The organism is Allobosea sp. RAF48 (genome assembly GCF_052114025.1).
Lineage (GTDB): Bacteria > Pseudomonadota > Alphaproteobacteria > Rhizobiales > Beijerinckiaceae > Allobosea.
On the sequence record NZ_JBFRDZ010000022.1, the window covers coordinates 1 to 54,923 of the forward strand.

Annotated in this window: 48 protein-coding genes and 4 pseudogenes; 19 read left to right on the forward strand and 33 right to left on the reverse strand. The window is 62.8% G+C overall.

The window, feature by feature from the left end; all coding sequences use genetic code 11:
* Positions 1 to 1,191 precede the first annotated feature (1,191 nt).
* From AB4Z10_RS27110 to AB4Z10_RS27140, 7 genes are all read right to left on the reverse strand, one after another.
* Positions 1,192 to 2,883: a PAS domain S-box protein gene (locus AB4Z10_RS27110; protein ID WP_441473512.1), complete on the reverse strand. Its 1,692-nt coding sequence runs from the start codon at positions 2,881 to 2,883 to the stop codon at positions 1,192 to 1,194.
* On the reverse strand, positions 2,884 to 3,789 hold the full coding sequence (locus AB4Z10_RS27115; RefSeq protein WP_441473513.1) for a hypothetical protein: 906 nt from the start codon (positions 3,787 to 3,789) through the stop codon (positions 2,884 to 2,886).
* Between the two features lie 75 nt (positions 3,790 to 3,864).
* A complete protein-coding gene (locus tag AB4Z10_RS27120) occupies positions 3,865 to 5,010 on the reverse strand; it encodes a L,D-transpeptidase (RefSeq protein WP_441473514.1) in 1,146 nt (381 codons plus the stop codon).
* A 339-nt stretch (positions 5,011 to 5,349) separates the two neighbouring features.
* Positions 5,350 to 5,763 carry a DUF1236 domain-containing protein gene (locus tag AB4Z10_RS27125; RefSeq protein WP_441473515.1) on the reverse strand — a complete coding sequence of 138 codons (414 nt, stop codon included), beginning with the start codon at positions 5,761 to 5,763 and terminating at the stop codon, positions 5,350 to 5,352.
* A gap of 390 nt (positions 5,764 to 6,153) precedes the next feature.
* Entirely contained in the window at positions 6,154 to 6,396 is a 243-nt protein-coding gene (locus AB4Z10_RS27130; protein ID WP_441473516.1) for a DUF982 domain-containing protein, read from the reverse strand.
* Between the two features lie 241 nt (positions 6,397 to 6,637).
* Positions 6,638 to 7,633, reverse strand: a complete 996-nt coding sequence (locus AB4Z10_RS27135) for an amidohydrolase family protein (protein WP_441473517.1) — start codon at positions 7,631 to 7,633, stop codon at positions 6,638 to 6,640.
* A gap of 12 nt (positions 7,634 to 7,645) precedes the next feature.
* On the reverse strand, positions 7,646 to 8,959 hold the full coding sequence (locus AB4Z10_RS27140) for an MFS transporter (RefSeq protein WP_441473518.1): 1,314 nt from the start codon (positions 8,957 to 8,959) through the stop codon (positions 7,646 to 7,648).
* Between the two features lie 220 nt (positions 8,960 to 9,179).
* On the opposite strand from AB4Z10_RS27140, the gene AB4Z10_RS27145 reads away from it, so the two are divergent.
* Both AB4Z10_RS27145 and AB4Z10_RS27150 read left to right on the forward strand, forming a co-directional pair.
* Entirely contained in the window at positions 9,180 to 10,124 is a 945-nt protein-coding gene (locus AB4Z10_RS27145) for a LysR family transcriptional regulator (protein ID WP_441473519.1), read from the forward strand.
* A 115-nt stretch (positions 10,125 to 10,239) separates the two neighbouring features.
* Positions 10,240 to 11,229, forward strand: a complete 990-nt coding sequence (locus AB4Z10_RS27150; RefSeq protein ID WP_441473520.1) for a 3'-5' exonuclease — start codon at positions 10,240 to 10,242, stop codon at positions 11,227 to 11,229.
* Positions 11,230 to 11,387: 158 nt separating this feature from the next.
* On the opposite strand, the gene AB4Z10_RS27155 is transcribed toward AB4Z10_RS27150, so the two are convergent.
* The 3 genes from AB4Z10_RS27155 to AB4Z10_RS27165 all read right to left on the reverse strand — a co-directional run bounded on the left by AB4Z10_RS27155 (position 11,388) and on the right by AB4Z10_RS27165 (position 13,843).
* Positions 11,388 to 11,999, reverse strand: coding sequence for a hypothetical protein (locus tag AB4Z10_RS27155; protein WP_441473521.1), 612 nt, complete (start codon positions 11,997 to 11,999; stop codon positions 11,388 to 11,390).
* 81 nt (positions 12,000 to 12,080) lie between these two features.
* Complete coding sequence (locus AB4Z10_RS27160; RefSeq protein WP_441473522.1) at positions 12,081 to 13,367, reverse strand: Y-family DNA polymerase; 1,287 nt, start codon at positions 13,365 to 13,367, stop codon at positions 12,081 to 12,083.
* Positions 13,364 to 13,843 carry a LexA family protein gene (locus AB4Z10_RS27165; protein WP_441473523.1) on the reverse strand — a complete coding sequence of 160 codons (480 nt, stop codon included), beginning with the start codon at positions 13,841 to 13,843 and terminating at the stop codon, positions 13,364 to 13,366. The genes AB4Z10_RS27160 and AB4Z10_RS27165 overlap by 4 nt, the downstream gene beginning before the upstream one ends.
* A gap of 418 nt (positions 13,844 to 14,261) precedes the next feature.
* Here AB4Z10_RS27165 and AB4Z10_RS27170 point away from each other — a divergent pair, with 418 nt between their 5' ends.
* From AB4Z10_RS27170 to AB4Z10_RS27180, 3 genes are all read left to right on the forward strand, one after another.
* The gene (locus AB4Z10_RS27170; RefSeq protein ID WP_441473524.1) at positions 14,262 to 14,447 is read left to right on the forward strand and encodes a hypothetical protein; all 186 of its coding nucleotides are present in this window, start codon (positions 14,262 to 14,264) and stop codon (positions 14,445 to 14,447) included.
* 336 nt (positions 14,448 to 14,783) lie between these two features.
* Complete coding sequence (locus tag AB4Z10_RS27175) at positions 14,784 to 15,014, forward strand: hypothetical protein (protein ID WP_441473525.1); 231 nt, start codon at positions 14,784 to 14,786, stop codon at positions 15,012 to 15,014.
* Positions 15,011 to 15,307, forward strand: a complete 297-nt coding sequence (locus AB4Z10_RS27180) for a SemiSWEET family sugar transporter (RefSeq protein WP_441473526.1) — start codon at positions 15,011 to 15,013, stop codon at positions 15,305 to 15,307. The genes AB4Z10_RS27175 and AB4Z10_RS27180 overlap by 4 nt, the downstream gene beginning before the upstream one ends.
* A 30-nt stretch (positions 15,308 to 15,337) precedes the next feature.
* Here the strand turns inward: AB4Z10_RS27180 and xth are convergent, their stop codons facing one another.
* From xth to AB4Z10_RS27195, 3 genes are read right to left on the reverse strand one after another with little or no spacing between them, the layout of a single operon-like run.
* The gene (gene xth, locus AB4Z10_RS27185) at positions 15,338 to 16,108 is read right to left on the reverse strand and encodes an exodeoxyribonuclease III (protein WP_441473527.1); all 771 of its coding nucleotides are present in this window, start codon (positions 16,106 to 16,108) and stop codon (positions 15,338 to 15,340) included.
* Between the two features lie 32 nt (positions 16,109 to 16,140).
* A complete protein-coding gene (locus tag AB4Z10_RS27190; protein ID WP_441473528.1) occupies positions 16,141 to 16,776 on the reverse strand; it encodes a dienelactone hydrolase family protein in 636 nt (211 codons plus the stop codon).
* On the reverse strand, positions 16,776 to 17,015 hold the full coding sequence (locus tag AB4Z10_RS27195; protein WP_441473529.1) for a DUF2171 domain-containing protein: 240 nt from the start codon (positions 17,013 to 17,015) through the stop codon (positions 16,776 to 16,778). Before AB4Z10_RS27195 ends, AB4Z10_RS27190 begins: the two co-directional genes overlap by 1 nt.
* 615 nt (positions 17,016 to 17,630) lie before the next feature.
* On the opposite strand from AB4Z10_RS27195, the gene AB4Z10_RS27200 reads away from it, so the two are divergent.
* Both AB4Z10_RS27200 and ligD read left to right on the forward strand, forming a co-directional pair.
* Positions 17,631 to 17,924 carry a DUF982 domain-containing protein gene (locus AB4Z10_RS27200; RefSeq protein WP_441473557.1) on the forward strand — a complete coding sequence of 98 codons (294 nt, stop codon included), beginning with the start codon at positions 17,631 to 17,633 and terminating at the stop codon, positions 17,922 to 17,924.
* An 88-nt stretch (positions 17,925 to 18,012) separates the two neighbouring features.
* Positions 18,013 to 20,700, forward strand: a complete 2,688-nt coding sequence (ligD, locus tag AB4Z10_RS27205) for a DNA ligase D (protein ID WP_441473530.1) — start codon at positions 18,013 to 18,015, stop codon at positions 20,698 to 20,700.
* A gap of 15 nt (positions 20,701 to 20,715) precedes the next feature.
* On the opposite strand, the gene ku (AB4Z10_RS27210) is transcribed toward ligD, so the two are convergent.
* The 3 genes from ku (AB4Z10_RS27210) to AB4Z10_RS27220 all read right to left on the reverse strand — a co-directional run bounded on the left by ku (AB4Z10_RS27210) (position 20,716) and on the right by AB4Z10_RS27220 (position 22,781).
* Positions 20,716 to 21,525, reverse strand: coding sequence for a non-homologous end joining protein Ku (ku, locus tag AB4Z10_RS27210; protein WP_441473531.1), 810 nt, complete (start codon positions 21,523 to 21,525; stop codon positions 20,716 to 20,718).
* Positions 21,526 to 21,536: 11 nt separating this feature from the next.
* Positions 21,537 to 22,424, reverse strand: coding sequence for a non-homologous end joining protein Ku (ku, locus tag AB4Z10_RS27215; protein WP_441473532.1), 888 nt, complete (start codon positions 22,422 to 22,424; stop codon positions 21,537 to 21,539).
* A gap of 105 nt (positions 22,425 to 22,529) precedes the next feature.
* A complete protein-coding gene (locus tag AB4Z10_RS27220) occupies positions 22,530 to 22,781 on the reverse strand; it encodes a hypothetical protein (protein ID WP_441473533.1) in 252 nt (83 codons plus the stop codon).
* Positions 22,782 to 23,001: 220 nt separating this feature from the next.
* Between AB4Z10_RS27220 and AB4Z10_RS27225 the strand changes: the two genes are divergently transcribed.
* From AB4Z10_RS27225 to treZ, 3 genes are all read left to right on the forward strand, one after another.
* The gene (locus AB4Z10_RS27225) at positions 23,002 to 23,205 is read left to right on the forward strand and encodes a DUF3606 domain-containing protein (RefSeq protein WP_441473534.1); all 204 of its coding nucleotides are present in this window, start codon (positions 23,002 to 23,004) and stop codon (positions 23,203 to 23,205) included.
* Entirely contained in the window at positions 23,202 to 23,402 is a 201-nt protein-coding gene (locus tag AB4Z10_RS27230; RefSeq protein WP_441473535.1) for a hypothetical protein, read from the forward strand. The genes AB4Z10_RS27225 and AB4Z10_RS27230 overlap by 4 nt, the downstream gene beginning before the upstream one ends.
* 631 nt (positions 23,403 to 24,033) lie before the next feature.
* Positions 24,034 to 25,737: a malto-oligosyltrehalose trehalohydrolase gene (treZ, locus tag AB4Z10_RS27235; protein WP_441473558.1), complete on the forward strand. Its 1,704-nt coding sequence runs from the start codon at positions 24,034 to 24,036 to the stop codon at positions 25,735 to 25,737.
* 13 nt (positions 25,738 to 25,750) lie between these two features.
* Here the strand turns inward: treZ and treY are convergent, their stop codons facing one another.
* The 3 genes from treY to glgB form a co-directional block, all read right to left on the reverse strand.
* On the reverse strand, positions 25,751 to 28,312 hold the full coding sequence (gene treY / locus AB4Z10_RS27240) for a malto-oligosyltrehalose synthase (RefSeq protein ID WP_441473536.1): 2,562 nt from the start codon (positions 28,310 to 28,312) through the stop codon (positions 25,751 to 25,753).
* 386 nt (positions 28,313 to 28,698) lie between these two features.
* Positions 28,699 to 30,744, reverse strand: a complete 2,046-nt coding sequence (malQ, locus tag AB4Z10_RS27245; RefSeq protein ID WP_441473537.1) for a 4-alpha-glucanotransferase — start codon at positions 30,742 to 30,744, stop codon at positions 28,699 to 28,701.
* A complete protein-coding gene (glgB, locus tag AB4Z10_RS27250; protein WP_441473538.1) occupies positions 30,741 to 32,969 on the reverse strand; it encodes a 1,4-alpha-glucan branching protein GlgB in 2,229 nt (742 codons plus the stop codon). Before glgB ends, malQ begins: the two co-directional genes overlap by 4 nt.
* A 187-nt stretch (positions 32,970 to 33,156) precedes the next feature.
* Between glgB and AB4Z10_RS27255 the strand changes: the two genes are divergently transcribed.
* Positions 33,157 to 33,420 (forward strand): DUF2934 domain-containing protein, encoded by a 264-nt coding sequence (locus AB4Z10_RS27255; RefSeq protein WP_441473539.1) that lies wholly within the window; start codon positions 33,157 to 33,159, stop codon positions 33,418 to 33,420.
* Positions 33,421 to 33,470: 50 nt separating this feature from the next.
* On the opposite strand, the gene glgA is transcribed toward AB4Z10_RS27255, so the two are convergent.
* The gene (gene glgA, locus AB4Z10_RS27260; RefSeq protein WP_441473540.1) at positions 33,471 to 34,943 is read right to left on the reverse strand and encodes a glycogen synthase GlgA; all 1,473 of its coding nucleotides are present in this window, start codon (positions 34,941 to 34,943) and stop codon (positions 33,471 to 33,473) included.
* Between the two features lie 279 nt (positions 34,944 to 35,222).
* Between glgA and glgX (AB4Z10_RS27265) the strand changes: the two genes are divergently transcribed.
* Positions 35,223 to 37,295, forward strand: a complete 2,073-nt coding sequence (glgX, locus tag AB4Z10_RS27265; RefSeq protein WP_441473541.1) for a glycogen debranching protein GlgX — start codon at positions 35,223 to 35,225, stop codon at positions 37,293 to 37,295.
* On the opposite strand, the gene glgX (AB4Z10_RS27270) is transcribed toward glgX (AB4Z10_RS27265), so the two are convergent.
* The 3 genes from glgX (AB4Z10_RS27270) to AB4Z10_RS27280 form a co-directional block, all read right to left on the reverse strand.
* On the reverse strand, positions 37,296 to 39,209 hold the full coding sequence (gene glgX, locus AB4Z10_RS27270; RefSeq protein WP_441473542.1) for a glycogen debranching protein GlgX: 1,914 nt from the start codon (positions 39,207 to 39,209) through the stop codon (positions 37,296 to 37,298).
* Positions 39,210 to 39,258: 49 nt separating this feature from the next.
* Entirely contained in the window at positions 39,259 to 41,724 is a 2,466-nt protein-coding gene (locus AB4Z10_RS27275; protein ID WP_441473543.1) for a glycogen/starch/alpha-glucan phosphorylase, read from the reverse strand.
* An 872-nt stretch (positions 41,725 to 42,596) separates the two neighbouring features.
* Positions 42,597 to 42,782 (reverse strand): hypothetical protein, encoded by a 186-nt coding sequence (locus AB4Z10_RS27280; protein WP_441473544.1) that lies wholly within the window; start codon positions 42,780 to 42,782, stop codon positions 42,597 to 42,599.
* A 251-nt stretch (positions 42,783 to 43,033) separates the two neighbouring features.
* Here AB4Z10_RS27280 and AB4Z10_RS27285 point away from each other — a divergent pair, with 251 nt between their 5' ends.
* The 5 genes and pseudogenes from AB4Z10_RS27285 to AB4Z10_RS27305 all read left to right on the forward strand — a co-directional run bounded on the left by AB4Z10_RS27285 (position 43,034) and on the right by AB4Z10_RS27305 (position 46,525).
* Positions 43,034 to 43,900, forward strand: coding sequence for a hypothetical protein (locus AB4Z10_RS27285; protein WP_441473545.1), 867 nt, complete (start codon positions 43,034 to 43,036; stop codon positions 43,898 to 43,900).
* Positions 43,901 to 44,123: 223 nt separating this feature from the next.
* Positions 44,124 to 44,408, forward strand: a complete 285-nt coding sequence (locus tag AB4Z10_RS27290) for a BrnA antitoxin family protein (RefSeq protein WP_441473546.1) — start codon at positions 44,124 to 44,126, stop codon at positions 44,406 to 44,408.
* A gap of 259 nt (positions 44,409 to 44,667) precedes the next feature.
* Positions 44,668 to 44,847, forward strand: coding sequence for a hypothetical protein (locus AB4Z10_RS27295; RefSeq protein ID WP_441473547.1), 180 nt, complete (start codon positions 44,668 to 44,670; stop codon positions 44,845 to 44,847).
* 62 nt (positions 44,848 to 44,909) lie between these two features.
* A pseudogene (locus tag AB4Z10_RS27300) lies at positions 44,910 to 45,468 on the forward strand (DNA-3-methyladenine glycosylase).
* Between the two features lie 853 nt (positions 45,469 to 46,321).
* Positions 46,322 to 46,525 carry a hypothetical protein gene (locus AB4Z10_RS27305; protein WP_441473548.1) on the forward strand — a complete coding sequence of 68 codons (204 nt, stop codon included), beginning with the start codon at positions 46,322 to 46,324 and terminating at the stop codon, positions 46,523 to 46,525.
* Here the strand turns inward: AB4Z10_RS27305 and AB4Z10_RS27310 are convergent.
* Both AB4Z10_RS27310 and AB4Z10_RS27315 read right to left on the reverse strand, forming a co-directional pair.
* Positions 46,526 to 46,990 (reverse strand): annotated as a pseudogene (locus AB4Z10_RS27310) (SAVED domain-containing protein); the annotation flags it as partial. It lies immediately after the preceding gene.
* Entirely contained in the window at positions 46,963 to 47,124 is a 162-nt protein-coding gene (locus AB4Z10_RS27315; protein ID WP_441473559.1) for a hypothetical protein, read from the reverse strand. The pseudogene AB4Z10_RS27310 and the gene AB4Z10_RS27315, both read right to left, overlap by 28 nt.
* Positions 47,125 to 47,317: 193 nt before the next feature.
* Here AB4Z10_RS27315 and AB4Z10_RS27320 point away from each other — a divergent pair.
* Positions 47,318 to 47,578: pseudogene (locus AB4Z10_RS27320) on the forward strand (integrase core domain-containing protein); the annotation flags it as partial.
* Positions 47,579 to 47,877: 299 nt separating this feature from the next.
* Here the strand turns inward: AB4Z10_RS27320 and AB4Z10_RS27325 are convergent.
* The 6 genes from AB4Z10_RS27325 to AB4Z10_RS27350 are packed head-to-tail and all read right to left on the reverse strand — an operon-like array spanning position 47,878 to position 52,450.
* Positions 47,878 to 48,600, reverse strand: a complete 723-nt coding sequence (locus AB4Z10_RS27325) for a hypothetical protein (RefSeq protein ID WP_441473549.1) — start codon at positions 48,598 to 48,600, stop codon at positions 47,878 to 47,880.
* A gap of 33 nt (positions 48,601 to 48,633) precedes the next feature.
* Positions 48,634 to 49,884, reverse strand: a complete 1,251-nt coding sequence (locus AB4Z10_RS27330; RefSeq protein WP_441473550.1) for an acetyl-CoA hydrolase/transferase family protein — start codon at positions 49,882 to 49,884, stop codon at positions 48,634 to 48,636.
* Between the two features lie 7 nt (positions 49,885 to 49,891).
* Positions 49,892 to 50,731: an acetyl-CoA C-acyltransferase gene (locus AB4Z10_RS27335; protein WP_441473551.1), complete on the reverse strand. Its 840-nt coding sequence runs from the start codon at positions 50,729 to 50,731 to the stop codon at positions 49,892 to 49,894.
* Entirely contained in the window at positions 50,728 to 51,153 is a 426-nt protein-coding gene (locus tag AB4Z10_RS27340; RefSeq protein WP_441473552.1) for a MaoC/PaaZ C-terminal domain-containing protein, read from the reverse strand. Before AB4Z10_RS27340 ends, AB4Z10_RS27335 begins: the two co-directional genes overlap by 4 nt.
* A 41-nt stretch (positions 51,154 to 51,194) precedes the next feature.
* The gene (locus tag AB4Z10_RS27345) at positions 51,195 to 51,602 is read right to left on the reverse strand and encodes a MaoC family dehydratase (protein ID WP_441473553.1); all 408 of its coding nucleotides are present in this window, start codon (positions 51,600 to 51,602) and stop codon (positions 51,195 to 51,197) included.
* Positions 51,599 to 52,450 (reverse strand): IclR family transcriptional regulator, encoded by an 852-nt coding sequence (locus AB4Z10_RS27350; protein ID WP_441473554.1) that lies wholly within the window; start codon positions 52,448 to 52,450, stop codon positions 51,599 to 51,601. Before AB4Z10_RS27350 ends, AB4Z10_RS27345 begins: the two co-directional genes overlap by 4 nt.
* 156 nt (positions 52,451 to 52,606) lie before the next feature.
* On the opposite strand from AB4Z10_RS27350, the pseudogene AB4Z10_RS27355 reads away from it, so the two are divergent.
* Positions 52,607 to 52,888 (forward strand): annotated as a pseudogene (locus AB4Z10_RS27355) (CoA transferase); the annotation flags it as partial.
* Positions 52,889 to 53,069: 181 nt separating this feature from the next.
* Here the strand turns inward: AB4Z10_RS27355 and AB4Z10_RS27360 are convergent.
* Positions 53,070 to 54,266 carry an AI-2E family transporter gene (locus tag AB4Z10_RS27360; protein WP_441473555.1) on the reverse strand — a complete coding sequence of 399 codons (1,197 nt, stop codon included), beginning with the start codon at positions 54,264 to 54,266 and terminating at the stop codon, positions 53,070 to 53,072.
* Positions 54,267 to 54,333: 67 nt separating this feature from the next.
* Positions 54,334 to 54,923, reverse strand: a 590-nt coding sequence (locus AB4Z10_RS27365) for a glucan biosynthesis protein (RefSeq protein ID WP_441473556.1), incomplete at its 5' end; no start/stop codon positions are given.

The following is a 54,923-nucleotide window of genomic DNA, read 5'->3' on the forward strand; positions in this document are numbered from 1 at the left end:
CTTCGTGCCGCATCTACTTCGTGCCGCATCTAGATTGTCAAATGCGTTCCGAATGGAATCTCTCAGACGTAGATCTTCTTCCTTTTCGCCGATTGCGCAAAGGAATGCACTTTTCAAGAAAACCATACATTGGTCATAGCTCGAAGTGAGATTTTCGCGACTTAGGTCTGACCTCATGGTGGCCCCACGCAACTAAAAGTGGTTCAAGACGGGCCGGCGTAGTCGTAGGAGGGAATAGAAGCATAAAATAAAGGCCGATGGCCCGTCAAAAGACATGACCTACGTCAAATCGGATGTCTATTTTTCGACGGTTTTAATGGGGTTGCCAGTGTTCGGGCCCGCAAAGTAAACGCCAAACTCATGGCGCCAACGGTGGTAGTTAACCTCTGTCACGCCGATTGACGAGGGTCGCGTCTGCGACGGACTGGACCTGAGAGACCGGTACATAGACTTGTCGCAGCTTCGCGACTATCTCTTCGGGGTTAGCCTGAAGTGGATCCAGAAGGGTGGCGGCTACTACAGCCAATGCAATGCTCGTCTGAAGGGAGCTTGAGCCGCTTTCCCGGCAGTTGCCTTTGAGGTTTGGCCGGGGTATCGGAGCATGTCCCGGTTTGTCGGCGGATGAAAAACAACAGAGTGGCCCTTCGGCGCTAGATGTGCGGCAACGTCCGCTGCATCAATGGGCTCGATCTTACCTTGCGTGTGAATCGGCGTGGGGTTTCAGTGCCGACCGGCGTGGCAGCCATGGAAATTCAATAACATGGTAGGGTCATTTCATGGCGCCGGTTTACACTGTCCATTCACGCGGCTGGCTAGGGCACAAGGTTCCTGTCGATCATTTGCGTTCAACATCAACTGCTGTGCTTCGCAATTGCGCGAGAGCTCGCGATGAGAGTCTACCGCCGGGAGATTTGCGATCATGAGGAGACGCTGGCGTCAGCCCAAAGCCGGCGCACTGGTCCGTCATCGCCGAGTACCGGATCTCGGGGTGGAAAGCTCAGAAGGGCGATCCTCTGCATCATTGCCGGCGTTGCTTCCTCGCGAACAATGTCTCCGGCTTGGCCTGGCGGATACCCTCTCATGCCATCGATCACGAACAGGCTCGCGGTCTGGACGAAGCCAAGGCCGGCCTGCGGTCCGTCCAGCCCGGTCTGCAGCGCGGAGGAGCCTTAGGAGTGGCAGCTACTAGGCTTAGTGCCTAAGACGACTGAGGGGTAGGCGGAGAGAAAGGGTTAATCCGTCCCTTTCCCACTTCCGTTCGATGGTTGCCTCTAGCCCGCTCAGCGTGGCCTTCTCCAGCTTGCTCCCAAAGCCCGACTGGGAGGGAGCTGCCTGTATTTCAGGACCTCCACGTTCGATCCAGCGAAGCGTCAGCGTATCGTTGTCGCTTAGAAGCTCGATAGACAGCTGTCCATCTGGAGAGGACAACGCGCCGTACTTGGCGGCGTTTGTTGCAAACTCGTGAAGAACTAGGGCAAGAGCTGTCAACGCGGAACCTTGAACAGTCACTCTGGGACCCGCGACCCGCAGCGATTGCCGATGCTCTGCCTCGTAGGGTGACAGGATCGCCCTCACCAAGCTTAGCAAATCCGTTGAGGCGCCTTTGTCTTCAGCTTCATCCCACATGGTGAGCGCATGAGCGCGAGCCAGAGCTGTAAGTCTTTCACGAAGTTTCTGGGTTAGATCCTCGACGGAAGTTGCCGACCGCGCACTTAGAGAAATCAGCCCGCCCGTTAGGGCGAAGAGATTCTTGATGCGGTGGTTCATCTCGCGCAGCAATAGTGCCTGGCGTTCCTGAGCCTGAATGCGTTCACTGATATCGCGCGCGATTTTCGAGGCTCCCACGATCGCGCCGTTTTCGTCGCGGATAGGAGAGACCGTCAGAGCGACGTGGACAAGGGAGCCGTCCTTGCGGCGCCGAAGGGTCTCGAAATGGTCAGTGCGACGTCCCTCGCGGACCCCGCCGATGATCATGTCTTCTTCGTGCATCCTATCATCGGGGATCAGCATGGTGATCGGGCGCCCGATCGCTTCCTCCACGGTGTAGCCGAATAGGCGCTCGGCACTGGCGTTCCAGCTCGTGATCGTGCCGTCGAGCGACTTGCTCACGATCGCATCGTCGGAATGGGCCACGATTGCCGCGAGCTTCGCATTGGCCTCATGGGCGATCCGCCGGGCCTCGGACTCCCGACGCGCCTCAAGGAGGAGCGCAGCGTTATCGATGGCGATGGCGGCATGGGCTGCGATAGCCTTGACGATCTCCTCCGCCTCTTCATCGAATTGCCCAGGCTCGTCGTGAGCGATGAAAATGCCGCCATGGACGGTTCCCGTTCGCGAGATGACCGGAACAGCCAAGTAACTGACGACGGGCAAATGACCCGGGGGCATTCCGAAATGCGGTTGGCTCAGCCCATATCGAGGATCTTTGCGGATATCGTCCGATCGAACCACGCCGGTTCCGTCGAAAGTCGGAGCGAACACCGCGGTCTTACGGGGCATATCGAAGTCGGCGAAGGCTGATTTCGGTATCCCTGACAACGTGTAGAGGCTGTAGATTTCGCCCTTTTCGTCGACTTGATTGTAGAAAAAGGCGCCGAACTTTCCTCCAGACCATTCGGTTGCGGCATCCGTCACGATGCTGACCAGTTCCGCGAGATCGAATTTTCCCGCCACGGCACCGGCGATGCGGCTGAACATCCGCCAGCGTTCGATCTCGGTGGAACGGGCATGCGCGCCTGCGCCAGTATCCTTGTTCAACCGTGTCCCCACCCAACTTACCGCAGCGCGAGAGGCCGAGCGACGCCATACGCCAACGAACGCTACCTCTCTTTCTCGCTTTAAGTCGAGCACGGTCTGATCGACGGGCACCAGCGGGTCGATCAATCAATCATTCGCAGAGAGGCCGGCTCGCCGCGTTTCCTGAGCCCGCTCTACGGATCTCGCCGCCCTACGGGCGGCACGCAATTCTTGGATCGTCGGCTGCCACCATCCGCGCCGGAAGGCATCCGTTGTGGTCGGGCGGCGCGCAGGCCAGGCCCTGACGAGCTCTTCATGCGTCGGACGCCGCCACAACGCCCAGACGAGATCGTCGAAGAGTTCGGAGCTCCAGGGGTAATGCCGAGCGGCGGCTTCCGCAGGCACGATCTCGCCGGTTACCTCAAGGACGACGAGCGGTCCTTCATGGGACATCAGCACTCGGTCCGGCGGCGGAATTTCGGTTGCCGGAACGGGGAAGCGGCGGCGACGCCGCTCGGCTGCTGTGGCTTTCTCCTCCTCGTATTCCGGCGCGGATTTTGCTGCTTCGCGTCGCTTCCTTCGTGCTTCTGGCTCGCTGCGTTGCGCGGCAGCTTCGATTGACGGCCCTCTTCTGCGAAGCTCGTCGATCGATCGGAACGGAACGTGCCAAGCCTGGTCCTCTCCGTTCCACCAGGCCCACGGAATCGCGCGCAATTCCTCGATGACGGTTCGTGAATAAGGGGTGCGCCCGACGATCTCGTCGGCGGCTTCCAGATAAGGACTGACGATCGGCTCGAACGAAAAGGAATCGCGGCCGCGCTCATCCACGAGGGTGAATGTACTCGGCAGCTCGCGATCGAGCCATCGCGCCACGCGAAGCATCGCGGTCGTGCCCGGTATCCGCCAAGCAGCTAGATCGTCATTCCAGCGCGCTCTCGGAAAAGCTTCCCGAAAACGTTCCACGGCAGCGGCGTCGAACGGGAAAGAGACGATCGCTCCCGGGCCCTCTCCATCTTCGCTGATTTCGACGTCGTTGCGTTCGCGCGCAGCCATCGCCTACCGTCCCGCAGTTCGAACGATGCCCCCGGCCCCGTCAAGGTTGCAAGCCAGATTCCGGGGTGACATCGGCTAGTCGACGAAGCGGACGGTCGTACCTGGCCTGACGATCTGGGCCAGTTCCTCGGCATCCCAATTCGTGAGCCGAACGCAGCCATGCGATGACGCCTTGCTGATCTTCGAAGGCTCCGGCGTACCATGAATGCCGAAGGTCGGTTTCGACAGCTCGATCCAGACCGTACCGACAGGATTGTTGGGTCCCTTGGGAAGAACCAGGCGACGCTTGTTCTTGCCCTGTTGGAAATTCTTGACCGGATCGTAGTGATAGGTCGGGTTCTTCACGACCCTCACCACCTGATATTCGCCCTCAGGCGACGGGGTGTCCTCGCTGCCGATGGTGGCCGGATACATGGCGATCACCTTTCCCGTCGCATCGAGCGCTCGAACCATGCCGTTGGTCTTGTCGGCCTCGACGGTTCGCGCCTCGTCCGAAGGAGCGGTTCGTCCGACCGAGACGACGTGCAGCGTTTCTTCACGCTTCCGATAATGCGTTCGCGGGTTGAGCACCCTGAGTAGGCCTTCGCTCATGTGAAAACGTTCGGCGAACATCTCCTGAGCGTTCCTGTAGCCGAGCCGCTTCATCCGGGCCTGGCGAGCGTAGTCATGAGGAATGCGCCGGACGAACCGGGTTTTGATATCCTCCTTTGTCACCACGAAGTCGGCGACGATATCCGAGCTGATGTCCCCTTTAAGGATCTGCCATGTCGCGGCGTCGATGATTTCGCCATCTCCGAGATTTTCGCGGCGGCGGAACTGGTCGATCGCCTTGCGGTAATTGTCGCCATCGAGTCCGTCGATCTCCCCAGGAGAAACTCCCTGACGCGCCAGCAAGACCTGAGCCTTGACGATAGATGCGTTGAGGCGCGTCACCTTGCCTTTCGTAGGCGCAGGGCGGCCCGCCTGATTCACTTCGTCGGCGGTCAGGGCTCGTGCGGCTGTCGGCGCCAGCAAGACGCATCCGCACACTAAGGCTGCCTGGAAAATCTGCAGTAGCTCGAAAGCGGCTCGCGGCATGGACATCGCCATCGGTCGACTCATGCCGCGGCAACGCGATGTTTCATCCTGGAGTTCCGAGATGTCACGCCGATCCATTATTCGGTCGCCTCGGACCGCCGTTCCTTCGCCTCTGCCGCTGGCAATCACCTTGATGACAATCACGACACTCCGATCGATATAGAGATGGGCGCCGCCAGCTCCGGATCATTCTTCTTGAGTTGATGAGCTGGTCGCTCAGGGCATCGACGGTTCCGACGTGCCCTCCATCGGAGCCCAGCACTGCAGGCGCCGAGGCACGCGTACAATTTGGGGCAGGAGCGAAGACCATTCTGACGGTGAGAATGCGCCTCGTAGCGCCTCGTCTTGTGAAAAAAAAACGCATGCGGCTCATCTCGCCGTCCAATTCATTTTGCGGAAAAGTCCGGCCTCGCGGGAGCGGGGCCGGACTTCTTCCGAGCGATGTTCGGCTTCGTCGAGTTCGCGCCCGGCGAAAATTATCGATCATTCAATGACTTGAATGATCCTGCGGGATTGCGGCTCGACGATCACCGTCCGGCCGTTGACGACGGTATAGCGATAGCCCTTGGTGCCGAACTCAGCCGGCACTTCGCGATAAGTCACTCCGCTCTCAGGCAAGACCGCGCCCACCCGGACGTCTTCGCGATAGGTGTATGAGGGAACCTCGTTGGCGCGGACGTAAGTCTTGAAGCGAGGTGTGGCGTCACCGGCGATTCCGCCGACGACCGCGCCGCCTACGCCGCCCACAACCGCACCGACGGGGCCCCCAACAATCGCGCCGCCGACGGCCCCCGTCGCAGCACCAGCGGCAGCGCCGCCGCGCGCACCTTCCGGGTTCTGGGCATTAGCAAAGGCGGGTGCCATCACAACCGCCGCGATGATAAGGTACTTCTTCATGGGTAGATCTCCTCAGAAGCCCCCCGACTGCGGAGACAACTTCAGGAGCCATCGCCTGTTCCACGGTTTCAACGGTCGGGCGGTTAGGCAAACGCCGAGGAAGCGAGCAAGCGATCCTGACTTGCATGGACCCGCGGTAGTGCTGATCTCCTGTTCATGCAGCGCGTCAGACTGATCGACGTGGAGACGACCGGACTGGCTCAACAGCTACAGAAGCCGCTGGGATCTGATCAGGGAAGTAGACTGAAAGAGAAAAACCCGGCCTCGCCGACGCGGGACCGGGCAGAGGGAGAACTATGAATCCGCGCCAATGGCTTCCCCATCGCCCTCGCCTTCATGGGGCTCGTTTTTGTGCTGGTTTACGGGTGGTTGAGCGAGGCTTGGCGGTGATCAGACGAGCTTGCCGCACTCGCGGGCAGCCGCCTCAAACGCTTTCCTCGCGTGGACTGCCGGCACTTCGCCCTTGATCGCTGCCATGCATGTGGCGATGGCAAAACGCCACGTTTCTGCGCCAGATTGCTCGCGCCACGACAGCAGGAACTCAGCCGCACGCTCTACGCTGCTCACGGCGTAGCGCTCGCCGACCCTAGTCGACTCGACATAGACCGGAGGGGTGAACCAGTGCAGCGGCATGTCGCGACTACGCGCGTGGCCGCGAAGGGTTCCGGCTGTCGTAGTAGGTCGAGCGCACGATTCCCACGGCCGCGGTCTGTGCTTCAGAGCCCCCTTTAGGAACTCAATCTCCAGGGCCTGCCTGCCGACGAGCCGTTCCAGCGCGGCGATGCGCGTCTCGTAGGCCTCGATCGCATCGGCGGCGACAGCCTCGTCGTCGAAGGCGCCGGCTTCGAACTTGTGGATCCAGATCCGTGTCCTCTCAACGCCGGCATGATTTAGATCCCGAGGCAGGAGACATCTCAGGCAGAATGCTGGTCGCGGCTCTGGACGGCGCGCCAAGTTGCGGCAGGCGATAGGTCTGGCAAGCCGTCTCAGCAAAGAGCTTCGCCTGTTCGGCCGGCGAATAGCGCGCCGCGATCGTCTTGAAGCCGGTGTAGATCGTATCGAAGGGCGCGCAGAGGCTGTCGACTGGGAAATTGCTAGCAAACATCGCGCGATCCGCGCCGAACATGGCGATGATTTCCTCGACGATCCAGCGATTGTCTGAAACCCTCCAGGGCAGGCCGGCTAGCCCTATGCCTGAGATCTTGACCCGAACGTTGGCGCATTCGGCAAGTTTCGTCATAGCAGCGTGCCATCCTGTGAGCCCGGCCTCGCTGCGGTCAGATGGCAGGCCGGCGTGGTTCAGAACGATCGTGGTCTCCTGGAAGCTGCGAGCCAGGTCGATAGCTTCGCCGAGGTTCCACCAGGCTGTCTGCAGATCGAACTTCAGGCCGTGGCGCGACAGGAGCGCATATCCCTGCCGCCACCGGTCGTCCGACATAAGCGTGCGCTGTGCGCCGACGTCCTCGGGTCGCTGCGGACCGCCCGGTTTGTGCCGGACGCTACGCACCAGGCCGAATGCGGCCTGGTCAGCAAGGACCTCGTCAACATCGGGACGATCTAGCCAAGCCTGGGCCACGATTGCGTTGGGCACGCCGAACTTTTCGGCGAGGCCGGCGGCATAGCGTGTTTCGCCAATCGGATCGTTCTCGTCCCACTCGGTCTCGACATAAACCGTCTGGCGAACGTCGTGGTCGGCCGTGTCGACGAAATACTCGGCCGGCAAGTAGCGCCTCTTGATCGAAGAATAGTTGCCGTAGCGGAAGGGGATGTTGGCGTCGGGCTTTAGCCAAGGGTGTGGATTGCGCTCCGGATCCCAGAAGTGCTGATGCGCATCGACGATTGGCCCCTGCCAAAGTTGGGGTTGGGTCATGCCAAGCGATCCTCAATCTGTCTCAGCGTCTTGGAAGTCGATCAGCATCGTGCCGATGACATAGAGCGCCGCGCAGCCGGCAAAGAAGTAGAGCACCATCAGGTAAGCGCCGGTCGCCTGCAGGATCAGACCGGTGATGATCGGGATCGCGATGCCGCTGGCGCTTCCCGCGAAGTTCATGGCGCCGCCGACGATACCGACCTTTTCGCGAGGCGCGAGGATGGCAGGCAGGCTCCAATAGAGGCTGCCGAAATACAGCAGGAAGAGTGTGACGGAGAGCACCGCTACCGCCATCACCGGATCTGCCACCTGCGGGAGGATCAAGAAGGACAACATCACGCCGAGCCCGCTGATGCCGAGAGCGGCCTTGTAGGTCGTGCTGCGGCGCATTCCTCTTGCCTGCAGCTTGTCGACGAGGAAACCGCTCAGCAGAGAGCCGAACATGCCGGACAGGAAGATCACGAAGGTGGCTCCGCCCATCTGCTTGAGATCGAAGCCGCGGGCCTGAGCGAGGTAGCTCGGCCCCCAGGTCAGCAGGCCGAAGTTGATCATCGCCCAGCTCATCCGTCCCGTGAGGATGGCGGAGAGAGAGCGTCTCGAAATGGCCTTCGGCGTGGCGCTGGAAGCCGAGGCTCCGCCAACGGCGGAAGCCTCGATCAGCCGGAGTTCATCACCATTGATGCTCGGGTGGTCGGACGGCTTGTCGCGCAGATACCACCAGGAAAGGTAGCCGAGCACGATGGTGGCGACACCAGCGACGACGAAAGCTGTGCGCCACGAGCCAAGCGCCAATATGAGCCAGGCGATGATGACGCCGCCAAACGCCGCGCCGAGCGGAGCGCCGCTGTCCATCAACACCGCGCCCCGTCCACGTTCACGAGGCGATAGCCAGATCGAATTGAGTTTGGCGCCGGCCGGGAACAGGGGCGCCTCTGCGGCTCCGAGCCCGATGCGGCTCAGGAGGAGCGTCACTCCACCGGTGCACAGCCCGGCGATCGTCTGGAAAACGCCCCAGCCAACGGTCGCGCCGGTGATGAGCGCGCGGGGGCCGAACTTGTCGATCAGCCACCCGCCCGGAATCTGGAGAGCGGCATAGCTCCAGAAGAAGGCGCTCAGAATCAGCCCCTGCATCGCCGGTTTCAGTCCAAATTCTTTGGCGATGGTCGGCATCGCAATCGAAAGCGCCGTGCGGTCAATGAGGTTGATGACGACCAGAACGAAGACAATTCCGAAGATGCGCCAGCGTACCGTCGTTGCTCCGGCCGCCCCCACGCCAGCATGTGCGACGCCGCCCTGCGGAGCACGAGCCCGCTCAAGTCCAGACATGATGATCCCTCCCCCCGGGTTAGCCGGGGTCGCTGCTGCGTTTCCCTGAGGATGCGACTGAGGAAGTCGGTGGGACAACCGCGTCGGGCATCTCTCTTTGTCGCCGGCGATGCGTGCCGCCAGCGTTATCGGAGCTGACGCTACACGCGTTCTGGTATGCCGATGAAATGAAGTTTATGGATTATGTGATCTGCAAAACGATATCACTGGGAGCGTCTGGATGCTGCCCGTCGCGAACGCATCGTCGCTTCTGCGGCGACTGAAGAACCGGCAGCTGCTGCTGCTCACGGCGATCGACGAAACCCGAAGCCTGCGGCGGGCGGCCGCTTCACTGAACATGACGCAGCCGACTGCGACGAAGCTGCTTCAGGATCTGGAAACCACATTGGGGCTTTCGCTGTTTGACCGCGGTAGGCGAGGGGTGAAGGCAACGGTTTATGGCGAGGTGATGATCCGGCACGCGCGTCTGATCTTGAATGATCTAGAACGCACGCGGCTGGAGCTAGAGTCGCTAGCCTCGGGCGCAACCGGCCGACTGAGGATAGGCGCTGTGATCAGCGCCATTCCCTTCTTGCTGGCCAGGGCAGTCGCGGCGCTTAAGCGCGATCAACCGCGCCTCGACATCGCCATCGAGGTGGGGACTAGCGACGCATTGGTGCCGATGTTGGCGAAGGGCGAACTCGACGTTCTGCTGGCCCGCCCTTTGGCGCTCGCAGGGCGATCTGACTTCGACTACGAGGATTTGATTGACGAACCACTGCAGATTGTCTCGCGCGTCGGGCATCCATTGGCTTCGGCTAGGGCGTTGACCATGGCAGACCTGGCGTCGTGGCCATGGACGCTGTTGCCGGCAACTAGTCCGATGCGAAAGGTGCTGGCGCCGCTGTTTGCCGCGATGATGGCTCATCAGCCTTTGGATGTCGTCGAGACATCATCGATGATGACGATGATCGCTTTGCTTCAGGAAAGCGACATGCTGGCTGTGATGCCCGGCGATGTTGCAGCCTTCGCCATCCAGCATGGCCTGCTGCACCATTTGGATGTCGCGCTGCCTCCAATTATGGGCTCGTACGGCATACTGAGCGTCAAGGAGCAGCCCCGCTCGGCAAGCACGAACGCGTTCGTCAAATGTCTGAAACAGTGTCTGCCCGAGCGAGGCGTTTGAGCTTGTATTTGAGCCCCCGATCGTCGCAGCGGATTCCAACACGGTCTGTTACTCTAGCCGATGGAGCACTTGGCTGTCATATGAGGGCAATTGCGAGGCGAGAGATCGCTGAGATATGAAGCCGAGTTCTGCTCAAATTGACCTTTTTGATGATGCTCCAGTTTATCGCGAGGCGCCTCGGCCTGCGCCCCGGAAGCGTCCGGCCCCGGCGCCTCCGCTAGCCGGTTGGGACGACGAGGAAGCTGCTCAACGGCTGGAGCAAAGTGGTCGCTTCAAGGTTCTGCGAAAGCTCGCGCCGCGCCCAATCATCCCGCGGGCCCAGAGCGCCTTTCCGAACCTTGCGGTCTTGGTCGATACCGAGACGACAGGCCTTGTCCACGCCAGGGACGAGATCATCGAGATTGGTGCTGTCGCATTTACCTATGACGACGAAGGGGCGATCGGCGACGTCATCGGCATCTACAGCGGCCTGCGTCAGCCATCGGATCCCATCCCGGCGGAAATCACAAGGCTGACGGGCATCACCGATGAAATGGTTGCTGGCAGGGAGATCGATTTCGCAACGCTCGAAGCGCTGATCGAGCCCGCAGACCTCATCATCGCTCATAACGCCGCCTTCGACCGACCGTTCTGCGAGAAGCTCTCCCCTGCCTTTGCGTCGAAAGCCTGGGCATGCTCCGTCAAGGAGGTCTCGTGGGCCGACCTTGGCTTCGAAGGAAACAAGCTCGGGTACCTCGTTGGTCAATCGGGCTTGTTCCACGAGGGGCATCGAGCAGCGGACGATTGCAATGCGCTCCTCGAGGTTCTGGCTCGGGCGGTAAAGGACGATGGGACAACGCCTTTCTCGATGCTTTTGCAATCCAGCTATCAGAGCCGGGTTCGCATCTACGCAGAGAGTGCGCCCTTCGACATGAAGGACCATCTCAAGGGCAGGGGATACCGCTGGTCGGACGGCAGCGACGGACGGCCAAAGGCCTGGTGGATCGAGATCGATGACGAGCTCCGGGAGGAGGAAATTCGGTATCTTCGTACCGATATCTACTGCTGGGAGGATGCCGAGCCGCTGACCTTGCGGCTCACAGCGTATGACCGATATCGCGCGTAGCCGTCTCCCGTTCTAATTTGCGGCGCGGTGCCGACTTCGCCTGGGAGCTTGACTCCTTGCGGGTGATTGTTCTCATAATGTTCTAATTCTTGAGGGCGCACCCGTGCCCCCAGTCGTGCCCAAACACGCGCCTGCTCCAACCTCCATGGCCAAATGCGTCACCGAAGCAGACCTTGAGCTTCGAACTCTTCCCACCCTTCCAAGCCGGTTGCTTCTTTATCCGCTGGGGCTGCCTCGCGCGATTTGGCGGGGCGCTTTCCGGCGCGCGTCAACGCCGCTTTCGCTGCTGCTCGCCGCCGGTTCTCCGCTGCTGTTACGATGTCCTCTTCGCGCCATATCTCCGGCAGTCCACTGTCGAGGACATGTTCGATGAAGCCCGGCGTGAACACGTGGAACGTTACGGCCTCCGCGCGACCGCGCAGCTTGACCGTTTTGGTCCCTGCGCTCTGCAGCCGGCCATCGTCGAGCCACTTATGACGCTCGCGAGATGAGATGGAGAGGATGTCCTCGGCTTCGCTGGGGAGGATGGGCAACCCGGCAATTTCAGGCAACATGTCGCCAACGATCGCCAACAGCGCGTCAAACTCCGCCGCCTCGGCGTCTGGCAAATGAAGGATCACTTTGCCGGTTTCGACCGTGAGGTGTTTTCGGGTCGACCAAGGAACCCGCCGCCTGATTTCCCGCTCAATCCCCTTAGCGCGGACCGACGATCCAAGGGTAACAGTGGACGGCAGAGGCCATTCGGCGAGCTGCGTTGAAGTGCGCTTCACATGATGCTCGGCTCAGGATTGCAGGCATGGATTCAATCGCACAGGCAATCCTATGTTCCCATTTGGCTTACTGCACTGGCTTCAATGGGCGCGTGAGCCAACAACGGGCACGTCCTCGAGGCGGGTGGTGTAGTGAGGCGAACGCTGATCGAACTTGGTGACCCACGCCTTGCGCTGACGGGCAACGCCTGCAGCGGCCGGGAAAACGGCGCCCCGACCGTGCTGCGCATTGCAGGCGTCGAGAGCGGCCATGAGGCGCCCAGACTTCTCGCGATCGAGGCTGCCTATCAACGCTCGTTGCGAACTTTCAAGAGGAACCAGGTCGACCGTCATGAGGCCGGCCTTGGCGTAGCGATATCCCGGCTTCCAAATCCGCCGTGCTCCCCATTTGGCCGCCCGGACGAGGACGAGCGTGTCGTTGCTGGCTTCGGGGAAATCCACTGTGGTCGAGACTGAGCGCGCCGGGCCGCCGTCGAATGGTGAGGTGTGATAGAAGACGCTGACATGATCGGTGGCGAGCCCATGATGACGGAGCTTTTCGCCGAGACGGGTCGCGTGTGCCGCGATCGCCTCCTGCATCATCTCCAAGTTATCGACCCGTCCGGCGAAGGAACGCGTCACGGCGCAGCCCTTGCGGGTTGGGGCGACCGCCTCGAGGTCGATGCAAGGGTAGCCTCGCAGCTCTCGGATGATCCGTTCGCCGACGACTGTCAGTGTCTGACGAGCGAGCTTCGGATCGAGCGCGGCGACGTCTGCCGCGGTCTTGCAGCCGAACGCCTTCAGCTTGGTCTGGCTGGCAGCACCAATGCCCCAGACATCGTCGAGCGGCATCATTTGGAGCCATTCCTGCCTCGCTTCCTCGTTGGTCAGGTCGCAGACGCCTCCGAGCTGAGGCGTTCCCTTGGCGATCTTGTTGGCGAGTTTGGCCAGTGTCTTCGTGGGCCCGATGCCGACGCAGGTCGGAACGCCAGTCCAGGCAGAGACCGTCGAGCGCAAATCCTTGCCCCAATCAACACGTCGCTCCGGCTCGACCGGCGCCGCGTCGAGGAAGCTCTCGTCGATCGAATAGACCTCGATGTCGGAAGCGAACCGCTGGTAGACCGAATTCATCCGGCGGCTCATGTCGCCGTAGAGAGTGTAGTTCGAGGAGAATACGACAACGCCCTCGCGCTTCACGAGATCGCGGATGGTGAACATCGGGGCACCCATACGAATGCCCAGGGCCTTCGCCTCGCTGGTGCGTGCGACCGCGCAGCCGTCATTGTTCGATAGCACGATGACCGGCCGGCCCTTGAGCTTGGGGTCGAACACGCGCTCGCAGGAGCAATAGAAGCTGTTGCCGTCGATCAGGGCGAAGCTCGCAGTCATCGCCTGAAGCGCCGCACGCTGTTGGTGATGACGCCGAAGATCTCGATGTCGGCATCGGGGCCGGGGTCATAGTCGGGGTATCGACGGTTGCCAAACGCAAGACATGATCGGCCCCCGACGATGCGGAAGATTTTGATGGAGCGCTCGCCATTCACATCGACAACCACCGGGTCGCCGTCAAGCGGACGCAGGCTGCGATCGACCGTGATCAGGCTTCCGTCGAAGATCCCGGCATCGATGGCGCTGTCGCCGGCGACGGTCATGATGAAGGTCGCTGGCGCGTTCTTGATCAGAGCGCGCGACAGATCGATCGGGGCGTCCAGATAGTCGTCAGCGGGGGAGGGGAAACCAGCGCGGACTGGCTTCCGATAGACGGGAAGGAAAGCGGGAGGTCCGACGATGGCCGGATGTGTGAGCATGGCGCGTTCTCGAAAAAGAGAACATAAGAAGAACACTAGCCACCCGATTCCTGTCAACGCGGAATCTCCGCGGCGCCCAGAAAACACGCATTGAAGGTAAGAGGTCGATGGGAGATTCGCACCTGTATCGGTAGCTGGTAGCGAAATCCGTACCCGATACCATCGATCGGGGTCTGATGCGGGCGAAATAATCAGCCCACCGCTTGGGAAACGGCGGGCCTCTGACTTCAGTCAGGTCTAGGCGGTTCCGGCCATCGCCGGGAAACTGGCTTTGCCCTCCTGTCGGTTGCGGCCGGTACATCCGCGGCGGCGCATCCAACTGGAGAGCAGGCAGGCACCGGACGGTGCCGCACAGACAACGAGATAGGCGCTGCTTTGGTTCCCACAGGGCCGCGAACCGAGATCTTCTCCGCAAAGGAACGGCAGTGGGCTTGGCAGCGTTCAACCTCCGCACAGACAGTTGACGGAGGCACCCATGGCAGATCCACAGAGCCCGGCAGTCGAGAGTCTCCGGCAGGAGCAAAAGTCTCAAAAGAAAGCAGAGCGGAAGCTCACTTCGGATCAGAAACTCGAACGGGCCCTCAAAGACACCTTTCCCGCGAGCGACCCTGTGGCCCAGCAGGTGCCCATCACCCTGGGCGCCGCGGAGGAGCAGAGATGATCCGGGCAGCGGTCTTCAGCCTGGCTGGCGCTTGGGTTGCCGGGAAAGTGGGAAGAGGCGAAATCCCCGAGCGCCTTGCGGTTCCGCTGACGCTACTGGCGACACGGCTTCCAACGCCGCTGATACTCGCGGGCGCGATTGGCTACACCTGGTACCGCATGAGTCAGGAGGCGCGGGCGACGGTGGCGGAGGAAGAGCAGCCGGAACGCCCGGCCCGGTCGGCGGCGGGTCAGAGCGCAAAATCTCGCTCAGGCCAGGCGCGAAAGGGAACGCAGCGGCCTCGCAAGCCCTCAGCTGAGGAGGCTGCCGATGTTTAAGTTGTGTCTGGAAATGTCGATGCTGGCATTCGAGGCGCAGCAGGCCGTCTGGCTCCGGAGCATGAAGATCGCCGCGGGCGGCCGCGCTGCGGAGCGCGAGTCCCGCTTGATGGTGTCGGAGAAGGTCTCCACTGCGCAGGCTGCCGTGTTGAAGGCGGTCACCGGAACTGGCCTGTCGGAATTGCTCGCGGCTATCGACGAAAGGTCCGGGCGAATGTTCGGCGACTGTCGAGGTAGATTTTCGACGTGAATTGGATCGCCTTGGCCGGCACCCTTGCGGCGCTGTGTTCTACCATCAGCTTTGTCCCGCAGGCTTGGCGAATTGTCCGGACACGCGACACGGGGGCTATCTCTCCCGTGACCTATAGCCTGACGGTGACTGGCTTCGCTCTCTGGACGGCTTATGGAATCGGTCTGGGCGAATGGCCGCTCATCGTCACGAACAGCATATGCTTTGTGCTGTCAGCCTTCATCCTGGTGATGACGCTGCTGCCTCGGGCTAAAAAGGAGGCGGTGGCCGACACAGTCGATCCGGGTTCCTAACGCGTATGGGCTCGCAGCTCGGCCAGCACGTCACCCAAGTTCGATCATGACCGGAGCATGGTCGCTGGTGTGCTCCCAGCCTCGCGGAGCGCGTCGAACCTCCGCGGATTTCAACCGAGCCGCCAAGGGGGGACTAAGCAGAAAATGATCGAGGCGAAGTCCGGCGTCGCGTTCGAACGAGTTCCGCCAATACTTCCAGAACGTGTAAATTCGCTCTCTCGGATGAAGGTGCCTGATGGCGTCCGTCCAACCCTGTTCGAGGAGCTTGGCATATGCCGTCCTCACCTCGGGCCGAAAGAGCGCGTCATCTCGCCATCGCCCGGGTGCGTAAACATCGAGATCCGTCGGCATGACATTGAAATCGCCGACGAGCGCGACCGGTACCTCCAGGGAGAGCAGCTCCTGGGCGTAGCTATTCAGTCGCCCAAACCAGCGCAGTTTGTATTCGAACTTGGGGCCAGGGGCGGGATTCCCGTTGGGAAGATAGAGACACCCGATCAGTACCCCGTTGACCGCCGCCTCGATGTACCGGCTATCGCTGTCATCAGGATGACCCGGTAGCCCCCGGCGCGTGATAACCGGGAATGACCCCTTCGCGAGGATAGCCACGCCATTCCAGCTCTTCTGGCCGTGCCAAACCGCCGCGTAGCCGGCTTGCTGCAATTCGTGCTCGGGAAAGCGATCGTCTGAGCATTTCAGCTCTTGCAGGCACACGACGTCTGGGCTGTCCTGCTTGAGCCACTGGAGAAGAACGGACAACCGGCCATTGATGCCGTTCACATTGTAGGTCGCGATCTTCAACGATGGCCCTCCTTGAACGCGACCGCCAATCGTTAAAGGTTCTCGCGCAGGAACACTTGGGTCCTGGCTATAGCGTCAGGCCAGCTGGCCAGAGAGACCATGTCCTTCGCCGGGATAGATGTGGCTTCGGACAATGCCCCCTTGCTTTTGACCAATCGCTCGATCGCCCCGGCATTGGACGCAGGCACCACTCGGGCCGCATCCCCATGCACAATGAGCGTAGGGGGCAGCGAAGCTTGCTCTAAGCCGGGTGGCAGGAATCCGAAGAAGTCGACGACAGCTCTAACCCTGCGATCGCGAGCCGCCAGAGCCAAAGCCAATGCGCCGCCCAGCGAGAAGCCGACAACGGCGAAACGGGGCGTCTCAGCTGTGATCGGCTCGATCGCTTCCAGCCAGACCGGAAACTTGTTCTTGATTTCGCCGTAGCGGGCCCGCCGATCACCGGTGGCCTCGAAGTACCGTGGCAGCAGGACGTTATAACGAGCTCCCGCGATCGTGTTTGCGGCGAACTGGTATCGGCCGCTGTTCGTCAGACCGCCTGAGCCATAAAGGAGGATGACGCTGCCTCCAGAGGCGCTCGGACCAAAGCGGTCAACCGCGACGCTTGCCCGGGTGGGGCCAGCGACGATGGTCGCGCCGGCTCCAGCAACAAAATGGCGTCGGTCCATTACTCGGTCGCCTCAGACCATCTCTCCTTGGCTTCCGCCGCCGGGACGATTAGCTCGATCGTATCGTCCTCGGGGGCAACGGCGAGCGCCAGGTCGAGGTAGTGGTGGGCTCCGCTCGACTCAGGATCATTCTTCTTCAGCTTGATGAGCTGGCCGCTCAGGGCGTCGACGGTTCCGACATGCCCTCCGTCGGATCCGATCACCCGCTGGCCTTCCTTGATTGGCTCCACGAACATCATGGCTTGCTCTCCCTCCACACCCCGCCGATGGGCAACGGACCGTCCGGCATCGAGGTTCCACTCAGAATGGTGCCCCGGTTGCGCGGCGCGATCTCGCGCTGCGATTCCCGAAGTCCGGTACCGCTCCGGGGTTCGGGAATGAGCCGAAAGAGGCATGACATGCTGTCGTTCCGCGCCACAGGGGACGCGAGTGACCGTGCAATCCGAAGGTGTCGTAGGCGTCGCTTCAGGCGGCGAAATCACGCTGTGGTTGGAACAGGACTCTGCGGGTTAGATCATCCTCGTCGAGTGCGACTGGAGCGAAGCCCGCTACCAAATAGGCAATCCTCTCGCGCTCCTTTTCGTGGTCGCTGGCCGGTATGGAAGCCTTCACCCGTCTCCAAACCGCTTCGAGCGACGCACAAGCCCGAGCTAGATCAGGCGGATCGGTCAGCGAAGAAAAAGGCATGCCATCGTCTTCCTCATTAGATCCGGCAGGGGCTGATTTAGGTGAGCTTCGAGCCTCTGCAAGCCTCTTTGAAAAGTTCGGGAGCGCCTCCCTAAATTTGCGGGATCCAAGCGCACCGCGCGGGACCAGACCCATGTTGCTTCGAGGAGAATATGGCTATGGCACTGTTGCCGCCCGACGAATTTGAACGCCCTGTCGTCATTCTGACTGGCCTTGGACACCCCACCGCAATTTGCTCGGCGATGGAGGCCTACATGTTCCTGGTAGATTGGCCGAAGTCGCAGCGAGACACCGCCCACGCCTTTGCATTGAAGGCCAGCCTGGCTGCCGTCCGCGGCGAGATTGAACCTGAAACCGCGAAGGGATTATTCGCGGCCTGGGCGGAGAAGCATGATCTTCTCGCCCTTGAAGCCGGGGTGCTTGTCGGTCGCCGCAATGCGGGGTCCCACGGCATCGCCTGAACCAATGCGCGTTCCGTCAGGATGATAGGACAAGAGGAGGAACACTGCGCAGCGCGTCCGGTTGTCCCTCGCATCAGCGAGGCTTGAGATGGCGAAGAGTTCCCGGCCGAGAATTGTCGATGGACCCAAGGGAGGGTCTCGGGCCCCTTCTGTTGCCGATCGGCGCGCAACGCAGAAGCTCTCGAAATATCGGTCCAAGCGTGACTTCCAGAGGACGGAGGAGCCGAGCGGCGAACTCCCGATCCGAAACTCGAACCGGCGGCGCTTCGTCATTCAGAAGCACGACGCCTCCCGCCTTCATTACGACCTGCGGCTCGAACTGGACGGCGTATTCAAATCCTGGGCAGTCACGAAAGGCCCGTCGCTGGATCCCCACGACAAGCGCCTTGCCGTGGAAGTCGAAGCTCATCCACTGGACTACGGCGACTTCGAAGGGATCATACCAAAAGGCGAGTACGGCGGCGGCACGGTGATGCTCTGGGACCGGGGATATTGGGAGCCGGAGGGCTCACGTACCCCACAGGAGGCACTGGAAAAGGGCGACTTCAAATTTGAGCTGCACGGTAAGCGTCTGAAAGGTAGCTTCGTCCTGGTCCGAATGCGCAGCGACCGCGATGGCGGAAAGCGGACCAACTGGCTTTTGATCAAGCATCACGACGACCATTCAGTCGATGCCAATGGAGCTGCGGTTCTCGAAAAGAACATCACCTCCATAGCGTCCGCCCGGACAATGGAGCAGATCGCCGCCGGTAAGGGGCGAAAGCCCACGCCGTTTATGACCAATGCTGCGGATGTTGAAAGCGATGCAGTTTGGGACGGCAAGCGTGGCTTGGCCTCCAAATCAGAAAAACGCTCCGAAAGTGCGGGCAGGAAGGCCATGCTCCCTGTCTTCATCCCTCCTCAGCTCTGCGAAACCGTGGAGCGACCTCCGACGGGTGCGCAGTGGGTGCACGAGATCAAGTTCGATGGCTACCGAATCCAGATGCGGGTGGCCCACGGTGAGGTTTCTCTGAAGACCCGCAAAGGGCTGGACTGGTCCGCCAAATACCCTGAGATCGTGGTAGCTGGTTCGGAGCTTCCGAATTGCATTCTTGACGGCGAGATTTGCGCGCTCGATGAAAATGGCGCTCCCGACTTCGCGGCCCTACAGGCCGCATTATCCGAGCGTACCACGGGCAATCTTGTTTTCTTCGCGTTCGATATGTTGTTCGAACGCGACAAGGACCTGCGCGATCGTCCGCTCATCGAACGCAAGGAGCGGCTGCAGAGGCTGCTCTCCGACGCGTCGGATGATCCCCGCCTGCGCTTCGTCGAGCATTTCGAGACGGGCGGCGATGCCGTGCTGCGCTCGGCCTGCAAACTCTCCCTCGAGGGCATCGTGTCGAAGCAATCTGAGGCGGCTTATCAATCCGGTCGGAGCGACACCTGGGCGAAGTCGAAATGTCGGGCTGGGCACGAGGTTATCATCGGCGGCTATGCGAGGACTAACGGCAAATTCCGCTCGCTGCTGGTGGGCGTGCATCGCGGGGAGCATTTTGTCTATGTCGGGCGTGTCGGCACGGGGTTCGGAGTCGAAAAGCTCCTCCCCAAACTGAAGGAAGCAGAGACCGGCTCTTCACCGTTCACCGGCGCCGGTGCTCCCAAAAGGGAAAAGGAGGTCACCTGGCTCAGGCCCGAGCTCGTAGCCGAAATCGAGTTCGTCGGCTGGACCGCTGATGGCCTCGTTCGTCAGGGCGCATTCAAGGGACTTCGAGAGGATAAGCCAGCCGCGGAGGTCGAGGCTGAAAAGCCGTCCGCACCTTCCCGCACTGACACACCCGTGCCGGTCCCGAAGACTAAGTCCCCGCGTCGCAAAGGTGCGAAGGCAGAGGTGATGGGTGTGCTGATTTCCAATCCGGATAAGCCACTCTGGCCTGACGCCGGTGACGGGGAACCGGTAACCAAAGAGGATCTGGGGCGATACCATGAGGCGGTCGGATCCTGGCTGATCGACCACGTCAAAGGTCGGCCTTGCTCCATCATGCGCGCTCCCGATGGCATCGGCGGCGAGCAGTTCTTTCAGCGCCATGCGATGCCAGGCACGTCCAATCTGCTCGAACTGGTCAAGGTGTTTGGCGACAAGAAGCCTTACCTGCAGGTCGACCGTATCGAAGGATTGGTGGCGATCGCGCAAATCGGCGGAGTGGAACTTCATCCGTGGAACTGCGAGCCCGGCAAGCCCGAGATTCCCGGTCGATTGGTTTTCGATCTCGATCCTGGCCCCGATGTCGCCTTCTCGGCCGTGGTCGAAGCTGCACTTGAAATGCGCGATCGCCTGGATGATCTGGGTCTGGTTAGCTTCTGCAAGACCACGGGCGGCAAGGGGCTCCATGTCGTCACGCCGCTCGCCGTGTCCTCTCGGAAGCCGCTGCAGTGGGATCAAGCGAAGGCCTTTGCTCACGATGTCTGCCAGGAGATGGCGCGCGCGGCCCCGGATCGCTACCTAATCAAGATGACGAAGAGTCTGCGGGGCGGAAGGATATTCCTCGATTATCTGCGCAACGATCGCATGGCGACCGCCGTGGCTCCGCTTTCGCCCCGCGCCCGCCCAGGCGCGACCGTCTCGATGCCCCTGACCTGGACCCAGGTCAAATCCGATCTCGACCCCAAGCGCTTCACGGTACGCACCGTCCCGTCGCTGCTGGGCAAGAGTTCTGCGTGGCAGGACTACTGCGACGGGCAGCGGCCCCTGGAAACGGCGATCAAACGCTTCGCTAAGGCGAAGCGCGCCGCTTGAATGCCGCTGGCGAGCTCAGGATGCCTTCTTTTTCTTGCCACTCGCGGCGAGACTTGCGCGTAGAGCCTCCATGATGTCGATGACGTTGCTCTCGGACGTGTCCTTCGCGCCTTTTTTACCCTTGCGGGCGGGCTTCATCGCCTTCTTCTTTTCGGCGATGATGTCGAGAAGAGCAGTTTGGACCGGGTCTGAGACCATGTCCGCCGACCAGTTTTTGGTGTGCTGCTTGATGAAGCTTTGGACGAGAGGGATGAGATCCGGATCCGACTTCGCCGAGATATCCTCGAAATAGGCCCCTTCGGGCCGCACTTCGTCACCGAAGCGGAGCGTCCACACCACAATTCCTTCTCCCCGCGGCTCCAGCACGATGGCGCGCTCGCGGCGGCCAATAACGAGCCGGGAGATGCCGAGGACCTTGTCCGCCGCCATCGCGTCCCTAATGACGGCGAACGCCTCGTGGCCGACTGGATCGTCCGGCATCAGGTAGTGCGGCTTTTCGAGATAGATCCATTCGATGCTGTCGCGAGGGACGAACTTGTCGATATCGATGGTTTTGACGGTGTCGAGTGCGACAGCGTCGAGCTCATCCTCGGTCAGCATGACGTAATCGTTCTCGCCGCGCGCGTAGCCCTTGATCTCGTTGTCGTCCTTGACGGCTTTTCGAGTGACAGAGTCCACGTACTGGGACACGACGCGATTGCCGGTGGCTTTGTTCAATGTGTGGAAGCGTACCTTCTCGCTCTCCGAGGTAGCGGGCGACATCGCAACCGGGCAGGTGACGAGAGAGAGCTTGAGGTAGCCTTTCCAATAGGGACGCGGAGCCATAACGCCTCTCCTCAGCTGGCCTTACGCTGTTGATCGCGAGAGGCTGGGGTACCGGAGCGCTTTGCGCTACGAGCCGTCCCACGATTGGCGTTTGCCGCTGCGCGAGGACGCGAACCTTCCGCCATCATTTTGGCGCTCTCACGCAACGCCGCGAGGAGGTCGTCGGGCTTCGAAACCTTCACTGCCTTGCGCTGCGGTACAGCCTTGCCTTCGATCTTGGCCTTGACCAGCTCGGCCAGCGCCGCCTCGTAGCGGTCATCGAACTCGGCGGGGTTGAACTCCCCCTTCTTCGTGGCGATAATGTGCTTCGCCAGATCGAGCATCTCGCCTTTGATCCGGAGCTTCGGCATCTCCTCGAAAGCCTTCTCCGAGGATCGAACCTCGTAATCGTACTGCAAGGTCGTCGCGATCAGCCCCTTGCCATGCGACCGGATGAGGACCGTCCGCATGCGCCGAAACAGGACGGTCTGGGCCACGGCCGCTACCTTGGACTTCGCCATAGCGTCGCGTAGCGCCGTGAAAGCGTCGGATGAAACGCGATCGGTCGGTACCAGGTAATACGGCTTGTCGAAATAGACGTCGTCAATCTCTGAGCACGGGATGAAGGTCTCGATCGCGAGCATCTTGTCGCTCTCAGGAACGGTGGCTGCGACCTCTTCCGGATCGAGCATGACGTATTCGCCATTCTCGATCTCGAAGCCCTTGGTTTGATCCTCGCGCTCGACCGGCTTGCCCGTCTCGCTGTCGACGAAGATGCGATTGACGCGATTTCCGGTGGCTTTGTTCAGGGTGTGAAACGCGATGCGATCCGAGGTGCTAGCGGCAGTGTACAAACCTACGCCGCAGCTCACCTCGCCGAACTTGATGAAGCCCTTCCACTGGGCGCGATGACCCGCCATGACAAACTCCCCACGCAACTCACTCTAGCGACTCAATCGGCTTGACCGGAGCTTGTTCCGCCGCTTGGCAAATCAGATCTCCCCGCGGCGAAACTTCGCACGGACCTACGGGCGGCGGGTCTTGGTCTCTGCCAAAAACCGCTGAATCGCCTTATTCGCCATCTCCCGCGTGTCCTGCGTGCCCAAGGCTACAGAGGCGACGACAAACTTCATGCGCTGGCTTTGGCGCTCGCGGTCAGCCGGGGGCACGCCTTGCTCAACATAGCTCCACGCTGCTTCCCATGCCGACGTCGCCCGGGCGATCGCATCTGGATCCTCCAGAATGGCGAAGGGGTTCGGATCAGTCGATCGGAGCATGAGGTTAGAGATCCCAAACCTGAGAGGCGTACCAAGCCGGTAACGCCACTGCCATCATTCCAACTGGGGCGAAAACCGGCTCATCTATGGCCCGCTCCGAAACCCGCGGACGTTTACGCGCTCGGCGAAAAAAGGTTCCACACCGGGAGAATGCGGGCCGAGATGGTGCCCCGGAACTTGACGCGCCCCTGTCGATTGAATTGCGAGACAGGAGATTCAAATGGCAGACGACAAAACAAATCGGGGCCCTCAGGACCGCTCGCGGATCAATCTGAGCGAGGACTACGAAGTTCGCTATTGGACCGACAAGTTCGGGGTATCCAAGGCCCAGCTTGAAGATGCAGTGCGCGAAGTTGGGGCTTCCGCAGATGCTGTTGAAACCGAGCTACGTCGGCCGGCGCTCGTCGGTGGATCGAAGCAGTGAGCGAAACAATCGAGCTTCGCCGCGACGGCGACGATTGGATCATCGATGATGGCTCAGCTCGCATTCGTCTGACCACGCCGGGTGCCGGTATCATCGAGCGGTTCGTCGATCAGTGGGATGCCGAAAGCCACTCGCGCCGCAACGCAACTCGATCGGTGTCGCCCGAACGACCGGAGCGCCCGAAGGGAGTGTCATGACAATGAGGACACATAGCTACGAGGTTCTCGAAATAACGAAGCTCGTGGTCAGTCCGGAGGGAGCCGACGGAGCTGTCATCGCCATGCATCGCGCCGTGGACAGCGTGTACAGCTTGTTCTGGCTCCGCAACAGCTCGCTCAGCTCGAAGGTCTGCTGGACCGCGCCAACCTGGAGCAGATGGAGCATCAGCAGATTCACTGACATCGTTCACGAAAGAAGGGGCCAGGCAGGTTCCAGTCCCCTCCTGCGTGGCTTCAGGCGCGACACTGAAGGGGTCACGCATCTTCGGAACGGTGGCGCGCCAGTGAAGTTCCTCGGTGACTTCGGCTTTCGAAACATTGACGCAAGGAGCTCAGAATGGATCGCTCCGAGCCAATCACGAATGGTCGCGAGCTCGCCCTTCGCATGAACGCCCTTTCCCAGGTCGCGACTGGATAGCGATGCTGATGGACTGCTCCGGTTGTCCTCGCGACTATGTCGAATGGCATCTCCAGGAGGAAATGGTTCCTCCCGAGGCGATCCTCACGGCGGCCGGGATACTTCACGCGCAAGCCGAGCTCGCTCGCGACGGAGGGCGGCCCTAGAACGCCGATGACCGAACTCGCACGCAAGAATTGGAAGCGCTTCCGCATCGGGGCATCGCGAAGGGGTTCGGCCTCGACGTTCCGATTATGGGCGCCCGCGCTTTCGGAGGTAATGATCGAGATAGACGGCGGTGGCAGAAGCGTTGCTATGGTCGCGATCGGCGACGGCTGGTTCGAGCACAGGGACGACCTGCCGTTTGGCACGCGATATCGCTATCGCTCTCAGGGCGGGCTGGTCTTTCCAGATCCCGTCTCGCACCGCCAGTACGGCGGGGTGCATGGCTGGAGCGTCCTGACCGACCCGGATTCCTATTCCTGGCGCTGCGCGAACTGGCGCGGGAGGCCCTGGCGCGAGACCGTGCTGTACGAAATCCATCCAGGTCTCGCCGGCGGCTTCGCGGGAATCGAGCGAGAACTGCCCCGCTTGGCGGAGCTCGGTATTACGGCTGTCGAACTCATGCCGATCGCCGATTTTCCCGGCGAGCGCTCATGGGGATATGATGGTGTCCTGCCATTCGCGCCGGCTGCCGCCTATGGATCGCCGGACGAGCTAAAGCGGCTTGTGGATCGGGCGCACGAACGCGGCCTCGCGATCCATCTCGACGTCGTCTTCAATCATTTCGGCCCGGATGGCTGCTACCTGCACGCCTATGCCCCGCAATTCTTCCGCGCCGGAAGCCACACACCATGGGGCGCGGGGATCGACTTCGACCGGCCGGAGGTTCGGGCCTATTTCATCGCCTGTGCGGTCCAATGGCTCGTCGAGTATCGGTTCGACGGTTTGCGGCTCGACGCCGTCCACGCGATCCCCTCGATTGACTTTCTGCTGGACTTCGAGCGGGAGGTCCGCAATGCGATCCCGCCTGACCGTCGCATCCAGCTCGTGGTCGAGAACGATGCCAACGATTCCAGCTTGCTGTCGCATTTCGATGCGCAGTGGAATGACGATTTCCACCATGCCGTCCATGTCCTCCTGACGGGTGAGGCGACGACTTATTACGGCAGCTTCGCTGACGAGCCTGTCCGCCATCTCGCGAGAGTGCTGGCGGAAGGCTTCGCATTTCAGGGCGAGGTCGCTGCCTTCAGCGGCGAGACGCGCGGCCGGCCAAGCGCGGATCTGGCGCAGACCCGTTTCGTCAACTGCCTGCAGAACCACGACCAGATCGGCAATCGCCTGTTCGGCGACCGCCTCCTGTCATTGGCCGATCCTGCTGGGGTTCGCGTCGCCGTCGCGCTCCTGCTGCTCAATCCGCAGATCCCGCTGCTTTTCATGGGGGAGGAGTTCGGCAGCCGCACCCCGTTTCTGTATTTCACCGATCACCACGAGGAGCTTGCCCAGGCGGTCAGAGAAGGGCGCGCGCGCGAATTCGCCCATGTCGATCCCGGCCGCGAGAAGCGGCTGTTCGATCCCAACGCCGCCGAGACCTTCGACGCAAGCAGGCCGGACGCGGGCGAGGACGGAGCGCAGTGGAGCGCGCTTTATCGCAGTCTCATCGCATTGCGGCGCGAGCGGATCGTTCCTCATCTCGATTCCTGTCGCAGCACGGGCGCCGACCCCCTCGGCTCGTCAGCCGTTCGGGCATGCTGGAGTCTCGGTGGCGGGAGGCTGACGCTTCTGGCGAATTTCGGTGATGAGGCCGTGACCGACAGCCTGCCCGAAGGCGCGGAGATCTTCGCGCTGGGCGAGGCGAAGCACGGGCCGGACGGCCTGCTCCTCGGCGCGAGGTCGTTCCGCGCTTTCCTCTCGTAAGGCGCGAGACGGCTCAGCGATGGCCGAGCAGCACGCGGCAGCCGAGCCCATGATCCGCGAGCCGGACTTTTTGTGCTGAAACAGGCGCTCCTACCAGCGCCTGCCAGTCGCCGGATATGGACGGCAACGCCACCCCCGTATCGGCCCACCAATCCGCTCGCAGCGAGAGCGTGTCGTCGACGCCTGCCGGACAGCCGATCGGAACGACCACGGCGAGCGCCTGTTCCTCGGTCTCACGGCAGAATGCGATTAGTCGCTCGGCCCGCGACCCGTGCGCCGAAAGGGCGCGATAGCGACCGCGCCGGAACAGTTGGGGATGATCGCGCCGCACGCCGAGGAGCCGTCGCAGGATGTCCTGCTTGATGCGGCCGCTCCTCCACTCCGCGCGGAGCCCGTCTTCGTCAGCGCCTTGCGCCAGCGCCGCCTGGCGCGCCGCGAAATCCACCGGGCGGCGGTTGTCGGGATCGACCATGCTCAGATCCCAGAACTCGCCGCCCTGGTAGATATCGGGGATGCCCGGCACAGTGCATTGGAGCACCGTTTGGGCCAGTCCGTTGAGGGCGCTTGCCGGCCCGATCGCGGTGAGATGGTGCTCCAGCTCATCCTGAAAGCAGCGACTGATGCCCCGATCGAGCAGGGCGCGCAGGAAATCTGCGGTCAATTGCTCGTAAGCCTGGTTCGGTGTGGCCCAACCGGTGCGCAACTTCGCCTCTCGCAACGCCTTGCGCCACCAGCCGCCGATGCGATCGGGATAGTCGTCGGCCATCCCGCCTGGCGGCCAGGTGCCGATCAGCATCTGGTAGAGCAGGTATTCGTCGCTGCGATCCAATCCCTCCGGCCGGATCGCGGTGTTGATCTCGAACCAGCGCTGAACGGCGTCGATCCAGGATTGCGGGTCCCAGCTGAGCGTCGCTAGGCGGGCGCGGACATCGGCGCCGCGCTTGTGGTCATGCGTCGACAGGGCGAGCATGGCATCGGGCTGGAGACGGGCGCGCTCGACCATGGCCGCATGGAAATCCGGTACGGGCAACGCGAAAAGCGCGGCATCGAATCCGACATCGTTGCGGGAGAGCAGTCGGCCATAGCGATAGAACGCCGTATCCTCGACGCTGCGTGCGGCGAGCGACGATGTGAGCTGGTTGAAGCGCCGGATGACCGCGCGCCGTGCGGGTTGCTCCAGCGCTGCTTCCATCCCCGTCAGGGCGGCGACCAGGAAGTCGATCGCAATGAGTTCTGCCTGGGGCTGGCTGCGCGCGGCTGCGACAGCCTCGGAGAAGCCGGGACCGGGATCTTCCGGGGCTGAGGCGCCGGTCAGATAGGTCCGGTAGGAGCGCATGTTGCACGCGATGGCCGTGACGGCACGTCTCATGGCGCCACGCGGAATGGCCGCTTCGCGGCCCGCGGCCTGGGCCAGCGCCATCAGGCGGCCCGTGATCGCCTCCAGTTGCCCGTCGAACGCATGTTCCAGCACTTCGCGGCGCGCTGCGATCTCCTCGTCGGCGAAGCTTGCGGGCCGGCCGCTGAGCTCCGACCAGAACAGGCCGAGCCTGTTCTGGTCATCCGCCTCATGAAGGACGGCGCTGACCTGGTCCATGAAGTCGTAGCCGGTCGTTCCGTCCGTTTCCCAGCCGGCGGGCAGGGCTTCGCCGGAAGCCAGGATCTTCTCGACCCCGATCCACGCCGGGCCGGGCGCAGCCCAGTCGGGGCGCCGGGGCGCCAGAGCCGTGAGTCGGGCCCGCAAGGTCGCGCAGTAACCCGCCGGATCGGACAGTCCATCGACATGGTCGATCCTGAGCCCGTCGACCCAGCCTTCCTCATAGAGCGAGAAGGCGATGCGGTGGGCCGCATCGAAGGTGTCCGGGCGCTCCATCCGCATGCCGGCGAGCTGGGTGATATCGAAGAAGCGGCGCCAGTTCAGCCGGTCGCCGGCGTTGCGCCAGTAGTCGAGATGAAAATGCTGAAGCTCGATCAAGGCGCGCAGGGCTTCGGGCTCGCGTCGCGTCTGGGTCAGAGCCGCGCGAGCCTTAGCGTCATCGTCTGACCGTATCGGAAAGAGATGGTCGCCATAGCGGATGGCGAAACCGCTGCGCTGCGGGTCATCGACCAGCGTGAGCTTTCCGGCTGCGAGCGCCTCATCGAAAGGCTCGCCGAGGAAAGGCGCGTGGATGCGCCCGTCCAGCAACGGGTCTGCATCCTCGAAATCGATGTCGAACCAGCCAGCATAGCGGCTGCTGCGCCCATTCTTGAGCAAGTCGAGCCACATCGGATTGTCGTCGCTGCCGACGGCGACATGGTTCGGCACAATGTCGAGGACGATCCCGATGCCTTCGGCCCGAAGGGCCCGGGCCATGGCGTAGAAGCCGTCGAGGCCGCCGAGTTCCGGGTTGACCTCGTCATAGCTGATGACGTCGTAGCCATGCAGGGAGCCGGCGCGAGCAGCCAGGATCGGCGACGCATAGACGTGGCTGATTCCCAGCCGGCTGAGATAGCCGGCAAGGGCAGCCCCGCTCGCGAAGGGAAAGCCCTTGTGAAATTGCAGCCGATAAGTGGCCCGCACCGGATGTGCCTGCTTCACGATATCCCCGTTTCCGTCAGGCGATCCGAGTCGCCGCCGCCATAGCAACGTGCTTTCGAGGCTTAGGGTTTCGCATTTTTGGCGATCACTGCGAGGGCTTGAAAAAGGTGCGTCGGAAGATCGCAGGTCATGCGGGGAACCCGGTCTATCGAGGCGCGTTCAGCCGCCGGAGGTGAACCATGCAAGTTGCTCCGATCCGTTCCCCGATCGATATGCTGCGCGCCCAATCCCGCTTGAATATGCTTGTGGCATGCACACCCGGCTCCGCCGACGAGATCGAGAGCGCCGCCTTGCGCGACGCCATCGAGCACTATCGCTGCGTCACGGAAACGCTGGACATGTCCCGACGGTCGCGAGGTGTTGTCCGCCGGTCTCATGCCTGACGATCAGCTTGATCGATTGGCTCGCAGAAGCGCCAATCGGTCACGAACACCGACGCCATTGAGCATCTCGGCTGCATCGCCTTCCAGACGGTGCCGCCAGTTCGGCCTTTCGAAGGTCGTGCCTGGAACATTAGGCTGCACGCGAAGACCAAGAGCGTCCTCGATCGGCACGATCTTCATCGTGCAGGGCGTCGCCGCGACATAGCGGATCGCCGCATCGACCACCGGGTCGGTATCCTCAGGTGCCGGGCGTTCGCCGTCTGCCAGGCCAGCATCCCTGAATGCACCCCAGAGCACGCCGCGATCCCAGCTCCTGATAGCTGCGGCTTCGCTGGTCTCGCCCGGCGCATCGAGATCGGAACCCGCCCACCAGCCGGCGGTGGGGATGAGGTCATGGGTGCTGGTCAAGGCCACCGCATCGCGATCCCAATCCCAAGGTCGAACATAGCCGTGCTGGGTCCGTTCGAAGCGCAGGACGCGCAGGCCCGCCACGCCCTGCTCGCGCAGATAGTCGCGGAAGCCATAGGGCAGGGTGCCGAGATCCTCGCCGATGACGATGGCGCGATGGCGCCAGGATTCGAGAGCGATCAGGCGGAACAGCGTCTCGGAAGGAAAGCTGACATAGGCACCGTCGAGCGCGCCGGCACCTTCCGGGATCAGCCAGAGACGGCTCATGCCCATGACATGGTCGATCCGGATGCCGCCCACATGGCGCAGGCACGCCCGCAACGTCTCGATGAAGGGAGCGTAGCCGCTGGCCGCGAGGCCTCGCGGCGAGAAGGTGGTCAGTGCCCAGTTCTGGCCGTCAGCTGCGTAATAGTCGGGCGGTGCGCCGACGCTCAGCCCGTGCAGCACCTCGTCTTGACGGCTCCAGGCGTGGCTGCCGGCGCCGTCCATGCCGATGGCGAGATCGGCGATGAGCCCGACCGTCATGCCGGCTTCCCGGCAGGCGCGCTGAGCAGCGCCATAGGACAGGCTCGTCAGCCATTGCAGGAAGATCTGATAGCGGATCTCACCGCGATGGGCCTCGGCGAAGGCCGCGACCTGCGGACCGTCGGGATCGCGATAGCCGGGCTGCCACTCGCGCCAGGATCGCATGGTCGGGTCGCGCGCCAGCTCGGTGGCATGCAGGACCTCGAAGATCGCGTGGGAGCGCAGGAGGGACGAGGCTTCCGCGGCATAGCGCTCGAAGGCGGAGCGGCTTTCTCCGGCCTTGTCCAGTTGATCGAAGAGCGCGCGCAGGAAGCGTTGCCGCAGCGGCGTCGCGGCCGGCCAGTCGATCTGGTCGAGCCTGGAGAGCCGCTCCATCTCCTCGGCAAGGCCTGCCTGTGCGGCTATGGTCGATATCAGGCCGGCGGGAAACGCGGCCGCAGGATCGGCGTGCAGCGGATTGTAGAACAGCCGCGTCGAGGGCGAGTACGGGCTGAACTGGCCGGGCAAGGCGCCGTAGAGCGCATGAACCGGGCTGATCGCCAGCGCATCGGCCCCGCGGGCGGCGGCGGCGGCCCGGCCCAGCGCGGCCACGCCGGCGAAATTGCCGATCCCACCGTCATAGGCGCTGCGCAACGAATAGATCTGCGCCGCGAGACCCCAGCCTGGGCGCCCTCCCGAAAGGTCAGAGAAGGTGATGCAGCGCGTCGGGGCGACCGCAACGGTGGTCGTTTCGGCTCCAAGCTGGATAGTGTGGTACCCGGGTTGGTCGAACGCAGGCAAAAGCAGCCGGTCGTCGGCTCTTCGCGCCCTGAGGACGCGCCGCGATCCATCTTCCAGAACCACCTCGATCGGAGTTTCTTCCTCGCCGGCGGTGGGCAGGTCGACCGGCTGTCCGACCCGGGCGGTCAGGAAGCGCGCCGATCCTGACATGGGAAGGGTTTCCACGGCGGCTAGGGAATTGCGTAGCGCTTTATCGGTTTCGGCAGGCAGGCCGAGCGCGCCGAGGATCGCGCGCAGGCTCTCCGGCGTGACCTGGCGCAACGCGCCGGTCTGGTCGGTCCACTCCGGCGCGATGCCGGCGCGGGCGGCGAGCTGACGCAGGATGTCGTCCGTCATCGCGCGCCGCCCCCGGCATTACCCGACCCCGCATGTTCCAGCACGAGCAGCGCGAGAGGCGGCAGGACCAGCGACAGCGATTGCGGCTGTCCATGGGAGGGGATGGGCTCGGCCATCGCCTGTCCGCCATTGCCGAGCTTGGAACCTCCATAGATCTCAGCGTCGCTGTTGAGCCGCTCGGTCCACAGTCCAGAGGCTGCTACGCCGACACGGTAATCGTGACGCGGCACGGGCGTCATGTTCGCGATCACCAGCAGCGGCGGCCTGCCGTCGCCGGCCGAGCGGGTGAAGGCGAAGATGGCATTGGGCTGATCGTCCGCGATGACCCAGCCGAAGCCCTCCGGGGCGTGGTCAAGGCGGTGCAGGCTGGGATGGCTGCGATAGAGTCGATTGAGATCGCGCACCAGTTGCATGGTCCCGCGACGCCGGCCGTCATCATCAGCGGGCCAGGGGAAGGGCGCATCGACGTTCCATTCCTCCTCCTGACCGAACTCGCAGCCCATGAAGAGTAGCTTTTTGCCGGGATGGGTCCACATCAGTGCGAGGCATAGCCGCAGATTGGCGAAGCGCTGCCAGTCGTCGCCCGGCATGCGGGCGATGAGAGAGCCTTTGCCGTGGACGACTTCGTCATGCGAGATCGGCAACACGAAGTTTTCGGAAAAGGCGTAGATCAATCCGAAGGTGACGTCGTCGCCGTGATGGCCGCGATGGATCGGGTCCCGCGCGAAATAGCGCAGCGTGTCGTGCATCCAACCCATGTTCCATTTGAAGTGGAAGCCGAGTCCGCCATGGTGGACCGGCGCGGTAACGCCCGGCCAGGCGGTCGATTCCTCCGCGATGGTGATGGCGCCGCGCGTGCGCGCTCCGACAAGGGTGTTGAGCTCCTGGAAGAAGGAGATCGCCTCGAAGTTCTCGCGCCCGCCGAGATGGTTCGGCACCCATTCGCCGGGCTCGCGGCTGTAGTCGCGATAGAGCATCGATGCGACCGCATCGACACGCAGCCCGTCGAGGTGGAAAGTCTCCAGCCACCACAGCGCCGAGGCGATGAGGAAGCCGCGGACCTCGCGTCGGCCGACATTGTAGATCAGCGTGTTCCAGTCGCGGTGGAAGCCCTGGCGGGGGTCCTCGTGCTCGTAGAGGGCCGTGCCGTCGAAGCGTGCGAGGCCGTGCTCGTCCGAGGGGAAATGTGCCGGCACCCAATCCAGGATCACGCCGATGCCGGCGGCATGGCAGCGGTCGACGAAAAGGGCGAAGGCCTCGGGCGGGCCCAGCCTTGCGGTGGGCGCGAAGAGGCCGAGCGGCTGATAGCCCCATGAGCCGCCGAAGGGGTGCTCGGTGATCGGCAGGAGTTCGACATGGCTGAAACCCATGTGCTCCAGGTAGGGGATGAGCCTGTCGATGGCCTCATTCCAACTGCCCATGCGACCCCAGTCGCTTCTGAGCCAGGAGCCGACATGAACCTCGTAGATGGCGAGCGGCTCGGCCATCGGTGTTGAGCGCTCGCGCTTTGCCAGCCACGCGGCATCGCTCCAGGCGAAATCCGGGGTGGCAGCGACGATCGAGCCGGTGCGCGGCGGCTCCTCCTGCCGGCGGCCGAGCGGATCGGCTTTCCAGGGGAGCTTTTGGCCGTCAGGTCCGGTGATCGCGTATTTGTAAACGGCGCCCGGGCCGATGCCGGGGATGAACAGTTCCCAGATTCCGGGGCCTAGCCGGCGCCGCATCGGGTGGCGGCGGGCATCCCAGCTGTTGAATTCGCCGACGACCGCGACCTGGGCCGCATTCGGTGCCCAGACTGCGAAGAGAACGCCATCGACACCGTCGAAAGACCACGGATTGGCGCCTAGTCGTGTCGAAAGATCGAAATGGCGCCCCTCGGCAAAGAGATAAATGTCGTCCTCCGACAGCGACAGGCCGAAGGCGTATGGATCGGCCGCTTCGACGATGCCGTTGGGCCAGGAGATGCGAAGCCGGTAAGAGCCTTCCGAGGGGGCTGAGACCTGGAAGACGCCGTCGCCTTGCGTGATCATCGGCACCGCGGTGCGTTCCTCGCCCTCTCCGGTGACGAATTCGGCGTAGTTGCAGCCAGGGAGGAAGGCTCGCACGAAGCTGCCGCCCGCGAACGCGTGGCGACCCAGCACGGCGAAGGGGTCGGGATGGCGCCCTTCCTCCAGCAGCACCAGATCATGTGGGGCTAGAGCGGGCAGAGAAGGGGCAGACTGGCGCATAAACGGGCTTATCCGAAAGACGAGAGGCGTTCCGCACGGGATCGGGAATCGGCGATGATGCAACGCAGCAGAAACGATCTCCGTTCCGCTTCCGCACCATCGTCTAAAGGCGGGGGCGAACGGCGGAACCAACTACCCCTATTACCGTTCATCCACCGCGTTTCAGCCGCCTTTCGAGGAGCAGATGATGAGCCGGGAACAGATCGTCCGCGATACCGCCTATGCGATCTGGGAGGCCGAGGGTAAGCCCGAGGGCCGCGATGCCGAACATTGGCGCCGGGCCGAGGAGCGGGTCGCGGCGAGCGTCGGCGAAGCCGCCAAGGCGAAGAAGCCGGTCGAGGGCGAGTTTTCCGCGACCACGGACGACAAACCTAAAGCGACCGTCCCGGTCAAAAAGGCGGTAAGGGGGAATGCCGGCGCGCGCAAATCTGCGCCCAGGGCCAAGACCTGAGCGTATCGATGAGAGCTCCGAGCACTGTCGATGCCGCCTGATTGCCATGATCAGGCAGCGAGCGCGCTGGCATAGACATCCGCATAGCGGAAGCTGGGCCGGCGCCAGTCGAAGCGCTTGGCCATGGCATGGTCCCGCATCTGCCGGAACGCGCGTTTCGAGCGGAAGGCTTCGAGCGCGCGGGCGACGGCCCCGGTCAAGCCTGCGCCCGTGAGATTGGAGAACAGGAAGCCCGACAATCCGTCTTCGATCGTATCGACCAGCCCGCCGGTCCGGTAGGCGATCGGCAGCGCGCCGGAGCGCTGCGCATACATCTGGCTGAGCCCGCATGGCTCGAAGCGCGAGGGCATCAGCAGGAAATCGCTGGCGGCGAACAGACGGCGCGCTTCGCCGTCGTCGAAGCCGATTCGCGCAGCGACGGCGCGGGGATATCTGCGCGCGAGCTTCTCGACGGCTTCCTCGATGCGCGGCTCGCCGCGTCCCGTCACAACGAGCTGGCCGCCCTGCGCCACGATCGTCTCGGCAGCCTCCAGCGACAGATCGATGCCCTTCTGATGGACGAGACGGGAGACGATCGAGAAGAGCGGGCCCCGCGAGTCCGGCAGATCGAATGTCCGGCGGATATCGGCGGCGTTGCGCCGCTTCCACTGGCGGATGATCTGGTCGCCGGAGCGGCCGCCTTCGATCAGGGCATTCCAGCTGTCGTCGATGCCGTTGACGATGCCGGTCAATCGGCCTTCGCTCATCCGCGTCTTGAGGAGACCGTCGAGGCCACAGCCATGCTCGACCGTGGTGATCTCGTTGGCATAGGTCTCGCTCACCGTCGTGACATGCGAGCCGTAATAGATGCCGCTCTTCAGGAACGAAATCTTGCCGTGAAACTCGGAGCCGTTGATGTTGTAGGCGAGATCGGGAATGCCCAGCAGACGCATGCGCTGCGGGTGGTATAGCCCCTGATAGGCAAGGTTGTGGATCGTCAGGATCGAGGGCGTCTCCAATCCCTTCCAGCGCATGTAACCAGGCGCGAGCGCGGAGGGCCAGTCGTTCACATGGACGACATCGGGCTTCCAGTTCGGATCGGCGTCGCCGGCAGCTATTTCCGCGGCGGCGAGCGATAACCGCCCGAAGCGGATATCGTTGTCGCCGAAATCACCGCCACCGAACGGTCCGTAGGGCGAGCCGTCGCGATCATAGAGCTCGTCGCAGAGTACGCTATAGATGATCAGGCCGTCGCTAGTGGTGAAGCGGCCGAGCGACCATGGCGGCAGGCCGGCTACCCGCGGCAGCTGCCGGACGATTTCCATCGCCGGCCTCGCCTTGCGGACCTGCCGGAAGCCGGGCAGCAGCACGCGCACTTCGCAGAACTTCCGCAATTGCCGCGGCAGCGCTGTTGAGACTTCTCCCAGGCCGCCGGCCTTGATGAAGTCGCCCATCTCTGACGTTACGAACAGCAGCTTCGTGGTGGCGGCGATCGGCGAAGGGCGGTCCGCGATGTCGTCCTTAACGGCGGGCGCGTAATGCAAGGCGTGTCCGGACGTCGCGGGCAAGACTCCGATTTCGGCAAGCTTCAACCCGTCTGTCATCGTCACGCCCTCGGCACTTCGCGAAGCAGAACAGGTCGACCGACGCCGCGGTTCCGGCCTTGTCGAGAAAATATTCAGGCAAGATCGAGGCCAGCTATCCGGAACTGCCTTTGTCGCAGCACGTTGCTGCCATCGCGACGGCAGCAGGACGGCTTCGCGGCCTTGATTCTCCATACTGCAGCTGGACGCAAAACTGCTGTGACATGTCGGGAGCACGATATGACGGGTTTTGACATCAGGCCCGGACGGGCTTCCGAGCTCGGCGCCGTGTTCGATGGCGGCGGGACGAATTTCGCGCTGTTTTCGGTGCATGCTGAGCGGGTCGAGCTCTGCCTCTTCGACGAGAGCGGGCAGACCGAGACCGCGCGCATCACCCTGCCGGAATACACCGACGAAGTCTTCCACGGCTACCTGCCGGGCGTCGGGCCGGGGCAGCGCTACGGCTATCGCGTTCACGGCCGCTTCGCCCCGGAGGAGGGGCATCGCTTCAATCCCAACAAGCTGTTACTCGATCCCTATGCGCGGGAATTTTCCGGCGCGGTCGACTGGAACGACGCGCATTACGGCTACGAGATCGGCGTCGATGACGACCGCGATCTCAGCTTCAGCGAGCTCGACAGCGCGCCCTACATGCCGAAATGCGTGGTGGTCGACTGGAAGGCCGATCTGAAGCGCCCGGCCGCGCCCAACATCGGCTGGGACCGCACCATCTTCTACGAGACGCATGTACGAGGCTTCACTCGGTTGCACCCGGCCGTCCCCGAGGATCGGCGCGGCACCTTTGACGGTCTCGCCGAGCCGGCTGTGGTCGACTACGTCAAGAGTCTCGGCGTCACCACGGTCGAGCTCCTGCCGGTGCATGCCTATCTCGACGACCATCACCTCGTCGCCAAGGGGCTGTCCAACTACTGGGGCTACAATACGATCGGCTTCTTCGCGCCGATGCAGCGCTATGTCGGGCCATCGGGCCTGTCGTCGTTCCGCGACATGGTCCGTCGCTTCCACGATGCGGGGCTCGAGGTGGTGCTGGACGTCGTCTACAACCACACGGCCGAGGGCAACGAGCTCGGCCCGACGCTGTCGTTCAAGGGGATCGACAACTTCTCCTATTATAGGACGATGCCCGGCGAGCCGCGCTACTACGTCAACGATACCGGTACCGGGAATACCGTGAACACCTCGCACCCGCGCGTGCTGCAGATGGTGATGGATTCGCTGCGCTATTGGGTCGAGGTGATGGAGGTCGACGGCTTCCGCTTCGATCTCGGCACGATCCTCGGACGCGAGCCGCACGGCTTCGATCCGCGCGGCGGTTTCTTTGACGCGATGGGGCAGGATCCGGTGCTGCGCAAGGTCAAGCTTGTCGGCGAGCCCTGGGATATCGGGCCGGGCGGCTATCAGGTCGGCGGCTTTCCGCCGGGCTGGGCCGAGTGGAACGACAAGTACCGCGACACCATCCGGGGCTACTGGAAAGGCGAGGAGGGGATCATCCGCGATCTCGCGGCGCGCATCACCGGCTCGGGCGACGTCTACGACCAGCGCGGCCGCCGGCCATGGGCCAGCGTGAACTTCATCACGGCCCATGACGGCTTCACCCTGGCGGACCTCGTCTCCTATAACGACAAGCACAACGAGGCGAACGGCGAGGACAACAAGGACGGCCACGGCCATAACCTGTCCTTCAACCATGGCGCCGAGGGGCCGACCCAGGACGAGGGCATCATCGCGGTGCGCGAGCGCCAGAAGCGCAACCTGCTGGCAACGCTGCTCCTGTCCCACGGCACGCCAATGCTTCTCTCCGGCGACGAGCACGGCCATTCCAACCGCGGCAACAACAATGTCTACGCGCAGGACAACGAGATCGCCTGGATGCGCTGGGACGAGATCACCAAGCATGACAAGGCGCTTGCCGGCTTCGTCCGCCGGGTGATCGCCCTACGCACCGAGCACCCGATTTTCAGGCGCGCCTCCTTCCGCGACGGCTGCCTGCTGCGCTGGGTCAACCCGGCAGGCGGCGACCAGCAGGAGGAGCACTGGGACGATCCCGGCGTGCTCGCGATCGGCCTGCTGATGCATATGCCGGATGTCGAGGCGGGTGGCGACGAGGCGCTTGTCCTGTTCAATGCCTTCGATGGCGAGGTCGTCTTCAAGATCCCGCCGCGGGTCAAAACGGGTTCCTGGTCGGTCGAGCTGGATACGGAGACCGGTCCGAACTCGGACGAGGGCCGCAAGGGCCTGAAGGCAGATCAGGAAATCTCGCTCTCGCCCCGGTCCCTGATCGTGCTGATGTGATCAGGCTTTCCGCCACAGCGTGACGCTGCGCGCGGGAAGGACTGAATCTGGGCCGCTCTCAGAGGAGAGCAACCGCTCCCATCGGCCGGCTGGAAGCGTCAAAGGCGTCGCTTCGCGGCGTCTGTTCACGGCGACGAGCAGGCTTTCGTCGCTGCCGTTGAGGAGAAGGCAGAACGCATCGAGGCCCGCCCATTCCTGATCAGCGATTGGTGTCGCGTCCGTTTTGAGCCAGACGGCGTCCGGCGGGTCTCCCTTGCCGGTCAGGAAAGTGCTGCCCGACAGAAGCGGATGGCGGCGACGCAGCGCTGCAAGCGACGCGACGAAGGTCGTTAGCCCCTCATCCGCGCGCTCCCAGTCCAACCAGGAGATCGGGTTGTCCTGTGCATACGCGTTGTTGTTGCCATGCTGCGTGCGCCCGAACTCGTCGCCCGCGGTCAGCATCGGGACGCTGCGCGACAGGAAGAGCGTCGTGAGCAGGGCGCGGATGTCGCGATCGCGGACGGCTTCGATGCCCTGATCGCGGGTCGGACCTTCGGCGCCGCAATTCCAACTGTGATTGTCGTTCTCGCCGTCGCGGTTGTCCTCGCCATTGGCCTCGTTGTGCTTGCGCTCGAAGGAAACGAGGTCGCGGAGCGTAAAGCCGTCATGGGCGGCGATGAAATTGACGCTGGCTCGCGGCCCGCGATGGTCGCCGGCGAAAAGGTCGGAGGAGCCGGAAAGCCGCGTCGCGAGGCTACCGGCCGTGCCGGCGTCGCCGCGCCAGAAGCGGCGGATATCATCGCGGTAGCGGCCGTTCCATTCGGCAAAGGGGGCAGGGAATTCGCCGAGGCGATAGCCGCCTGGACCGACGTCCCAGGGTTCGGCGATCAGGATGGCGCGCGCGAGCTCAGGATCTTGCAGCATCGCGCCAAGGAGCGGCGCGTCTGGCGTGAAACCCGCCTCGGTCCGCCCCATCACCGTCCCGAGATCGAAGCGGAAGCCGGCGACGCCGAGACGCAGCCAGTAACGCAGGGCATCCATCGCCAGACGCATGACCGGGGCGCGGTCGAGCGCCAGCGTATGGCCGCAGCCGGTATCGTTGACGAGCCGGCCGGGATCGTCGGCGACGTGGCGATAGTAGACCGCGTTGTCGAGCCCGCGCAGGCTCACCGTGCCGCCGAAGTCATCGCTTTCGGCGGTGTGGTTCAGCACGATGTCGAGGATCACGCCGATGCCGGACTCGGCATAGGCGGCGCAGAGCGCTGCGAGATCGCCCGGCCCGCCGGGCGCGAGCCGCGGGTCGAGCGCGAAGAAATTGACGGGATTGTAACCCCAGGCATTGGCGAGCCCGAGCGGCGGCAGGTGGCGCTCGTCCATCCAGGCGGAAACCGGCATCAGCTCGACATGGCTGACGCCCAATCCCTGGAGATGGGCGATGACGGGAGGCTCGCGCAGGGCCGCTAGCGTTCCGCGCAGTGTCGGGGGCACGCCCGGATGGCGCATGCTGAACGACCGGACGGCGAGCTCGTAGATGAAGCTGGGCGATGCTGCGGCAGCCTGCGCGCCAGAGGCGGGCAGGGGCTGGACGATGCTGCGCGGCACCAGCGCCGATGTCTCGGCGCCATCGCGGGCGAGTTCCGGATCCCAGCGGAAGGGGCGGTCGATCACTGTCGCATAGGGGTCGACGAGCAGCTTCGCCGGGTCGAACCGGTGGCCGCGCTCGGGCTGCCATGGCCCCTCGACACGCAGGCCGTAGCGCAGCCCCGCGCCGGCTCCTTCGAGCAGGCCGTGATGGATGTCCCCGCTCCGGCAAGGCAGCGGCAGCGATGCCAGCTCCGTCTCGCCGGCCTCGTCGAACACTGACACGAGGACGCGGCTGCCATGGCGCGAGAAGACCGCGAGGCAGACCCCGCCTTCCACGATGGAAGGGCCCATTCGCGCCGGCTGCGGGCAGGGCCTGATCCTCATCGGCGATGCCAAAGCGTCAGCCTTCTCCCGGAACCGAGGCCGGCAGGTTCCAGATGCGCTGGGCATATTCCCCGATGGCGCGGTCGGCGCTGAACCAGGCGCAATGCGCCGTGTTGTTCACCGACATGCGCCACCATTTTGCCTGGTCGGCCCACAGGCTGTCGATCCGCCGCTGTGTCAGGCGATAGCTCTCGAAATCATTGAGAACCATGAACCAGTCATTCGCGAGGAGGCTGTCCACCAAGCCGGCATACCGGTTGCGATCGCGCGGGGAATAGGCTCCTCCGGAGACCGCATCGAGAACGCCCTCCAGATGGGCCGAGGCATGGATGATCTCGGTGCTCGGCCGTGGATTGCGCCGCGTCGCCTCGACCTCTTCCGCCGTCAGGCCGAAGATTGCGATATTGTCCGCGCCGACGCGCTCGCCGATCTCGATATTGGCGCCGTCGAGCGTSCCGATGGTGAKSGCKCCGTTCAGSGCRAACTTCATGTTGCCGGTGCCYGARGCYTCCATGCCAGCCGTCGAGATTTGCTCCGACAGGTCGGCAGCCGGGATGATGGCCTCGGCGAGGCTGACATTGTAATTCGGCAGGAACACCACCTTGAGCCGGTCGCGCGTGCTGATGTCGTTGTTCACCACGGCGGCGACGTCGTTGATCAGGTTGATGATGGACTTGGCGGTCGCGTAGTTCGAGGCGGCCTTGCCGGCGAAGATCTTCACGCGCGGCGCCCAGTCGCGATACGGCTCGGACCGGATGGCGTCGTAGTGGGCGATCGTCTCGAGGATGTTGAGCAGTTGGCGCTTGTATTCGTGGATGCGCTTGATCTGCACGTCGAAGAGAGCGGTGGGGTCGACCGTGACGCCGCAATCCTGGCGGATGATCTTCGCGAGCCTGAGCTTGTTCTCGCGTCGGATCGCGGCAAGCCGGTCGTGGACCGAGGGGTCGTCGGCATGTTTCGCGAACTGGCGGATCAACCCGATATCGTCCGAGACCTTCTCCCCGCAGGTTTCCTTGAGCAGGTTCGTCAGACCCGGATTGGCGTTAAGAAGCCAGCGGCGCGGCGTGATCCCGTTGGTGACATTGGTGATCCGGTCGGGGAAGACCCGATGCAGCGGCGCAAACACCGTTTCCTTCATCAGGTTCGAGTGCAGGGCCGAGACGCCGTTGACCTTGTGCGAGCCGACGAAGGCGAGATGCGCCATCCGCACCCGCCGACCGTGATACTCGTCGATCAGCGAGAGGGCGGAGAGGTCGGAATCGGGCGCGTCGCGGCGGACCCCGTCGAGGAAGCGGGCATTGATGCCGAAGACGATCTGCATATGGCGCGGCAGGAGCCGCTCCATCAGCGCGACCGGCCAGGTTTCCAGCGCTTCGGGCAGGAGCGTGTGATTGGTATAGGAGATTGTCGCCGTCGTGATCTCCCAGGCGCGCTCCCATTCGAACGCGTGCTCGTCGATCAGCAGGCGCATCAGCTCCGCCACCGCCAGCGAAGGATGGGTGTCGTTGAGCTGGATCGATGCCTTGTCGGCCAGGTTTTCGAGGGTGCCGAACTGGCGATGGTGACGACGGATCAAGTCCTGCAACGAGGCGGAGGTGAAGAAGAATTCCTGCCGCAGGCGCAATTCCTGCCCGACCGGGGTCGAGTCGTTGGGATAGAGCACCTTCGAGATCGCTTCCGCGCGATTGCGTTCAGCCACGGCTCCTACCAGATCGCCCTGGTTGAAGGCGTCGAGGGACAGCGGATGCATCGCCCGCGCGCGCCACAGCCGCAAGGTATTGGCGCCGCGCCCCCGCCAGCCGACGACGGGCGTATCATAGGCGACCGCGAAGACCGTTTCCTCCGGCGCCCAGAACACCTGCCCGGGCTTCTCGGTCGCGGTCACGGAGCCGCCGAAACCGATCTTGTAGGCGCTCTCGCGCCGCTCGAACTCCCAAGGGTTTCGGAAGGACAGCCAGTCTTCGGGAACCTCGATCTGCCGGCCGCCATCAATGCGCTGCTTGAACAGCCCGTGATCGTAGCGGATGCCGTAGCCGAGCGCCGGGACGCCGGTCGAGGCCATGGCCTCCATGTAGCAGGCTGCGAGGCGCCCCAGGCCGCCATTGCCGAGCGCAGCGTCAGGTTCGAGGTTCTCGATATCGGCGAGGTCGACGCCAAGTTCGCGCAGAGCCTGGGCCATGGAGCCGGTCAGGCCTAGGTTGTTCAGCGTGTCGGCAAGAGAGCGGCCGATGAGGAATTCCAGGGATAGGTAATAGACGCGCTTCCTGCCGGTGGCGTAGCTCTCCCGCGTGGATTTCTGCCAGACATCAATGACGTGGTCGCGTGCCGCGAGAATCGCCGCCGTCAACCAATCGTGGCTCTGAGCAACGGCAGGGTCTTTTCCGAGTGAATACGAGAGCTTGCGGAGCGCCTCGGCCTTGATGCGCTCGACTTGTTCATCGGGCTCGTAGTGAACGGATGTTTCGCGAGGCGGAGATGACAAAAGCAAAGTCCTATCCGGAAATTCGTGATGCCACGATCTCGTAACGAGAAGGCGACATCAAGTCTCGTCCCGCTTGAGACCTGGAATGCAATGCGTGGACGGGCCTCCGCATCAGTCGATCGGCGCGTCCGGGATATGCAGCGTAGGTTTCCCGACTCAGCCTTCCCGACTTCCGCGCCGCCTAAGGTATGCAGGCATATTATCCGCGTCTTCATGCTTCCCGCCTTCTGATGGGAGCTCGCGAACAGCCGATCCGACAACAACGCGGACCTTGGCACAAGACGACCCAGCGCGTCGCCGGAATGCGCGTCGAACCTATAATCCCGTGATGTCTTGTCCGCTTTCATGAGCGTGCGACGCTGCTCGAAGAGGGCCGGCCGACTATAGAAGACCCGAAAGACGGGGTTTGAAGCGGAGTCCTCGCCGAAGAAATCGGGAAGTGTGCGAGCGCGTCAGGCGCTTCCTCCGCCATGTGATGACCGCTGGGTATCGACGCGCCTCGGACGTCGTTGGCCCATCCCCTCCAAGCCGCGACAACGTCACCATAAAGTCAGGCAGGTCATCCCTTTCGGACCAGACCGCAATCATCGGGCAAACCAGCTTGCGGCCCAGTGCTCGGTCGTCGCGATCATGCTGCCCGTCGACGGCCAATCCAGCCCGAGCCCTCCAGCATGCTGGGCACCGTCGCCGGATCCGAAATTGAACGATGTAAGTCAGCGAAGTTCTCTTCGCCCATCGCCGCCGGCGATCCTCCATACCATGCCAGCGAGACGCTCCGTCCCACGTCGACGCGCCGAGCCAGTTCCTCGTCCACATTCCCCAGGTTTTGCATATTCGAGGGGCGCGTCAGCCTGTTCCAAAAATTTCTGCAGCTACTCGCCGACGCCCGCTGCAGGCTTGTCGCCTGGCTTCACCTGCGGCTTGTCCGCATCGCCTGTGTCTTCGGGATCGGGATTGATCGAGACCTTCGTGGTCGCGTCCTTGCCGAGATCGCCTTGGATCGATCTCACGCGCTGCTGCTCTTCGGGGCTGAGCTTGTTGCCTTCGCCGTCTCGCATGGACGCCTCCTGTCTGGAATGCCCCCCGGAAGGTGAACGGGCCTCCTTCCTGGCGGTTCCGGCATCACTCGCTATTCGGAGCGGGTTTTTCCGCTTGCAGCCTCTAGGAACCAATCCGCATCGACGACTGTTTGCCTGTCACTTTCGCTCATCAGCAGGAGGGGCTCATGGACAGTATTATCTACCTCGTCGGTCTCGTGGTGGTCATCATGGCCATCCTGTCGTTCCTCGGTCTTCGATAGGAGATCGCCATGTCCATGTCTGGAACGGACGTCGTCGTCGCACCGGTCACCGTCAACAAGGAGAACCGCTCCTATGTGCAATGGGGCCCGATCATTGGTGGCGCGGTGATCGCGACCGCCATTTCGACCATCATGACGGTCTTCGGATCCGCGATTGGCCTGTCGATGGTCTCCGTCGAATTCGACAAGAGTTCGAGCGCCACGGCTCTGGCGGTTGCCGGAGCGCTCTGGGCGCTCTGGGTCATGGCCTCCGCCACGATGGCCGGCGGCTATCTCGCAGGCCGCATGCGGCAGCCGAGCTTTGATGCCAATGGCGAGGAGCGCAAGGTGCGCGATGCGACCCATGGTCTCCTCGTCTGGGCGACCGGGGCGCTCCTGATCACCGTCGTCGCGACCTCGTCGCTTTTCGGTGCCGCCAAGACAGCGGCGAGCGGTGTCGGAAGCGCTAGCTCGGGCGTGGCGTCGCTGATTTCTCAGAATGTCGATCCGCTCGCGATGGCACTCGACAACGTGATGCGCGCTAACGGCCAGCCGCCGACGGCCCAGGAACGCGACGAAGCCTCGCGGATTTTCGTCAACGCGCTGAAGAACGGTAAGATCGAGCAGAGCGACCGGGATTATCTCGCATCGCGGCTGGCCGCGCGGTCCGGCATTACCGAGCAGGACGCACAGAAGCGTATCGACGATGCCTATGCCCGACTGTCGCAGGCTAAGGAGACCGCCAAGCAGGCGGCCGAGCGGGCGCGCAAGGTTGCGGTGCTGACGGCATTTCTCACCGTTGCCGCGCTGCTCGTTGGGGCGGCGGCCGCGTCCTGGGCCGCGACCCTCGGCGGCGAACACCGGGACGAGAATCTGCGGAGCGATCCGGCCCTTTGACCGGCGGAAGGGGCTGGACTGCCGGCTGCGCCAGCGGCCGGGCAGGTTCTCGTGCACCTGAACCCACCAGAGAACCATCATGGTCAGTGATGCCCATCTGATGCGACCGTGATAGGCGCGCCCAGTCGTCTCGACCTTCCGAAAGCGGTCGACCAGCGGATAACCCCCTTTCCCACCCAGTCCATGCTATGATCAAGTATCAGACGCCTGGTATGACGATGTAATGAGCAACGATCGAACGCGCCGCCCGACAAGCGCTCGCGACAAGGCGGAAGCCCTTTTCGCCGCGCCGAAGGTGGCACCACCTACGCCAATCGCGAAGCGTACCGTTCTGCCGGGCGCCAAGGAGATGGTCACTCTTCGGATCGACAGCGAGGTGTTGGCGCACTTTCAGGATGGCGGCCCCGGCTGGCAGGACCGGATCAACGACGCACTCAGAAAGGCGATGCCAGCAGCCCTCGATGAAGGGCTGAGGCCAAACGAGTTCAACTCGTCGAACGACGGCTGACCATAAGCGCGCGAGTCGCGCTTTGTGACCGTGCAGTTCTGGCTGATAGCTCTGGCCAGAGTCGCGAGGCGCGATTCGGGCCTGGCGAACTGCGCCGCGGCGCGAGGCGCCGAGCCGGCGTCGTCTCTCCCAGGCCAGTCGGTTCGGCGTCAGCGGCACCCAGTGCGATCCAAGCTTCGGATTAACGCAGCAAACCGGAATCGCCGGGGCAGTTGTAACTCCGTGGCGGCCGGGTCACACGAGAGGAGAGTCTGACGCATTGCTTTTCATGGGGTTGCATCTGGGCGTGCTGGGTTCGAAGCTGCGCTTCGAGGGAGGCGAAGTTATGCGTACGCTTGGCAGCTCAGAAGCCTCCATGGCTCGGATCAACGGCATCCTCATGCAAGGTGCCATCGTCGTGGCGATCGCCGCCGCCACCGTTCTCCCGCTGCTGCGCTAATTACTGCAGGCTTCAGGGCGCGAGTTGAAGTCCGCGCCATCAGCAAGCCCGCAATCGAACAAATGCCACCAAGCTCGACCGAGCTGAAAGCCTTGAACGCGCTGGAGCTAGCACCACGCCTGATTGGCGTCGAGCTGCTCGTTGACGGCGTGGGAGAACGATCGTCGAAACCGAGGCCTATCTCCCCGACGATCCAGCTTCGCACAGCTTCCGAGGTCCGGCACCGCGAAATGCGGCCATGTTCGGTCCTTCTTGGCACGCTTACGTTTATCGGTCCTATGGGCTTCACTGGTGCTTGAATATCGTTGCTGAAGGTGCTGGCGCGGCCTTGATCAGGGCCATCGAGCCGACAGACGGGCTGGCTGAAATGCGGGCGCGTCGCGGCAGCGCGGACAACCTATGCAACGGGCCGGGACGCTTGGCTCAGGCGCTCGGGATAACAAGCGCTCATGATGGGTTGAGTTTGGAACGCCGCCCTTTCTCGATAGTCGACCGAACACATGCGCCGGAGATTTCCTGCAGCACCCGGATTGAATTTCGAAAGCCGCCGAGCAGCCATGGCGATATGGCCTGGCTGGTTCGCGTTTCGTGAGCAGGGCGTTCCCAAAGCCGGGAAGATAAGCTCTGCCGCCAGGCTCAATGTCCCAAAATCAATCCTTTGTGAAGCTTCCCGAGATTGCCAGGCAGCCCTGAGAACGGGAGATCGTGGGGCCGAAACAAAGTCTGATCAGGTTCGGAACCGTTTGCATTTTCACCCTTGGGGGCCTCATCCCATTCGCAAATTGCCGAGGTCAGCCTCGGGAACTCGCGACCCTCTTCGGAATCCGGGAGAGCGTCGCTGACAGCGGCCGCGCGCTGGACGGCCGCTAATATTCATCTTGGTTGGAAATGCGCGCCTGTTCCGGTCGCTGCTTCCGCGGGCGGATGGGCAACGTAGAGAATCCCGATCTCGTCAAGCTCATGAGAAAATCGCATCGACATCTCGTACGCTCATCGTTGCCCGGCAGCCGGCGGTTAGCGCTACCCGCTACCTGTTATTGCGAAGGCGGACGTTGCTGGCGGCCGAAAGGGGTTCCCTTTCAGCGAGTTCAAGAACGCCGGCGGAGATCAGTTTGAGGACGGCGTCGCAGCTATCCGTGCTGGCTCTGCATACGCGGGCGCATTCCAAGAGCGTTGCCTCCCGCTCGATTCTCAGGAATTCGACGATGTGGGCTTGGTCCATGGGGTCGATCTCGGTTTGGGCGGCGCGCGCGATTTCGACAGCGTTAGACCAGTCGGGCTCGCGCAAAAGGGTTTCGCGGGACGCCGCGTGTAGCCAGATACCGCGACGCGCGAGTGCGCGGTCTGTTTCATCCCAGAGACGGATAGAGGGCGGTCGACAGGTCGATGGTTGCCCCCGGTGACTTAGAACAGCGGGCGAAGGGTTAAATTAACTCTGGCTTGGTACGCCCACCGACAGGCATAAGAACGCCCCATGGGTACGGCGGGTCGTCTTCGCGTTGGTATTGGTAAACGATTACCTCAGGCAGGTTGCGTTTGTCGTAGAGAGACATCCAAACCGGAACACGATGATGTTTTGGCCGGCGAGGAAGAGATGGATGCGGCGTACACCCCCATTGCCCTGTTGAATTGCCATTTCCAAGAACTGCCTGCCCAGTGCGCGCTGCTTGGCTTCTGATCAATGGCTATCGGGCACTCCGTCTTCGAGAAGCAACGTGACTTGCGGTAGGCCTGGAAGCTTGCGGGCAACGCCAGGGGCGTCGACCTGGTAGGAAATCGAGACCAGGAGGGCGGCTTCCTGGGTGCCGGCCAGGATTTCTTCAATTCCACTGGCGCGAAAGCGCTTCCCATCGTCTGCCGCGGTCAAGGTGCGCCAGCGCTGCTGATGGCGATCCCAATCCAGAATGGCCGTTGACGCTTCAGCATCCATCAAAATGCCGGTCAGGAAGGTGAGCGGGACAGGTGCCAGACCACCAAAGACGCGCTTGAGGTCGCTTCGATCCAAGCCCGATTCACGCCTTGCGAGATCGACCGGAAGCGACACGAGTTTGTCCACCGCGGCCTGCGGGCTGACGATCTTTCCGTCAACGACACCCTGGCGAACATCCAGATGCATCAGGTCTCGATGGCCCTCGATGTCACTCGGAACGGCGTGAGGGGTTGGCCAGGCCCATCGCGCAGTCGGCGGACTTCGACCACAATGGCCTTCTTCCGAGACAAGCGTTTCTGCTCAAAGCGATAGCGCTTCAGCTCCCAAACCAAGCCCACGATGATCAGCGCCCCTCCAAGAGTGCCGCGCCGTAGATGAGAACGCTCGGAGTTCCGTCACTGGTATTGAGCTGGAACGTCAGGAATGGGCTTGTGACGGCGATGACGAAGCCGGCGCTAAGCGCTGCGGTCAAGCACGCGAGTCCAATTCGCATTACCTGCAAGGCGGGCGATTTGCGCCGGAATATCCAATCAATCAGCGGCCGGTATCGAGCCCTCTGTCGGCAGCGTTGGCGATAGCTACGACAACGCTCTCGCCGAGACGATCAACGGCCTCTATAACGCGGAGCTGATCCACCGCCGCGGACCCTGGYGGAGCTTCGAGGCCGTCGAGTTCGCCACGCTGACCTGGGTGGACTGGTTCAACAACCGCTGGCTGCTGGAGCCTATCGGCAACATCCCGCCGGCCGAGGCTGAGGAACGCTACTTCGCGATGCTGGATGAGCCAGCCATGGCGGCGTGACTCAAACGAAATGGCCTCCGGGAAATCCGGCGCGGTTCACTGGGATGGTTGTCGCGATGGTTGAGCGAGCCTTTGCCAGCCTCGGCGGCTCCGAGCCAATCGATTTCCTGGACACAATGGAAGGGCAGGCCCTCGTGTCGCATACACATTCCCGGATCCAGAGAGGAGCCTATGCATAGTCAACCGCTCCGGCGAGACGTGTCATTGCGCGCGTCATGTAGAGCTTCGAATGACTGACGTGGGTACTGGAAGGACCAAAGGGATACACATCTGACTGCAACCACGGCTGTCTGCGGCTTCTAGATATGCTTGGTCGGTCGCGTCGGCGGTAGTTCTGCAGCGGGTTCGATCCGCCAGTCTGTTCCGCGTGCATTCGGCCGCCATTTCCCCTTGGACAGGCTACAGCGCTCAACACGTAGAAGGGGTTTGTCCGTGGGCGGCAGTCGCAATTCCAGATGATCCGCCTTTCCGGAATTGCGGATCCATTTCGGCATTTTCTCCCCGGGGAGATTGCCATCGCCTGGTGACATGAACAGCAGGTAGGGCCTGAGGCCACTGAATAACGAGTCGGGAAGATCGCAGAGCCGTGACAACTTGCTGGTCGTGCCTGAGCCTTTCCATGAACCCACCCCCTTGGCCTCAATCAGCACCAGGGTCGTTTCCCAAGCGATCAGCAGGTCGATATCCTGCTGGCTGCCTTTTACAATCGGGGGCTCGTTTGTTTTCGCGACGTCGATCGTGCTCTCGCCCTCGGCCAAGATCGTCAAACAACCTATCAGCCAGTCGATGTGGTAGTCGGTGGTCCACCAGGCGTCGGCCGGAATATCAGTTGCTGGATCGTGCTTTTGAAGGACGCTAGCCAGCCGTCCTCGGAAATCCGAACTCAGGGTTTTCGCCCCATCCCCCAAGGCGTCCCTGATAAGCCAATTGCGCTCCTTGCGATTGAACCGCTGCAAGGTCTTTACGAGCGTAGACATCCTGGCGGGCCCCGGAGTTATATCGAAACCGATCTTCCGGTCCATCTAGGCTCCGGCTCAGGCGGTTCCTCGCGACGCCTAAGGTGGCGCCGCGCGGCCGAGCGAATCGCGAAATTCCGGATGAGCGATCGCTACCATTTTCTYCAAGCGCTCTGCGAGCGACAAGCCGCGAAGGTCAGCAATCCCATATTCCGTGACAACAATTCCGGCGTCTGCTCTGCCGATGGTCGCCGGCCCGGATAGGTTGGCTACGATCCGGCTGCTCAGTTGCCCCTTCACTTCGGCGGTAGAGGGGAGGGCAAGGATCGGCACCCCTCCCTGCGATGCGCGCGCCCCGCGGACGAAATCAAGAGCGCCTCCGATTGCGCCGACATAGCGACCGCCGGCAATCTCGGTGTTGGCCTGGCCTGACAGATCCACCTCGAGGGCGGAATTAATCGCCGTGAAGCGGGGCAAAGCGGCGAGTTTCGAGAGCGAATGGGTTTTTGCGATCGGGCGAACCTCGATCGTTGGATTGAGATGCGCGAAGTCGAGCAGATCCTTGCTGCCGAGGAGGGTTCCGGTCACCGACAGGCCGCGGTCAACAGGTTTGGCTGCGTTGGTGATCGCGCCGGACTGGATCAACCGCATAGCCCCGTCACCAATCAGGCCCGAGTGCAAGCCGAGATCTCGTCGGTCAACGAGCAGGTCTGCGATGCAGTCGGGAAGCGCGCCGAGGCCGAGCTGCAGCGTTGCGCCATCCTCAACCAAGGAGGCGACATTGGCCGCAACAGCTCGGTCGACGGCGCTGGGCGTGCCGCGGGCGAGCGTAAGGACAGGGCGATCTGTCCGAATAGCGATATCGACATCGTCCGCATCGACCAATGCGCCGGTGAAGGGGGCCTGACGGTTGATTTCAGCCACCACGATGCGAGCAGTCTTCGTGAGACCCTCGACGTAGTCGCTGGTGCAAGAGAGGCTGAGTCTGCCGTCATCTGGGTGCTCTGCCAGCTGCAAAAGGAGCACGTCGACCTGGCCCGCCAACGTCTTCGGCAGGTCCGAGTAATGCACTGGCAGGATGTCGAGGGCTCCGACAGCGGCGAGTTTTCGATTGGTGCCCGTTCCGCAGAAGGACGTAAAGCGGACATGGTCAGCGTGAACGGGGTCGACCGCTTCCCCTAGGCCGATACCGACAAAGGCGGAAACGCCTCCGATCTGCGCGCGCTGCTCCATCAACCGACTAGTCAGCACGGTCGGTTCGCCACACGCCTGGCCCCAGCAAATCATTTCACCGGGGCGAACGATCGCGGCGAAGTCGAGAGCCTCGAGGGATACAGTGAGCGGTGCCATTGCCGGCTCAAGCTCGTTCGAACACCGCTGCCATACCTTGCCCGCCGCCAATGCACATGGTCTCAAGGCCATAGCGCACGTCGCGACGCTTCATTTCATGGAGGAGCGTCGTCATGATCCTGACGCCGGTGGCCCCAATCGGGTGCCCCAGGGAAATGCCGGACCCGTTGACGTTGACCCGCTCGGGATCGACACCGCGCCAGGTCTGCAGAACAGACAACACCTGGCAGGCGAACGCCTCGTTGATCTCGATGAGATCCATGTCCTTGACAGCAAGCCCGAGCCGCTTCATCAGCCGGGCCGTCGCGGGAACCGGGCCGATCCCCATTTCAGCCGGTTCGCAACCAGCTGCAGCCCAGCCCACGAGGAACGCATCCGGTGTCAAACCAAGCGCGGCCAGCCTATCCTCTGCCACCACGAGGCAGGCGGCCGCCGCATCGTTTTGCTGCGCAGCATTGCCGGCCGTCACGGTGCCCTCGCGCTGGATCGCGCGCAGCTTCGAAAGGCTCTCCAGCGTGGTGTCAGCGCGGATGCCCTCGTCCTGCGCAACGACATTTGCTTCACCGCGCTTTTGCTGGACGCTGACCGGAATGACCTCGGCGGCCATGCGGCCCTCGGACCAGGCCGCGGCAGCTCGGTGCTGGCTGCGCACGGCATTGCCGCCATACTCCGGCGGGATCGTCAGGCCGAATAGGCCGAGCTCACGCATTTCCGCGACGATCTCTTCAGGGACCTCATCCTCAATCTCCAGCCGCATCTCGTTGGGCACGAGGCGTTCCGCGACGAAGCGCTCGACGGTCGCCTTGAGATGCTGGAAGGTTTCGTCGTCGACTGCCGGCTCACTCATGCGTCACGTCCCTTGCTGCAATGTTCTGCGGCAGGGATGACGGTGCAGGTTCCTTCGACTGCTCGTTCCCCTGCCATTGTCTCGACGAAAATGTCGTAGGTGCCCGCCGCGCCTTCCCTGAGGACGCCGCCTGCTCGGATGGATGAACCGACCGGCAGCGGTCGGATGAAGCGTGTATCGAGGGCCAGCCGTTCCGGGACCCCGCCGAACGTGCGCTCGATCGCCTCGATCACCAGGTTGAGACCGAGCGTGCCGTGCACGATCGGGTGGCCGAATGAGGTCTTGGCGGCAAAGTCTGGATCGAGATGAATCGGGTTGAAGTCGGCCGTCAGCGCGGCGTAGCGCGCAACCGTGTCCGGTCCCGTCATCATCTCTGCGATGGCTAGTTCACGCGGCAGCGCCGCAGTCTCCAGCGTTCCCATTCCGCATTATCTCCGTGGAGCGCGTGTTGCCCGGCCTTGTGTCATCGCGACCAGATCGTCCGGATCTCGCCATTGAGAACGTCCTGCCCCTCGACGCTCAGGACGACGCCGAACGTCACCCAACCGCGTTCCTTGCGGCGTTCTTTCGAGAGGCAGCTGACCTGCGCTTCGAGTTTGTCGCCGGCCTTCGCCGAGCGACCGAAGACGAGCTTCTGGCTGGCGTGAATGTTGCCGGGCGGGCGAGGCTGGATGGTGTTCAGGTAGGCTACCATCATCGCGGCGACGAGCATCCCGGCCGGCACATTTTCGCTCGATGGCCGGTCGCCATAGATCGCCGTCCAGTTGTCCAGATGCGCATCGTCGAGCGTGATGGCGAAATTCCCCAGTGGCTGGCCGGGATTGAAATCGTCGAAGACCCAAACAGGGAGATCGGTTTGCGCGCCGCTCACCGCTGTCCTCCCCGGCCGTGCGGCACCGCGCGCCCACCGGCCAGCCTCCGCTCGGACTGCCGCACGCCCCGAGAAACCCCGAAGAGCGCTTCACTGATCCAGTCAGCGGAATCGCGCAGGTCGACGCCAAGGCGCTCGATATCCTCACGGGAGAGTTGCCCCGCAATGCTGATCCCGCTGATACCGAGGCGCGGCCTGCCTTCCGCGTCGGTGATTACGGCAGCGGCGATCTCCAGCCCTTTGAACAGCTGCCCTAGGTCGAAGGCATAGCCGTCGCGCTTGGCCTTCTCGACGTCGGCCACATAGTCCTCAAAGCTCGGCGGGGCCTGCCACTGCAACGTGTCGAAGCGCAGCTTCAGTTCGTCGTGAGACAGGTTGCGCAACGCCGCATAGCAACGACCGACCGCGCCCACGAAAGTCGGAAGGCGCGAGCCGTCGGACATGTCGACTCTGACCGTCTTCGCCGTTGATACGCGATCGACCAGGACGATGCGCTCGCCATCAGTCACCTGCCAAAGGCAGAGCAGGCTCTTGTGCTCGCCGGAAAGCCGCGCGAGCTCCGGTCGGATCAGATCGGCCTGGTTAGCGCCTAGTAGTGGCAGCGACAGCTCCAACACACCCAGGCCGATCCGGTAGGTCTTAGCCTCGGCATCGAAGTCCACCAGCCGCTCCGTCGAGAGCGTTCGCAGGATGTTGAAACACGTGCTGACGCTCACGCCGGTATCACGCGCGATGACGGCGACACCCGCCGGCTCACTCATCTGAGCGAGCGATCGGAGGATGGAAACCGCGTTGGCGACGGCTCCGACGATTTTTGGCGAGAGGTCTTGATCAGGGCTGGCACTCATGTATGAATGGCTTTCAAGAAACTGTGAATGTCATTCAGCATAGAGAATGACTAACACGTCAAACCAAGCGATGGAAAGCCCCCTTCGCAGAAAATAAGGGTGAGGAAAGTGGTGGACGGGACCGAACTCCCGATAAGCGTGAACGACGCATCTGGGGTGGCAGCTGGCCTTTCGGGCCTGCGCGTCCTGGATCTCGGCCGCTATATCGCGGGCCCGTTCTGCGCAGCATTGTTGGCTGACCAGGGTGCGGAGGTTATCCGCATCGAGCCGCCAGCCGGCGCTCCCGATCGAGAGGTAATGCCGATCGGTCAACCGGGCCGAGGCGCGCTGTATCTCCAAATGAATCGAAACAAGAAGTCGCTTGCGCTCGACCTCGACAACGAGAGTGGACGGCTCGCATTTGAGAAGCTGGTCGCGACCTCGGATGCCGTCATAGTCAATCTGCCGGCGGCCGCCCTGCGCCGCGCACGTCTCGACTACGACAGCCTCAGGGCCAGGCTCCAGCTCAGCCTCGGCGAGCACCGGCAGATCGGAGGTGCCTTCGCTTTCGTTGGTCTGTTCAACGGCAGCCTCGGACTCGGGATCCGTCGTTGCTGCGCCGAGCGAGGGGCGGCCGTCGTCACGGTCGGACAAATCCTCGACGACCTCGCGGATCGTCGCGAGGATTTGGTTTCGCCGAGGTGCATCGAGAACGTCTTTCGACGTGCCGACCGAGAACTACGAGGCACACAGTCAAMGGTGTCGCCAAGACCAGCCCGATGGGGCCCCATAGCCAGGTCCAGAATGTYGCGGCGACCACAATGGCGACAGGCGATAGCCCGGTAGAGCGGCCATAGGCCAACGGCTCGATCACATGCCCGGCAAGCGGTTCTGCGATCACGAACAAACCGGCTGTCAATGCGAGCATCATCCAACCGGGATCGACCGATGCGGCGATCACCATCGGAAAGACGGCTGACAGCAMSGCYCCGAGATARGGTATGAACCGCAGGATTGCGGCCAGGATGCCCCAAAGCAGCGCGCTGGGAACGCCAATGGCCCAGAGACCGCAACCAATCACCACTCCGAAGCCGGCGTTGACGATGAGCTGCGTGAGGAATAGGCGGCTGAGACGTCTGGCCGCATCATCGAACGCAGCCGTTGTCTTCTGCAGGTCGTAAGTGCCGGTCAATCGGATGAACCGGTTTCGAAGATCTTCGCGCTTTAGCAGGATGAAAACCACGAAGATCAGCACGATACCCGTCGTAGTCAGAGGATGGATCAGCGGCGACAGAAACRCCTGCAGCGTTTCGATCGCGCCAGGTTCCGGTTGATGGACTTCAACCGGTATCGGGCGTCCCTCTCGCGCAACGCCGGGCGTTTCACTCGGAGCATGAGGCTCTGCCTTGGGGCGGTCGAGTTCTTTGCCCAGGTCTTGCAGGATATCCGCAGCGCGGCTCAAAACCCCGCTCCCGGCCTCCGAACCCTTCAACGCGGCAATCTTGGCCCGCATGGTGCTCTGATAGGTTGGCAGCTCACTTGCCAATTGTGTCGCCTGTCCAACCATAGCCATCGCCAAGGCAGCCAACGTCGCGAATGCAATCAGGACAACCGTAAAAACCGCCAGTGCTCGCGGCACACGTACCTTCTGCAGTCCTTTGACCAGCGGCGCCAACACGAAGCTGAGCAGGATTGCGAGTGCCCCGGGGACGAAAACCTCACGCCCGAAATATAGCGCGGCRACAATGAAAGCTCCGAGSGCCGCATTCGCGACGCCGTCGATAGGTGATCTTACCGCTGGACTCGCGACAGTGGATGAAGCCTCGATCGCGGGCATCTTTCGGTTTCCTTCAATCTTGACGCCGGCGTTAATCCGTCGACGGAAGATCGGCCGTCGTCGGAAGTCATTTCTTTGACGGCTGGGGCCGGGTGGAATCGCCGGACGGAACGGACCAGGTCGCCGTCCACGTCTCGCTCAGGGTTCGATTTCGCGCTCTAAGAAACATGCGAAGCTCGGCCGACTGACCGTCGGGGAGCGTCGCATCGACGGTGGCGCGCACGCCTTTCAAGGGGGCATTGAACGCGAGGATCTTGGACGAGATCGTGCCGCTTGTTGTGGTCGCGACCAGCTCCAGGCGATCAAGCTCGCTTTGGTAATAGGCGAGATCGCCACCGGCGAAATCGACGATGAAGCGCTTGGTGCCGTTCCCGTCGACGACGCCGTCTTCGATGTCCGAGCCGTTGAAGGTCTGTTGCACCTGCGCGTAGGGATGCAGGTGCCAGGTCGTCGAGTTCGCCGAGATTCGGTAGCGGAACTCCGCCGCTTTTCCGGGGGGCAACGGCGCGTTCGGGGTCCAGCACGCGACGATGTTGTCGAACGCCTCGTTCACCGTCGGGATTTCAATCAGGTCGATCCGGCCCTCGCCCCAGTCGCCCTGAGGCTGAACCCAGTAGCCCGGCCTGGCATCGTAGCGTGCTTCGAGATCCTGATAGC

What these genes read in the sequence shown, in the direction of transcription:
- AB4Z10_RS27115 (WP_441473513.1), bottom strand. Translation starts at nt 3,789, where the DNA reads ATGGCTGCGCGCGAACGCAACGACGTCGAAATCAGCGAAGATGGAGAG.
- AB4Z10_RS27125 (WP_441473515.1), bottom strand. Translation starts at nt 5,763, where the DNA reads ATGAAGAAGTACCTTATCATCGCGGCGGTTGTGATGGCACCCGCCTTT.
- AB4Z10_RS27130 (WP_441473516.1), bottom strand. Translation starts at nt 6,396, where the DNA reads ATGCCGCTGCACTGGTTCACCCCTCCGGTCTATGTCGAGTCGACTAGG.
- AB4Z10_RS27135 (WP_441473517.1), bottom strand. Translation starts at nt 7,633, where the DNA reads ATGACCCAACCCCAACTTTGGCAGGGGCCAATCGTCGATGCGCATCAG.
- AB4Z10_RS27140 (WP_441473518.1), bottom strand. Translation starts at nt 8,959, where the DNA reads ATGTCTGGACTTGAGCGGGCTCGTGCTCCGCAGGGCGGCGTCGCACAT.
- AB4Z10_RS27145 (WP_441473519.1), top strand. Translation starts at nt 9,180, where the DNA reads ATGCTGCCCGTCGCGAACGCATCGTCGCTTCTGCGGCGACTGAAGAAC.
- AB4Z10_RS27150 (WP_441473520.1), top strand. Translation starts at nt 10,240, where the DNA reads ATGAAGCCGAGTTCTGCTCAAATTGACCTTTTTGATGATGCTCCAGTT.
- AB4Z10_RS27160 (WP_441473522.1), bottom strand. Translation starts at nt 13,367, where the DNA reads ATGACTGCGAGCTTCGCCCTGATCGACGGCAACAGCTTCTATTGCTCC.
- AB4Z10_RS27170 (WP_441473524.1), top strand. Translation starts at nt 14,262, where the DNA reads ATGGCAGATCCACAGAGCCCGGCAGTCGAGAGTCTCCGGCAGGAGCAA.
- AB4Z10_RS27175 (WP_441473525.1), top strand. Translation starts at nt 14,784, where the DNA reads ATGCTGGCATTCGAGGCGCAGCAGGCCGTCTGGCTCCGGAGCATGAAG.
- AB4Z10_RS27190 (WP_441473528.1), bottom strand. Translation starts at nt 16,776, where the DNA reads ATGGACCGACGCCATTTTGTTGCTGGAGCCGGCGCGACCATCGTCGCT.
- AB4Z10_RS27195 (WP_441473529.1), bottom strand. Translation starts at nt 17,015, where the DNA reads ATGATGTTCGTGGAGCCAATCAAGGAAGGCCAGCGGGTGATCGGATCC.
- ligD (WP_441473530.1), top strand. Translation starts at nt 18,013, where the DNA reads ATGGCGAAGAGTTCCCGGCCGAGAATTGTCGATGGACCCAAGGGAGGG.
- ku (WP_441473531.1), bottom strand. Translation starts at nt 21,525, where the DNA reads ATGGCTCCGCGTCCCTATTGGAAAGGCTACCTCAAGCTCTCTCTCGTC.
- ku (WP_441473532.1), bottom strand. Translation starts at nt 22,424, where the DNA reads ATGGCGGGTCATCGCGCCCAGTGGAAGGGCTTCATCAAGTTCGGCGAG.
- AB4Z10_RS27220 (WP_441473533.1), bottom strand. Translation starts at nt 22,781, where the DNA reads ATGCTCCGATCGACTGATCCGAACCCCTTCGCCATTCTGGAGGATCCA.
- AB4Z10_RS27225 (WP_441473534.1), top strand. Translation starts at nt 23,002, where the DNA reads ATGGCAGACGACAAAACAAATCGGGGCCCTCAGGACCGCTCGCGGATC.
- malQ (WP_441473537.1), bottom strand. Translation starts at nt 30,744, where the DNA reads ATGACGGACGACATCCTGCGTCAGCTCGCCGCCCGCGCCGGCATCGCG.
- glgB (WP_441473538.1), bottom strand. Translation starts at nt 32,969, where the DNA reads ATGCGCCAGTCTGCCCCTTCTCTGCCCGCTCTAGCCCCACATGATCTG.
- AB4Z10_RS27255 (WP_441473539.1), top strand. Translation starts at nt 33,157, where the DNA reads ATGAGCCGGGAACAGATCGTCCGCGATACCGCCTATGCGATCTGGGAG.
- glgX (WP_441473541.1), top strand. Translation starts at nt 35,223, where the DNA reads ATGACGGGTTTTGACATCAGGCCCGGACGGGCTTCCGAGCTCGGCGCC.
- glgX (WP_441473542.1), bottom strand. Translation starts at nt 39,209, where the DNA reads ATGGGCCCTTCCATCGTGGAAGGCGGGGTCTGCCTCGCGGTCTTCTCG.
- AB4Z10_RS27280 (WP_441473544.1), bottom strand. Translation starts at nt 42,782, where the DNA reads ATGCGAGACGGCGAAGGCAACAAGCTCAGCCCCGAAGAGCAGCAGCGC.
- AB4Z10_RS27285 (WP_441473545.1), top strand. Translation starts at nt 43,034, where the DNA reads ATGTCCATGTCTGGAACGGACGTCGTCGTCGCACCGGTCACCGTCAAC.
- AB4Z10_RS27290 (WP_441473546.1), top strand. Translation starts at nt 44,124, where the DNA reads ATGAGCAACGATCGAACGCGCCGCCCGACAAGCGCTCGCGACAAGGCG.
- AB4Z10_RS27305 (WP_441473548.1), top strand. Translation starts at nt 46,322, where the DNA reads ATGGGTACGGCGGGTCGTCTTCGCGTTGGTATTGGTAAACGATTACCT.
- AB4Z10_RS27325 (WP_441473549.1), bottom strand. Translation starts at nt 48,600, where the DNA reads ATGGACCGGAAGATCGGTTTCGATATAACTCCGGGGCCCGCCAGGATG.
- AB4Z10_RS27335 (WP_441473551.1), bottom strand. Translation starts at nt 50,731, where the DNA reads ATGAGTGAGCCGGCAGTCGACGACGAAACCTTCCAGCATCTCAAGGCG.
- AB4Z10_RS27340 (WP_441473552.1), bottom strand. Translation starts at nt 51,153, where the DNA reads ATGGGAACGCTGGAGACTGCGGCGCTGCCGCGTGAACTAGCCATCGCA.
- AB4Z10_RS27350 (WP_441473554.1), bottom strand. Translation starts at nt 52,450, where the DNA reads ATGAGTGCCAGCCCTGATCAAGACCTCTCGCCAAAAATCGTCGGAGCC.